We start from the raw sequence: 57038 nt of genomic DNA on the forward strand, positions 1-57038 counted from the left end.
GATCGAGGTGAAGCGAGCTGGTCTCGGCGGTCTCGATGCCCCCTTGCCGCAGGCGCTGGAAATGGGCTTCCGTTCCCTCGCGCTCCGCCTTGCGAAAAATGACCTTCTCCTCTGCCAGCAGGCGGGCGGCACTCTCGTTCTGTGTCATGAACAGGGCGGCCGTCGTCCGCAGGTTCGATTGCAATCGGTCGAAAAGCCTTGCCAGTTCGAGCTGCCCCTCCTTGGAGAAGCTCAAACCCCGGCGAAGGCGCTTGGCCAGGTGCGGCAGCAGGTTCTGGTCGAGCACGTCGCCGGCATGCTCCATGTTCATCGAAAACAGCAGGATTTCGTTCAGACGCCGCCTGTCGGCTTCGCCGAGTTCATCGGGATCGATCGAAGTCAGATAGGTCTTAACCGCCGTGTTGAGGCTGTCGAGGATGTTGTCCAGCGACCGCAACCGCGTCAATGCGCGGCGATCGTTGTCCGACAGCGCCGATTTCGCGCCGGCGAGCATTTCCGACAAGACGTCGACGAGCCTCAGCGCCTCCCGCGCCGCGGCCCCGAGAGCAACGACAGGCGTCTCCTTGGCGGCCGGATCGAGATATCTCGGACGTGTTGGATCGGCCTCGTCGATTCTCTGCGGCAGCAGTTTCGTCAAAAGATCGGCATAGGGCCGCAGCAACGGCATGAAGACCACCGCCAGAACGATATTAAAGGCACTGTGAAAATTGGCGACGGCACGGCCACTGTCGCTGTCGACCATCGCCGACAGGCGCGTGGCGGGCTCCAGCAGGCCGATCACCGCGATCACCCCGACGATACGCGTCAGCATGTTGCCGATCGGCAGCCGTTTGACGGATAGATCGGTGCCCGACTGCCCTTCGATCAGCGGGTTGATCGCGGTGCCTAAATTGGCGCCGAGAACGAGGGCAAAGGCCTGATCGAGATCGACAAGACCCTTGCTTGCCAGGGACATGATGAGCAGCACCACGGCGACGCTGGAATGGGCGGCCCATGTGAGGATCGCCGCAAGAAGCATGCTGAGCACCGGCGTCGCGGCGATCGCGTCCAGCACATAGGCGAGCGCTTTCGACCCTTCATATTGCGTCATCAGATCGAGCAGCTGATGCAGCGCCAGAAGCATGAAGCCAAGACCGATCATGACGCGCCCGAGATCGTGAATGCGCGAGTTCCCAATCCGCCGGAACATCAGGACACCAATGAGGATGAGCGCCGGCGAAGCGGCCGCGACATCGAAGGACAGCACCTGCACGATCAGGGTCGTCCCCACATTGGCGCCCAGCATGACGGCAAGCGCCGGCACGAGATCCACCAGTCCGCCGGCTGCGAAGCCCGATGCCATCAGGCCGGTTGCCGTGCTGCTCTGCAGGATCGCCGTGACGCCGATGCCGGCAAAAAACGCCTTCGTGCGGTTGCTCAAGGCGCGGCCGAGAAAAGAGCGAAGATCCGGGCCAAAGGCCCGCTGTATGCCGGTCTGGACCATGCGCGTGCCCCACAGCAACAGGGCGATGTGGCCGGCCAAAGCAACCAGGCCGAAGATAAGCGCCATAGCGGTCCTCCGTATGTCTGTGATGCCCGGATAAACGCCGAACATCAGCATCTCGATCAACTAACCTTTTATTAGCCGACTATGTTCTTTGCCTTCTCGCCTTTCGCAAGACCAGATTGTCATAAAACTAATGGGAGAACAATTTTCTCTTTTAAAATCATAGTGATGAGATGACATGATTCCTGTCATTATTCATTACAGATACCCATTTCGCCTGCAAAGGCCGGTCTGAAAGCGACGGTTTTCTGTCCGCAACCATTTTGCCTGATGGGCGTTGCTTCGCCTTTTCCGCTTTGATCCGTCCGACGTCTGGCCAATATAGCATAAAAGCATCCATTTGCCGCGCGGCGGGCTTCCCGCCCGCAGGCTGGAAAGACAACGGGCTGGAAGATAAGCAGACGAGGACTTCAAGATGACGCATTTTATCTGCACCACATGCGGCACGCAGTTCAGCGAAAGCGACGAACCGCCGCCGACCTGCCCGATCTGTGAAGATGACCGTCAGTTCGTGCCCCAATCAGGGCAGGAATGGACCGACATGGCAACGCTCGGCCAAACCCATAGCCTGGTCTGGAACGAAGAAGCGGAAGGCGTTCACAGCCTGCAGCTCTCGCCCTCTTTCGGCATTGGCCAGCGCGCATTTCTGATCGAAGGGCCTGATGGCAATATCCTCTGGGATTGCCTCAGCCTCGTGGACGAGGCCAGCAAAGCCCGGATTGCCGCCATGGGCGGCTTAAGCGCGATCGCGATCTCCCATCCCCATTTCTATTCGTCGATGATCGGGTGGAGCGCGGCCTGCGGCAACGCGCCGGTCCATATCCACGCCGATGATGCCCAATGGGTGCAGAGGTCCGGCTCGGCCCTGCGCCCATGGACCGGCGAAACGCTGCGGATCGGTCAGGCGACCATGATCGGCTGCGGCGGTCATTTTGACGGCAGTTCCGTGCTCCATTGCCCCTGGCTCGAGGGCGGCCGAGGCGCCCTTTTCGTCGGCGACACCATGCAGGTCACGATGGACCGCCGTTTCGTCAGCTTTATGCGCAGCTATCCGAACCTCATTCCCCTCGACGCCAAGGCGGTCACGGCAATTTCGCAAGCCGTACAGCCGTACCGGTTTGAGACGATCTACGGCGCGTTTCCCGGTCGAACGGTGGAGAGCGACGGCAACCGCGTGGTGGAGCGCTCGGCGGAGAGATATCTCAAGGCGATCGCAAGCTAGAGCCATAATGCACCCTGGACGTCGTACACGCCGGATCATCCCAAAGGACCGATCCTGTGCTGATGCGCACCGAATCCCAGGCTATCGCCGCAAATGAGACGCTTCTGGGGTCGCCGACGGTGAAGATCATGTCGCGATCTTGGAGCGTTGCGTCAATGCGAGATCGGGGCTGTCCGAAGTTAGGCTGCCGATACCCCGCTCCAGCCAATGGCGGATGTTCGCCTCGTCGTTGATCGTCCAGACGCAGAGCCGTTGCAAAGGCAGCCTGCCGCGGATCAGATCCCATTCGGCTTCCATAAGCTCGTGGTGGATTGCGATGATCTTCACCAAGTTATCCACTCGGTCGATGAAGGCGGCAAGCCCACCATCCTTTTCGGCCCAGACGGCGTTAACGGAAACGAGACGCGAAATTTTTGGAGCATGACGGCGGCAATCCTCCAAAACCGAATGGTCGAAGGAGGTCAGATAGGAGCGCTCCTCGATGCCGAAACGTGCTAGTTCGCCCGCCACCCGTGCCGCAATGTCCGGATAAGGGGCTCCATTCCCGTCGACCTTGATTTCGACATGGAGGTCGATGGCTTCGTTCGGCGCAAGCACTTGCAGCACCTCAGCAAGAGTCGGAATGGCCTCGTCCGTGCCCTTTAGCCGTGTCGCCTTGCGGCCGTCGATCGACAGGTTCTCTACGGAACCTACGCTTTCGGTGGTGCGTTCAAGGGTCGCGTCATGAATGACGACGAGCTCGCCGGCGCGCGTCAGATGGACATCGAATTCGACGGCGTCCAAGCCCAGCGCTGCAGCATTGCGAAAGCCGGCGAGCGAATTTTCGGGCCAGAGGTTGCGGGCGCCGCGATGGCCGGTAATCAGGGTCATGGAGCATGTTTCCTATCGGATCGTGGGATCGAGCTTATCGCGCAGCCAATCGCCGACGAGCGAAATGGAGAGCGTTGTCAGCATAATGACGATCGCGGGCGCCAGCATAATCCAGGGCGCGCGCGTCAGATATTCGCGACCGAAGCCGACCATGTTGCCGAGACTGCTTTCCGGCGGCTGCACGCCGAGGCCGAGAAACGACAGGCCGCTTTCCATCAGGATGATTTCGGGGAAAGTCAGCGTCATGGAAACGATCAGCGTCGAGGCGACGTTGGGAAGGATGTGACGCAGGTAAACGCGCACCGGTGTCGCGCCGAGTTGCACCACCGCGGCGGCATAACCCTGAGCTCCTGCGGTAATGGCAAGCCCTCGCGCGATGCGCGCATAGCGCTCCCAACCATAGAAACCCATAAGACATACGAGCAGCAGCATCGAGGAGCCGAAGAAGGCGAGCACGGCCAGCGACATGATGAGGAAGGGCAGCGCAGCCTGGAAATCCGCGAGCATCAGGACCAGATGCTCGACGAAACCGCGGAATTGCGCCGCCAGAAAGCCAAGCAGCGTGCCGAAGATCGCAGACAGCAGCGTCGCGCCGAAGGCGATGACGAGCGACACCCTGATCGACTGAACGAGGCGCGAAAGCACATCGCGGCCGAGTTCGTCGGTGCCGAGTAGATGCTTGACCCCGCCCGGCGCGGACAGCCGGCTGGTCAGATCCATGGCGGTAATGTTGAAGGGGCGGATATGGTCGGCGAAAATTGCGGTCGCGACCATGGCCGCAAGCCACAGCAGGCAGAGAGTGACCGAAAAAGGCACGTTGCGACGCAGGAAGGAAACGAGGCCGCCCTGCTTTCGGGAGACCGGCGTTTCGATAAGATCGGCGGTAGCCATCATGTTCTCCTCAGTGTCGTGCCGCGTGCGAACGAAGGCGCGGGTCGAGCGAGCCGTAAAGCAGGTCGACGACGAGATTCGACACGACCATGGCGGCGGCGATGATGAGCAGGATGCACTGAACGACGGCAAGATCGCGGTTGCTGACAGAAACCACCAGCAGGCGCCCGATACCCGGCCAGGAAAAGATCGATTCCACCACGACGGCGCCGGCAAGCAGCGAGCCAACCATGAAGCCGACGATGGTGACGATCGGCACCGCCGCGTTGGGCAGGGCATGTTTCCAGACCACATCGCGCCATGTCAGCCCCTTGGCGGAAGCCGTGCGGATATAGGGCTGCCCCATGACCTCGATCATGGCGCTGCGCGAGAAGCGCGCGAGGATGCCAATCCCACCGATGCTCATGGTCAGTGTCGGCAGGATGCCGTGCATCCAGGTGTCCTGCCCGCCCGAGGGCAGCCAGCCGAGAATGACGGAGAAGATCAGCACGAGCACCAGCCCCATGACGAAGGACGGAATGGTAAAGCCGAGCACGGCGGCAAGGATGACGCCGCGGTCTGTGAAGCTCTGGCGATGCAGGGCAGCGTAGACGCCCGCCGGAATGCCGAGAATGAGTTTGAAAACAAGGGCCGGGATCGTCAGTTGCAGGGTCGCGGGCACACGTTCCAGCACCAGATGCAGCGCCGAAGCCTTGTCGCGCATCGATACGCCGAAATCGCCGGTGAAGATCGATTTGATATAGGCGATGTATTGAACCCATAGGGGCTGGTCGAGGCCCCAGGACTTGCGGAAGGCATCGACCGCTTCCTGCGGCACATCAGGCCCGAGCATCACCAGGGCTGGATCGCCCGACATGCGCAGCACGACGAAAGCGAAGGTGATGACGGCCAGGATCGTCAGTGCGGCACGGAAGAGGCGGACGAAAACAAAGCGAATCATGATGGCCCCTATGCCGCGACCGGCGTGGTTTCACCCGCCACGACATGACAGGCGGCGGTGCGTCCACCGCCAATCTCGCGCAGTTCCGGCGCGATGGAGCGGCATATGTCGCGAGCCAGCGGGCAACGGGGATGGAAGGCGCAGCCGGATGGACGGCTTGCCGGGTTCGGCGGCTCGCCTTGCAGGATGACGCGGTCCTTGAGCGGCTTGCCGGGAACGGGAATGCTCGAAACCAGCGCCCTGGTGTATGGGTGCTGCGGCGAACGGAAGATGACGTCGGAAGAGGCCTCCTCCATGATGCGCCCGAGATACATGACGGCGACACGGTCCGCGACGTTGCGCACCACCTTCAGGTCGTGGCTGATGAAGATCATGGCGATGCCGTTCTGTTCCTGCAGGTCCCGCATCATGTTGATGACCTGTGCCTGGATCGACACGTCGAGCGCCGAAACCGGTTCGTCGCAGACCAGAAGCCTTGGTCGCGAGGCAAGCGCCCGGGCAATCACCGCGCGCTGGCGTTGACCGCCGGAAAGCTCGTGCGGATAGCGTTCCGCCTGATCGGCACGCAGCCCGACGGCGGTTATCAGCTCCGCCACGCGCATGGCATGATGTTCTTTCGGAAGCAGTTTATGGATCTCGAGCGGCTCGGCGATCTGGGCGGCGATCGTCAGGCGGCGATCGAGGGCTGCGAGCGGATCCTGGAAGACGAGCTGCATTTTCGCGCGCAGTGCCCGCCACCGCGCACTACCGTGTTCAGGCATCGACCGGCCTTCGAAATGAACCGTACCCTCCTGGGCATCATCGATCCCAAGCAGCATGCGCCCGAGCGTCGACTTACCCGAACCGGATTCGCCGACGATACCCAGCGTCTCGCCCGGCGCGACTGCCAGCGACACGCCGTCGACGGCGCGCACCAGACTTGTACGGCCGAAGAGGCCACTACGCATGCTGTAGATGCGCACAAGGCCGCGAGCTTCGATGAGCGGGGTCATTGCAACAGGCCCTCGTGAATATGGGATCGGATCCCGGAAGCTTCCGCGGCGGGCACGGGCCGCGAGCAGGCGAGCTTGCGTCCATCTTCGAGCGTAACAAGCGGTGGCCGCTCGTTGCGACAGTCCTCGACGGCGCCCGAACAGCGCGGCGAGAAGGAACAGCCCTTCGGTAGATGTTTCGGGTTCGGCACGGTGCCGCGAATGGGGATCAGCCGCTCGCGGCCACCGTCGATGCGGGGAATGGCGTCGAACAGGCCGCGCGTATAGGGATGGCGCGGTTCGGAAAAAAGCTGCTCGACACTGCCCTCCTCGACGATGCGTCCGGCATACATGACGCAGATGCGCTCGCATACCTGGCTGACGGCACCGAGATCATGGCTGATGAAGACGGTCGCCATGCCGGTCTCGGCGCGAAGCTCGATCAGCAGATCGAGGATCTGCGCCTGGATCGTAGCGTCGAGCGCCGTCGTCGGTTCGTCGGCAATCAGAAGGTCGGGCTGGCCGGCAAGCGCCATGGCGATCATCAGGCGCTGGCACTGGCCGCCGGAAAACTCATGCGGATAGGAATCGAAGCGGCGCCGCGCGTCGGGAATGCCGACCATGTCCATCAGCCGTATCGCCTCCGCCCTTGCAGCTTCGCCGCGCAGGCCGCGATGAGCGGTGAGCGCCTCGGCAATCTGCCGGCCGATGCGCAGCACCGGATTGAGGGAGCTCGACGGGTCCTGGAAGATCATGGCGATGCGCTTGCCGCGCACGTTCTCGAGCACGCTACGCTGCCCGCCGATCAGCTCGCGGCCTTCGAGCTTCACGGAGCCGGTAACATCAGCCTTGGCGGGCAACAGGCCAAGGGCTGCCAGCCAGGTAACCGACTTGCCGCAGCCGGATTCGCCGACAAGGCCGAGCGCCTCGCCCCTGCCGACGTCGAGATTGATGCTGTGGAGAACCTGCACGCCGTCGAAGGCAACCGTCAGGTCGCGCAGTTCCGCCAGGCTGGAGCCGATCGTGCTCATGTTTCATCCCCGTATTTCATTCGAAGCAAAAGACGGCCTGCGGCGGGATTGTAACCGCCGCAGGCCGAAGCGATGAGCCGGTCAGATCGACCAGTTGGTGGAGCGGAAGTCCATGGCGAAAGCAGGAGCCGCCTTCCACTTCAGCGATGATTTCATGCCGGTGAAGACGGCGTTCTGATGCAGGACCTGGTAGACCGGGTCCTCGCGTTCGCAGATTTCGAGCATGCGTGCGACGGCTTTCTTGCGCAGCGCACGGTCGGTGGAGGTTTCCATGACGAGGGAGAGCTTGTTCACCTCCTCGTTGCTCCAATCCTTCTTCTGCTGGACTTCGCCGTTCGGGCCGAACTGTACGACCAGGGGGGTGATCGGGTCGTTGATGCTATTGCCGGCCGACCAGTCGCGAACGCCCTTGACACCGGCCGGATCGTGGATCTGCGCCCAGTTTTCCTTCATCTGGATCTCGACGTTGATGCCGACCTGCTTCCACATCTCCACCATGATCTGGCCGTTGGCCGTCTGGTTCGTGTAGTAGTTGTTCAGCAGGCGGAATGGGATCGCATCGCCCTTGTAGTTTGCCTGCTTGAGAAGATCCTGGGCAAGCTTCGGATCGTATTCCGGAACCTTCCAGCCTTCGACGAACATGTCGCTGGAACGGAAGGAATCGAACTGCAGGCCGGCCGGGACGACGGTCTTGCCGCCCCAGAGCGCATCGACGATCGCCTGACGGTCGATGGCATGCGTCATGGCGCGACGCACCAGCGGGTTGGCAAGGACCGGGTTCTGTACGTTGAAGACCGAGATGCGATGGTTCCAGATCATCGAGTTTTGAACTTCATAGCCCGGAGCAGCCTGGACGGTGGCAATCTGATCCGGCGGCAGGTCGCAGGCGAAGTCGTATTCGCCCGAAAGCAGGCCATTGACGCGCGAGGCGACTTCGGGAACTTCGACGAAACGGATTTGCGCGAGCGGCGGATGGCCGCCCCAATATTCGTCAAAGGCGACCAGCGTTAGCGAGACGTCGGGCTTAAATTCGCCGACCATGTAGGGGCCGGTCGTAACGGGCTTGCGAGCCCAATCGGCATAGGTGGCGGCTTCATCCCAGCTGCGGCGGTTGACGATCTGGCTGCCGAAGGAATACAGGCGGCCTTCCAGCGTCACGTCGGGCGTCGCGTTATGGAAACGGACGGTATATTTATCGACGATCTCGACACCGGCGAGCGCCGGCCACAGACGACGGCCGATGCCGGGAATGGAGGCCGGCAACTCCTTGACGGTTGCGGGCTTGTGATCGTCTTCGAAAATCGTTTTGCCGCCTGCGGGCTCGGTGTTGCCGAACACGCGCTCGCGAGAGAAGGAGAAGGCGACGTCTTCGGCCGTGAGTTCATCCCCGTTGTGGAACTTCACGCCCTGGCGCAGCTTGAGCTCGAGCGTCTTGTCGTCGAGACGCTTCCACTCGGTGGCGAGACCCGGAACCGGCCCTTGATTGCCCATCCAGTCGCGCAGGATCAGGCCTTCCCAAAGGTTCGGGAAGAAGACGCGCTCGCCGACGTTGGACTGCTCGTTCCATATGTCGAGCGTGTTGTTGTTGGTGATCTTCTGGACCGCAATGGTGATGGACGGACGCTTGGCCTGGCTGAAGGCGAAGCGCGGCAGCATGAGCGTGCCGGCGGTTGCGCCGAGCAGGCCGAGCGCGCCGCGTCGATTGATCGAAAGCATCGGAAACTCCTTTTGTAATGACCCCACGAGCCCCCGGAGCCGCGCGGCCTTGCCTATTAAGATCGCCTGCATGTCGCCAAGGTGACGGCTCCATGAAGTTTCGGTTAACGCCCCCAGCGCAGATGCCGCGAGAAGCGGTTTCGTCGCGCGAGACATTCGCGCGCCGAGATCAGCTGGCGCCGCATTCCTGGACACAAAGGTGCCGGACGCTCCCGCGAAAAGGCCCATAAACAAAGAGGACTCTAGGCGCTTGAGCCAGCGCGCCGCTGGCTATCGGCTCGCTGTCGATCAATGCCGCATCGCAATCGGAGATCAGAAACTCTATCGTCATGCCGAGGGCATTACGTTACATATGTTACACCTTTGTGATGTTTGTAACTTTTAGCCGTTTGGGCAGGGAAATATGAAATTGCACGAGATGAAGGTCCGGGCGGCATGGCTCTACCACGTGGAAGGCCTGACCCAGGCGCAGATCGCCGAGCGCATGACCCTTACCCGCCGGCGGGTGAACGAATTGCTCGCCGCCGCCATGGAAGAAGGGATTGTCAGAGTGAGCTTCGCCTCACCGCTCACCGCTAGCATCGAGCTTGAATCGCGCTTATGCGAGCGCTTCGGCCTCGAGGGTACGGTCGTGGTTCCGACGCCGGCCGATCCGCGCCTTCTCCATCGGGCGATCGGCCGTGGCGCCGCAGCCTATCTGGATCGGCTGATCCAGGCACGCAGGCCGCGCTCGATCGGCGTTGGCTGGGGCGCGACACTGCGCGAAACGGTGAGCCACATGACACCCGCAAGCGAAGCGCAGATCGAGGTGCGCTCGATGATGGGCGGGCTGGCGCACGGCTCGGAAATCAACACGTTTGAAATCGTGCGCGGCTTCGCCCAGGTGCTGAAGGCGGAATGCCATTATTTCCTCGCTCCGATCTATGCAGAATGCCCACAATCGCGCGCGGCGATCATCTCGCAATCCGTTTTCGAAGGAATTTTCCGCAAGACCTGCGAGGTCGATATTTCCTTCCTGAGCGTCGGCGATATGACCCGGCAATCGCTGCAGGTGCGCTATGGCCTGCCGGCCGACACGGATGTCGAAAGCCTTGCCGTAGTCGGCGCGGTTGGAGACCTGCTCGGCCACTATCTCGGCGCGGACGGCAATCCCGTCGACCATCCGCTGAACGGAAAAGTGCTTGCCCCGGATCTCGTCGATTATCGCCGCATACCCTGTCGCATCCTCGCTTCCGGCGGTGCGCACAAGCAAGCAATCCTGCGCGCGGCCATCCGGGCCGGACTGGCAACGTCACTCGTTACCGATGAGGAAAGCGCCAAGCTGTTGTTATCAGCCTGACGACATCGGGCAGCAAAAGTTCTTGAAAATACTTTAGACTTCTGGTGCCATTTGCCTGTCCTTGACCAGCCGCGCCGGTAAACTGACGGTGACTGACAATCCGCCGAGATTGGAGCGGGCAAGCGTCAGCCTGCCGTCATAGGCCTCGACGAGATCCTTGGCGATCGCAAGACCGAAACCGGTTCCGGCGATGCTTTCGTCCAGTCGCCGGCCACGGCGGATAAAGGCGATCTCCGCATCTTCCGGCAGGCCCGGACCATCATCCTCGATGAGCAACTTCACTCCTTCGAGTTCGGGCAGCAGCGACAGGCAAACCTTAACCCTTCCCGTCGCCCACTTCCTGGCATTGTCGATCAGGTTGCCGGTAATGTCGGCGAAATCCGCTTCGTCCATCGCCAGCCACATCTCCGTGGGTGCCGCGAGCTCGAATTCGATCTCCCGCTCCGCCGACAGGCGCCGCATGACCGAGATAATCTTCTGCAGGTCCGCGCTGGCATCCATGACGCCGACCGTATGGGCGGCCGCCAGGCTCGCGCGGGTCTGCGCCAGCGTCCGCTTGATCTGTGCGTCCATGCGGCTGACCTCCGCCTGGATTGCCGCCGCGCGCTCTGACATGCCCTCTTCCGAAAGCATCCGCGCCGTCGCTTCGAGCGCCGCCAGCGGCGTCTTGAGGCCATGCGCGAGATCGCCGGCACGGGCGCGCGCCTGGGTCAATTGCGTCTCGCGGGAGGCCAGCAGCCCGTTGAGATCGTCCACGAGAGGCTGGACCTCGCGCGGAAACTGTCCGGTGATCTTTCGTGCGGATCGCTCTTGCACCGCCATCAATGCCGTACGGAGATCGTTCAGCGGCTGCAATCCATAGCGCAGAAATACCACGACAGCCCCGATCAGGGCGATCGACAGCACGCCAAGAGAGGGTGCCATGGCATAGAAGAAGCGCCAGCGCGCCGGCGCAAGCTCGCTATTATCGAGCGCCATGACGATATCGACGATCTGGTCGCCCGTGGCCGAGGGGATCGAAATAGACCGTTCGACGGCGAGAAGTCGGCTGCCGTTCGGCCCTTTCATATCCGTCGCCCGGCCGGCATCGCGAGGGCGGGCACGAAGCCAGGGCAGGTTCTGTTCCCAGAGCGATTGGGAGCGCAGCTCGACAGTGCCGTTGCGCCCGACCTGCCAATAGAAGCCGCCATTCGGGATGCCGAAGCGGGGATCCGTCGGCGTATCGTCGAGGAAGAGCTGATTGGAGGAATTTATGTCGACCGCCGCTAGCAGAACGCGCAGTTCCTCGTCTATCTCGGAAAGCGCGAGTGCCCTCACCGCCAGCCCGGAGATGGCGTTGATGCCGACCCCGGCAAGAAAGGTTGCAACGATGATAGCCACTACAGAACCCAGCAGCAACCGTCCCCGCAGCGAGAACGGTGTCATGACGGCGGCGCCTCGCGCGGAATGATATAGCCCTGGCCGCGGCGGGTCTCGATAATAGTCCCATTGAATTTGCGCCGCAGGCGCGCGACGACGACCTCAAGCGCGTTCGACAGAAGCTCCGTTTCCTCGTCATAGATACTCTCGGCGATTTGCGATCGCGACAGGACGGTACCGGCATTGTGCATCAAATAGGCCAGAAGCCGATATTCGAGAGCCGTGACCTGCACCGGCTGCCCGCGAAACGAAACCGTGCGCTGGCGCGTGTCGAGCTCCAGCACGCCATTGGAGAGGATAGGAGAGGATTGCCCGGCCGCGCGGCGCATCAGGGCGCGTACACGGGCCAAAAGTTCCTCCATGCGGAAGGGTTTGGTCAAATAATCGTCGGCGCCGGCATCCATGCCATCGACCTTGTCGCGCCATCCGTCACGGGCCGTCAATATGATGACAGGCATGCCGCGCCGCTCAGCACGCCAGCGTCGCAAGACCGTCAGGCCATCGAGCTTCGGCAACCCAAGATCGAGGATCACGAGATCGAAATGCTCGATATCACCGCGATACCATGCCTCTTCGCCGTTGCTTACGGTCGAGACGATATAGTGCTGGTCTTCCAGGCAGCGGCGCATATCCGCTACGATGCTGGGCTCGTCCTCGGCTATCAGAATGCGCATCGTCGTCAGCGTCTCTCGATCACGGCGAGCGTTGTGCCATCGAGCACGATATCACCACGCTTGCCGTCGGGTTTCAGCACGCGCACGGCATAGGCCTGATGGCCGGCGCGGCGAACCCGCTTGATTCGCAGCACCCGTCCAGGCATTTCGCGCGCCACGACGGCATAGATGTCGCGCAGCGGCCGCAGCGTACCGGCGTCCTCCACCAGCACGCTGTTATGCGAGCGGGCCGATGCCTCCATGCCTATGGAACTTAGCGAAGCTGCCACCAGGAGAACGGACAGTCGGCGGGGCCAGCCGGCTCTTCGCTCGAATATGCGCAACGATATCAATCCTTCTTCACACATGCAGGTCGCATCCCGCTTCGGTCAAATATAGCTTTCTCAACATTACAGTTCCCTGACAATCCCCGTAAGAGAGCTGCAAATTGGAAGGTGTATAAGCGTTGACAGATGGCACGCTGATTGTGCCGAGTTTCGTTCCGCAGAAGTTACCATGACTATCCAGATTTCGTCGATTACTTCAAATGCCAGCCTCTCGGTTTCCTCAGGCGGCATCCGGCCTGAGTTCCTCCGCAACGAGACGCTCGTGGACATCTTCAGGGCAACGGTGGCAACTAGCCCCGACAAGACGGCACTGACCCTGATCGGAACCGATCAGGCGATGACTTATGCCGAGCTTGACCGGCTGTCCGATGAGGCTGCGCGCGCACTGAGCCGCCGCGGCATCGGCCCCGGCGATTTTGTCGGCCTGTGGTTCCAGCGTTCCCTCGAGCTTCATGTCGCGCTTCTCGCAATCCTCAAGGCCGGCGCCGCCTACATCCCCTTCGATGCGGCCGCCCCCGCGGATCGTGTCGCCGTCAGCCTTGCCGATTGTGGCGCGAAATGGCTGCTGACGCACGGCGAGAAGGCCGCGCTTGCACCGGCCTTCGATGGCCAGACGCTTATCCTCAAGGCGCTGCTTTCCGAAGACGATGCGGACATCGTTCCACGCGTTGCCGCCCATGACGATCCCGCTTATGCGATCTATACGTCCGGCTCCACCGGCAAGCCGAAAGGCATCGTCATTACGCATGGGAACATCTGCCATTACCTGCGGGCAGGCAACGATGTCCTGGGGCTCGTCGAATCGGATGTCGTCCTTCAGCAGGCATCGGTTGCCTTCGATCTTTCGCTGGAAGAAATATTTGTTCCCTATCTGGTCGGCGCGACGCTGAAGGTCGCGACATCGGACGTCATGGCCGAGCTCGACAGGCTCGCAGATGTTCTGGAAACGGAAAAGATCACGGTCATCGACACGGTGCCGACCCTGCTCACCATGTTGGAACGCGACGTCGAAAGCCTGCGCGTCATCATCGTTGGCGGCGAAGCGTGCCCGCCGGCGATCGTCAGCCGATTCTCCAAACCCGGACGGCGCCTGGTCAACACCTACGGCCCCACCGAGACGACGGTCGTGGCGACCTATGCCGAGCTCGATCCGTCGCGGCCGATCACGATCGGCTCCCCGATCGCCAATACGACCGCCTATGTCGTTGACGAAAACCTGCGGCTTGTTCCGCGTGGCGATACCGGCGAATTGCTGATCGGTGGGCCGGGTGTAGCCGCCGGATACAGAAACCTGCCGCAGCTCACCGCTGCCAAGTTCATCGCCAATACTTTCGCGACCCATGACGATCCGGTGCTCTATCGCAGCGGCGACGCCGTTTTGATGGATGAAGACGGTCAGCTCCATTTCCTCGGACGCATCGACGACCAGGTCAAGATTCGCGGCTATCGCATCGAGCTGGGGGAGATCGAGACCGTCGTCGGCGAACTTCCGGACGTGAAGGCAGCCTCCGTCGTCGTGCACCGGCCGTCGGATGGCGAGGAAATGCTGGTCGCCCATGTTGTGACGACGGGCTACAGCTTCGATCGCGAAAAGGCGCGCGCCGTATTGGCGGCCAAGCTGCCGCCCTATATGGTGCCTGCCGCCTGGCACAGCCACGTGTCGCTGCCACGGCTGCCCTCCGGCAAGATCGACCGTAAGACGCTTGCCGCGATTCCGTTGGCAAGCGATCAGTCGACCCAGGCGCAGGAGCCGCCGCGTACATGGACCGAAGCCCAGCTGCTGAAGGCAGCGACCGAGGCGCTTCGCCTGCGCTCCATCAATTTCGAGGCGGACTTCTTCACCGAGCTCGGCGGCCATTCCATGCTGGCGGCCCGGTTCGTTTCTGAGGTCCGCAAGATCCCGCTGCTGGCGGGGATCGCCTTGCGCGACGTCTATGCCGGCCGCACCTTGCGGGGCATTGCGGCGCTCCTCGAGCAACGGGCCGAGCGCGCCTCCGGGCAGGAACTCAAGAATTTCGAGCCGGCTCCCTGGCGCCGACGCTTCTTCTGCGGCCTGGCCCAAGCCGTGGTGCTGCCCTTTATCGTCGCGATCGCAACGCTGCAATGGATCGGCCTGCTGCTCGCTTCGATCCTGTTGATCGATGACGGCGCATCGGTCTGGAACGAGATCCTCATCCTCGGCGGCGTCTATCTCGGCCTCAATCTCGGCGAAAAGCTTATCGTCATCGCGCTTAAATGGCTCGTCATCGGCCGCACGCGCCCAGGCGTCTATCCGCTGTGGGGCACCTATTATTTTCGCATCTGGCTGATGCAACGCATCGTTCAGCTCACGGCTCCGAAATTCCTCAAGGGCTCGCCGCTCATTCGCGTCTATATGCGGGCACTTGGCGCCAAGGTTGGCCAGGATGCGATGATCGACGAGTTCGAAGAAGGCGCAATCGATCTCGTGCGCGTCGGCGCGAGATCCAGCCTCGGCGTCAAGATCAAGCTCGCCAATGTCGAAGTCATCGGCAATGAGATCCATGTCGGCACGATCGACATCGGTGAAGGCGTGCAGATCGGCAATGGCTGCGTCATCGGCCACAATGTCGAGATCGGCGACGGCGCTATCATCGGCGATCTGACGGCGATCGCCGCGGGCACGCATGTCGAAGCCCATACCCGCTGGGATGGTTCGCCCGCTCGCAAGACCGGGCATGCCGAACACGAGGAGATGCCGGCGCATCCAGAATTGGGAATCGTCGGCCGTGTATTCCAGTTCGCCGCTTATTTCACCGCCTACAATGTCAGCCTCGTCATCGGCCTTCTGCCGATCTTCCCGGCCTTCTACCTGTTCGCTGCCGTGCAGGAGATGTTCTCTGCCGGTACCGACGAGCCTTTGTCCTGGGCAATGATCGCCGCTCTATCCTGGCCGGCCGCAATGCTGCTTATCGTCGTGTCCATGGTTGTCGTCGTGGCGCTCCGATGGGTGCTGCTGCCCCGCGTCGTACCGGGCCGCTACTCCATCTTCGGCAACCTGTATTTCCGCAAATGGGTCGTCGGCCTGACCACCGAGGCCATGCTGGAAACCCTGAATTCGCTCTATGCCACCGTCTTCATGCGCAATTGGTACCGGCTGATGGGCGCCAAGATCGGCAAGGGCACGGAGATCTCGGCCAACTTCGCCGGTCGCTACGACCTTATCGAAATGGGCCGCGACAACTTCATCGGCGACGAGACCATTTTCGGCGACGAGGAAATCCAGAACGGCTGGATGGTCCTCAAGCGCCTGAAGACCGGCGACCGCTGCTTCTTCGGCAATTCCTCCGTCATCTCGCAGGGCGCCGTGATCGAGAGTGATTCACTCGTCGGCATCAAGACGCGCCTGCCGGACTCCCTGCATGTCAAGGCGGGCGAAACCTGGTGCGGCAGCCCCGCCTTCCAGTTCCCGACGCGCGAGCGGCTGCAGGCCGCGGCCACAAGCACCTACGCACCACCGTTGCGCATGCGCCTTGTCCGTGTCGTGTTCGAAGCCATGCATACCTCGCTGCCGACCGCGATCCTCATCGTCATGGCGCTCGCAATGTCCGACATGCTGGCAAGCGCGATCGACGACGGCGCCTGGGGCAGGCTGTTTTGGACGCTGATGGCCTCCGGCCTGGCAACGTCGGGCATCCTGTATCTGGTCGCAGTCGCCTTCAAATGGACGCTGATCGGCACCTACAAGCCCATGAACCGGCCGATGTGGTCCTGGTGGGCGATGCGCACCGAAGCCGTCGCGGTCTTTTATGGCGGGCTTGCCAGCAAGATGCTGCTCGACTACCTGCGCGGCACGCCCTTCCTGCCCTGGCTGCTACGCCCCTTCGGCGCGAAGATCGGCCGCGGCGCATGGATCAACAGCACGGATATCTGCGAGTTTGATTGCACCGATATCGGCGACCATGCCGTGCTCAACATGGGATCCTGCCCGCAAACGCACCTCTATGAGGATCGCATCATGAAGGTGGGCCGCATCAGGATCGGCAACGGCGCATCCGTCGGCTCGGGCAGTACGGTCCTCTACGAGGCCAATGTCGGAGATTTCGCCGAGATCGGACTGTTGACCCTGGTCATGAAGGGCGAGGCCATCCCGGCAAGCACTTCATGGGTCGGAACGCCTGCCCAGGCCGTGCAAGCCGAGCAGGAACCTGCCCCTGTGGTTCAAAAAGAGGCCCTGCCCTCCGCGGCCGCGTGAGCAGCGCCGTGACGGTTCCTCCATTCGAGGTCGTCCTGAGAGTTGCAGATGCGATCGCTGTCCTTACCCGCTCGGCTGCAGCCGAGCGGGAGGAGCGCGACGGAGCCGCGCAAGCCGCCTTGAGAAGCGCAGCGCAGCGGGATGATCTCGTCATCTACCGCCGGCCGAGCGATCGGCCGGCGCTGAAACCTCCCCATCACGAACTCGGCGTTTCGCTCTCGCATCGTGCCGATTTGCTGCTGGCGGGCTTCTCGCCGGATACTGCTGTGGGCGTCGATATCGAGATTGAGGATATCAATGACTTCGACCCCGACGCTTTTGCCGCCGACCATTTCTCTCAAGGTGAAGCGGTCGCCATTGCCAGGCTCGATCCCGACGCGGCCCGCGAGGTCTGTTACCGCCTTTGGGTCGCCAAGGAAGCGGCATTGAAGATCAGCGGCCGCGGCATTTTCGATGGGCTTGACGAACCGGACCTGGCAAAGCATCTGGATCTTATTCGCATCGATGGTGCCAACGTCCGCCTCGAAGCTGGATCGCGATTACCGCCGATCGCGGTGTCGGTAATCCGGCTTGCGGGGCCGACGGATCAGCCGATTTATTGCGCCCTTGCTCGTGATTTGAACTGAGGGTGCAGGTGGCGGCAGCATGGATTTTGGTGCTCAGCCCGCCTCGGGACCCACCCAGGCCTTGGGCATCCGCCCCCCTTTAAGCTTGCGCACCGGCCGCATGCTGATGAGCGCGCACGATGGCCACCTGAGCGCGCCATCCACAGCAGCGCGTCCAGAAACAACCGGTTGTTCGTGCGTGGGCCAGGGAATCAATCGTCACCACGACCTAGCGCCGGCGCTCTCCACCTCGCGATTGGAGATCGCCGGTATCTCCGTAGTTGTGTTACTGTGAGATCAGATGCGGCAACTTCAACGCGGAGGATACTTTGCATGCGTACTTATGAACCGTCTGAGTTTATTTCACAATTGGCTTCTAAGCAGCTTGTTGAGCCCGTTGATCTGACACTTTACGGGCTCGCGAAAGCCGACGAAAACGACAGCTCGGTTCTGTGTTTTTCATCCTCCCTATCGTGCGAGCAATGGATATCAATCCCTGTCTCCCTGATCTCGTCCGTTGCACATGTTCGCAATGTGAAATGTAAGGACCACCAACACCCGCTGGTAAGGATAGTGCTTGCTGAGCCCAACAAAGAGGACACCTCGGCGGTTCTGTTCATGCAACTATTTGCGCAGGCCAAAGCGACTACGCCTGCAAAGCGAATGTCAAAGGCCAATGCTATGCTTGCTAGGCAGGAATGCGAGGTCCTCGAATTTGACGATGTACCTTATCTTTGCTGCGGCGGGGAATGTTGGATACTGTTGTAATTGCTGGCCAATTGCGGAGAAATTGGCAGCCCACCAGATTGTCGACAGGTGGGCTGATGCCTCAGACTCCGAAGAACGAACCAAAGAAAACTGAAGCCCGCGTTCGCATCATACCTGTTGGATAGCGCTCTAAGCCGGCCTAGCGCCGGCGCCAACCGGCGGCGCACGGGTAGCCGAACTGCGATAAAGCCCACGGCTCGCCCTGATCCGGATGGCGAGCACGCCCATCTCGATCCAGTGGTAACAGCGCCGCTTTACGGCGCGGTAGTCACCCAGCCGTTCTGGCAGGTCTGGTCAGCGGCCACCCGATCGCGCCATCCACAGCAGCGCGTCCAGAAACAACCGGTTGTTCGTGCGTGGGCCACGCTTGCCTTTGGTCCCACCCGACACAAAGCCCCTGATACGCTCCCAATGATCGTCCCGAAGCCCATCGCAATCCATCACTGACCTCCAAAAGTCAGTGTCGAATCTGATTTGCACCATCTTGGGAATCTCAATCCGTTAAATCGTCACCACGACCTAGCTCCGATCAAGCACGCGCGACGCGTCGGCATCCTTACGTGAGGCGAACCAATTCGCCAAAGTCGCGCCGGAAATGTTATGCCAGACGGAAAAAATCGCGCTCGGAACAGCGGCGATCGGTGAGAAATAGGCTGTCGCCAATGCAGCCCCCAGGCCCGAATTCTGCATACCCACTTCAATCGCCAGCGCCTTGCGCTTGTAAAAGCTGAGGCCGAGCACCTTCGACGCATAATAGCCGAAGAGGTAGCCGAGACCGTTATGCAGCATGACGACGGCGAAGATCAGCAGGCCGGATTGGACGATCGCCGCCTTCGAAGCACCAACCACGGCCGCGACGATCAATACGATGCCAATCACGCTGACGAGAGGCAGAACCGGGATTGCGGCGCGAACCAGGCTAGGCACCGCCTTCTGCGCAATAAAACCGAGCAGCAGCGGCATAATGATAACTTGCACGATACTCACGAACATGGACCATGCGTTGACTGGTAGGTACTGGCTGGCGAACATCCAGACAAGGAAGGGTGTGACGATCGGCGCGGCCAGCGTCGTAACGCTTGTGCAGGCGACTGACAGCGCCACGTCGCCACGAGCAAGATAGGTCATGACATTGCTCGACGTACCACCGGGGCAACACCCGACCAGAATGACCCCAGCCGCGACTTCCGGCGGCATGGGGATGATCTTCGTCAGCAGGAGTGCCAGCGCCGGCATGATGGCAAAATGCGCGATGACGCCGATCGCGACCTCATAAGGCCGGCGCGCCAACTCGCGAAAATCGTCTATGGAGATGGTCAGCCCCATGCCGAACATGATGATGCCGAGCAGCACGACGATCCATGGCGCGAATTGCTTGAAGACTTCGGGAAAGAAAAAGCCGAGTACGGCGAACACAATGACCCATATTGAAAAGGACTTGCCGACGAAGGCGGAAAAGGATGCCAAAAATTTCATGGGATCTCTCGGGAGAAGGAAGCGGATGATATTTTGGCCGGTCTAAGCCCGGCATATCGGATGTCAAGGCGTGCGAATGGCCAATCCGTCCGCTTTGACAGTCCTTGAGAGAATGAATCTCACGGATTGTTCTATTTCCAGAGCATGGCGGCGGATAATCGATCGCACCCTTGTCCATCGACGGCTCTTGGCGCACGTAAAAGCAGAACTATGTCTTCAACGACGGAGGATGCAACCGCATGCCCTAGGAGGAACAGCAGTTGCCCACGCTCACCATGTACGGAGAGTAATGGATGACGGTCACCGAACCCCCACCTATGTCCCGAACGGCTGCCATATCCTATGCGATTGGCCTGCCGCTCATCTTGCTCGCGCTCATTTTCCTGCCGGTCGGCCGCCTCGACTGGCTGCCAGGATGGATCTTCATCGCCTTTCTCTTCGTTGTCTACGGCACGGCGATCCTGGTTCTGAAACGCGTAAATCCCGCAATCTTCAGGGCTCGCAACCGCTTCCAGGCCGGAACCAAACGTTGGGATCTGATCTTGGTCTCGTTCGTCTGCCTTTGTATGATCGCCGAAATTCCGGTTGCAACTTTCGACGCCGGCAGGACGGCGTGGTCGGTGATGCCCACATCTGTCGTGATCCTCGGCTATGTCCTGCTTGGGGCCGGCATTGCATTCGGCGCGTGGGCGCAAGCGGTCAATCGCTTCTTCGAGCCGGGCGTCCGTATGCAACGCGAGCGCGGCCAGCACGTCATCAGCACCGGTCCCTATGCGTTCGTGCGCCATCCGGGCTATGTCAGCGCGATCATGGTATTCGCCGGGCTGGCATTGGCGCTCGCCTCGTGGTGGGCGTTGATTCCGGCCGCCTGGGCGACCGCCCTGCTGATCCTGCGCACGAGCTGGGAAGATGCCCTGCTGCATGCCGAACTGGAGGGCTATGCCGACTATGCCCGTCGCGTTCGGTTTCGCCTAGTGCCGGGTCTTTGGTGAGGTTCATTTTCAGCGAGCACTAGATATTATTAAGCCATAGGGACCGAAGCCCGCCGGTCTTTCCCTTCAAGGGGTCGGACGCAGGCACGCCAAGCTTTTCGATCTGTCCCTTCTGCTCCGCCGACGGCAATTCGCGACGGAGGTCGGCCTCCTGATCTGGCGGATAGCCGCCGATAACGAGGAAGTCGCCGCTGGCGTCGAGCCGGCAATGTCCCGTTCCCGCCGGCAATAACAATGCATCACCGGCTTCGACTTCGATGTCCTTGCCGCCCGGACCGCCGATCATCAATCGTGCCCGCCCTCCGGCAATACCCAATATCTCGTGGGCGGTGGAATGGTAATGATGAAAGGCATAGATGCCATTTCGCCAGAGCCCGTGCCATCCGTTGGCCCGGAAGAGCCGCTCGAGCCCTTGCGCCCGGCTCGGAGCGGCAAGCACCCCGCGATAGACGATGACCGGAAAGCGCTGGTTGTTCGGCACCCATTCCTTTGGCTCGAGCCTAATTGCCTGCTCCATGATTCTCTCCTCTCAGCCCGTCTCCATAACCGCACAGGACAGTCCCGGTTCCACGAGAAAATTGGGAACGATCCTCCGCCACTCTGGTTCGGGCAAGGTGTCCAATGACATGAGAAAGGATAAATCATGCCTTCCATCAACTCCGCACATATTCTCATCCTTGCCACCGATGGCTATGAGCGGTCGGAACTTCGCATCCCCCTGGATGAACTTCAAAAGCGCGGCGCCCGCGTGACAGTTGCCTCCATCAAGGAAGGCAGCATAAAAAGCTGGGACAAGACCGACTGGGGTGACAGCGTCGACGTTGATCTGCTGGCAAGAGATGTCGACGTCAATCAGTTCGATGCGCTTGTGCTGCCAGGCGGCCAGATCAACCCCGATAAATTGCGTGTCGATAGCGACGCCATGCGTGTCATCAGCGAATTCCTACGGTCCGGCAAGGTCGTTGCCGCCATCTGCCATGCGCCCTGGCTCCTGATCGAAGCCGATGCGTTGCGCGGCCGTCGGGCAACCTCCTATTGGTCCATCAAGACCGATGTCAAAAATGCCGGAGCCAATTGGCAGGACGAGACAGTGGTGACCGATCAAGGTATCATCACCTCGCGATCGCCTGAGGATCTGAACGCTTTCATCGACAAGATCGTCGAGGAGGTGCAGGAGGGTCGCCACGAGCGGCGTGTCGCTTAGGGCAGAACTCATTGAGGCCCCGCAATCGCGCCCAGGCCTCTCCTCCGCTTCCTCCGCTCTGCCATAACGACCTGTGACATAACGGTTTCGCCATTATTCACATATTGACTGGTGCGGCCTGCTTTGATCTTTTGGCCGAAATGGCAATGCCTGACGTCCGGTCCTTTGAGGTTGGTGGATGTCCGGGAGGAACAGCAGGGCATGATGATGACGGCTGTGCGGGCGGTCAGCCTGAAACAGGTGGCGATTTCGTTTGAAATGGCCAACAGAACACGGTTCGACGCCGTTGCGGCTACTGATCTCAATGTGGAAGCGCATGAGTTCGTGGCCATCGTTGGCCCGACAGGATGCGGCAAATCCACGCTTCTGAACGCGACCGCGGGGCTTTTGACACCTGCGTCCGGCACGGTCGAAGTCTTCGGCCAGCCGCTGAAATCGATCAATCGTCAGGCGGGCTATCTCTTCCAGCAGGATTCGCTGATGCCCTGGAAGACGGTGCTGGAGAATGTCGCGATCGGCCTCGAGATTGCCGGTATAGGCCACTCGGAAGCGAGGAAAAGCGCTCGCGAATGGCTGGGGCGTGTCGGGCTTACCGCCTTTGCCGACCGCTTTCCGCGCATGCTTTCGGGTGGCCAGCGCAAACGCGTTGGGCTTGCGCAGGTCCTGATCCGCGATCCCAAATTGCTCTTGATGGACGAACCCTTCGGCCCGCTCGACGCGCAGACCCGACTGATCATGGGCGACCTGTTGCTGAAGCTCTGGTCCGAAGACCGCAAGGCCGTTATGTTCGTCACACACGACCTCGATGAGGCGATTGCTCTTGCCGACCGCGTCGTCATCATGTCCGCCGGCCCGAAGTCGCGTATCATCGGCGACTTCAAGGTGCCTTTGGAGCGGCCGCGCGAGATTGGCGAGATACGGCACGATCCGGTCTTCAACCGGCTGCATCGCGATATATGGCAGGCTTTGCGCGACGAAGTCATGACAGCCTACCGCCAGAGCAGCGGAGAGACCGTATGAGCCGCTCCCTCCTTCTCCTGCTTCAGATCCTTGTGGCGCTGGTCGTCCTGGTCCTTTGGCATCTGGCGACGAACACCAGCCTTTTCGGCAATCCAAAGACTATATCCTTCTTCTTCGCCGACCCACTCAAGGTGGCGCAGCGCGTCGTTCAATGGTTCGCGAGCGGATCGATCTGGTACCATCTCTGGATCACCCTGTCGGAATCGATCCTGGCCTTTCTGCTCGGCGCCTTCGGCGGTATCGTCTTCGGCTTCTGGTTCGCGCGCCGGCCGCTGATCGCGGCCGTCTTCGATCCTTATGTGAAGGCGGCGAACGCCCTGCCCCGCGTCGTGCTCGCCCCGATCTTCGCGCTCTGGTTCGGCCTCGGCATCTGGTCCAAGGTCGCGCTCGGCATCACGCTTGTCTTCTTCATCGTCTTCTTCAACGTCTATCAGGGCGTGAAGGAAGTCAGCCAGCCAGTCCTGTCCAATGCCCGCATGCTTGGTATGAACGAACGGCAATTGCTGCGCCACGTCTATCTCCCCTCCGCCCTCTCCTGGGTGTTTTCCAGCCTGCATACATCGGTGGGTTTTGCGGTGGTCGGCGCCGTCGTGGGCGAATATCTGGGCTCTGCCGCCGGGCTCGGCTATCTCATTCAGCAGGCCGAGGGTGTTTTTGACGTGACCGGCGTCTTTGCCGGCATGGTGGTTTTGACGGCGTTCGTCCTGATCGTGGATTGGGTGATGACTGTGGTCGAACGGCGCCTGCTGGCCTGGCGCGGCCAGTAGCGCAAGCAAAATAGCAAAGTGGAGGAAAAGAACATGGAGCGCAGGACATTTCTGATTGGGACGGCGAGCTTCGGCATCGGCGCATCGCTCGCGGGCATTCTGCCGGCCGCGGCACAGGACGCGAAACCGGAAAAGCCGGACCTGTTGATCGGCGTGGGCGGCAAGCCCCTGCTCTATTATCTGCCGCTGACGATCGCCGAGCGGAAAGGCTTCTTCAAGGAAGAAGGCCTCAACGTCACCATCAATGATTTCGCCGGCGGCTCGAAGTCGCTGGAGGGCCTGATCGGTGGCTCGCTCGATGTCGTCTCCGGCGCTTACGAACATACGATCCGCATGCAGAACAAGGGGCAGGATATCGTCGCGATCTGCAATCTCGGCCGTTTTCCGGGGATCGTCATCGCCGTGCGCAAGGATCTGGCCGGCGAGATCAAGTCCATGTCCGACATGAAGGGCCGCAAGATCGGCGTGACGGCGCCGGGCTCTTCGACGGCGCTAATGTTCCAATATGCCATGCTGAAGAACGGGCTGAAGACCGACGATGCATCGCTGATTGGCGTCGGAGGCGGGGCCGGCGCGGTTGCCGCGGTCAAGAGCGGTCAGATCGACGGGCTCTCCCATCTCGATCCCGTCATCGCACAACTGCAATATGACGGCGACATCACCGTACTTGTGGACACGCGCACGGAAGCCGGCACGCGCGCCTTGTTCGGCGGCCCTAACCCTGCCGCAACCGTCTATATCAAGCGCGAATTTGCCCAGGCGAATCCGATCACGACGCAGCGAACGGTCAATGCCTTCATGAAGGCGTTGAAATGGATTTCGACCGCAAGCCCGGACGATGTGGCGGGCGTCGTGCCGGAGGAATATCTGCTCGGCAATCGTGATCTCTACATGCAGGCCTTCAAGAATTCCAAGGAGATGTATTCTCCGGACGGCATGGTCACGGTGGAAGGCTACAATTCCATGATGGGCGTCCTGAAGACGCTCGATCCGGAACTCGCCAATGCCGACGTTCCGTTCGACAAGACCTTCGATCCGATCTTCGCCAAGGCTGCGAAGATCTGAGCAGCGCATCTCACACGTCGCGCCTCAGCCTCCCGCCGTGACGGCAAAGGCTCAGTGCGAAAACGACGGCGCCATCATGGGATCTTCCCTGACGACCTCGATCAGAAAGTCGAGCACGGCCCTAATGCGAAATGGCAGGTTCCGCCGAGACGGATAAACGACATTGATCGGCAATCGGCTGGGCGGAAAATCCGGCATGAGTCTGACCAGCCGACCGGCCTCGATATCAGGACCGGCCAATATATGGGAAAGCACGGCAAGGCCGTTGCCGGCGAGTACCGCGCGGTGGGCGGCAACGGAATTATTGGCGATCAGGCGCGGCGCGATCCGTACGGCTTCGTCCTCGGCGCCATTGGAGAAGGACCATGACCTGCCGTCGCCGGCGCGCTTGTAGCAGATGCAATCATGGGCGCGGATATCGTCAGGTCTTTTCGGAGCCTTCCGCGCCTGCAGGTATGAAGGCGCAGCGACGAGAAATGCCGTCGTCCAGCCGATCCGACGGCACATTAGACTGCAGTCCCCAACTACCCCGAGGCGCACCTCGAGATCGATCCCCTCTTCGACCAGGTCGGATGGCTCCTCGCGAAATAGCAGTTCGACGGAAAGTCCCTGGTGCTGCTCAAACAGCATCCCGAGGCGATCGCTGAGGCAAAGTCCCAGCGGCGTCGGCAAGGCAAGCCGCACTTTGCCCGTCGCGGCCGTACCGCCACGACAGGTCGTTTCACTGAGTGCTTCGACCGCCTCGATGACCTTGAGCGCCATCGGGATAATTTGCTCCCCCTCCGCCGTCAGGGCCAATGCATTCGTCGTGCGATGCAGGAGACGCGTCTTGAGATGCGCCTCCAGCGCCGAAATCTGCCGAGAGACCGCCGGCTGGGTCACGCTGAGGTGAACGGCGGCGGCCGAGAAGGAGCCGGTTTCCACCACTCTCATGAATGTTTGCAGCGCACCTACGATGTCCATCCCCTACCCCCATACTTTTCCGCATAAGCCTTATGTGGCCACCTTAATTCCGAAGGGCTTTACTGTCCAGCAATTACGGATATTTTATATCCATAAGGATACCAAATGTCCTTAATAACGGAGATGATCCATGACGCAACGCGTGAACTACGCCCAGCAATCCCCCGCGCTTTTCAAGAAGCTGTCGGATCTCAGCATGGCTCTGAAAGACGGCGCCATCGATCAGAAGATCCACGATCTCGTGCAGATCCGCGCCTCGCAAATCAATGGCTGCGCCTTCTGCCTGGACATGCATGTGAAGGAAGCCAAGATCCATGGTGAGAGCGAGCTCCGGCTCTATCACATCGCCATCTGGCGCGAGTCCAACCTTTTCGTCCCGCGGGAGCGCGCCGCCCTCGCCTGGACCGAAGCCGTGACGAAGCTGGCGGAAGGCGGCATTCCCGACGAGCTTTATGAGCGCGTGCGCGGCCAGCTTTCTGAGAGGGAAATTTCCGATCTGACCTTCGCGATCATGGTCATCAATGCCTGGAACCGCGCCAGCATCGCCTTCAAGTCCGTGCCGGGTTCGGCCGACAAACTCTACGGCCTCGACAAGGCCGGCCTCAACTAAGCCCTTCTCCCTGAGTGCCCACCAAACGATACGCGTCCGCAGGGGCAGCGCGAAGACCACAATCAACAGGAGACAGACATGAACATGAATAACCCCACACAGCCGGTTCAATCAGGCACTGATGAACTGGTTCCATCGCGTTACGCGGTGAAGATCGGCGACATCGACGTTTTGGTGATCAGCGATGGCGTGCTGCCGCTTCCGACCAAGATGTTGGGATACAATGCCGACCCGACTGAGCACGCGGCCTGGCTGAACGACATGTTCCTGCCACCGGACGCTTTCGACTGGGCGCTGAACGTGGTCGTGGTGCGCAGCGGCAAGCAGACCATCCTCATCGACGCCGGCCTGGGGCTGGACCCGGAATTGAACCTGCCGCGGGCCGGGCAATTGATCAAGCGACTGGAAGCCGCCGGCATCGACCTTGGTTCCGTAACCGACGTGGTCCTGACCCACATGCATATGGACCATGTCGGCGGGCTGCTCGTCGACGGCGTGAAGGAGCGGCTGCGTCCAGATCTCAAGATCCATGTGGCGGCGGCCGAGGTCAAATTCTGGGAGGCGCCCGATTTCACTCATGTGTCCATGCCGCCCGGCTTCCCCGATGCGCTTCGGGCGGCCGCCAAGCAGTTCAAGAAAGAATACGACAATCACCTGCAATTGTTCGACGATGAACACGAGGTGGCGCCGGGCGTGGTCGTCTCCCGAACCGGCGGCCATACACCGGGGCATAGCGTGGTTCGCGTGGCATCCGGCAAAGACCGGCTGATGTTCGCCGGCGATGCAGTGTTTGCGGTCGGCTTCGATCACCCCGACTGGTTCAACGGCTTCGAACACGACCCGGAAGAAGCTGCCCGCGTCCGCGTTCGTCTTTTGCGGGAGCTGGTGGAGACCGGCGAGCTTCTGGTGGCCACTCATATGCCGTTCCCCTCGGTCGGCCATGTGGCAGCCGATGGCGACCACTTCCGTTGGGTGCCGGTCTTCTGGGACTACTGACCGCCTGGTGCACAACTAGAGCCGAGCCGGCGCACCGCCTTCAAGGCCATGGTCCGGCTCAGCCGAGGGGCTCGGGCGTCGGCAGGACCAGCCCGATCCTCGACCAACCATTCAGCAAGGAATGAACAATGCGGCGCGCGAAGCGGCCGCAAATGGAGAAGCTCATGAAAATCGTCATCATCGGCGGAACCGGCCTGATTGGTTCAAAGACGGCCGAGCGCCTTCGCAAGCAAGGCCACGAAGTCATTGCCGCCGCCCCAAGCACCGGCGTCAACACGATCACCGGCGAGGGTCTCACCGAGGCGCTGGCTGGCGCCTCGGTCGTCATCGACCTTGCAAACTCGCCCTCCTTCGAGGATAAGGCCGTGCTCGAATTCTTCGAGACATCAGGGCGCAATCTGGCGGCGGCGGAAAAGGCGGCCGGAGTAAAGCATCACATCGCCCTTTCCATCATCGGCGTCGATCGCCTGCCTGGCAGCGGCTACATGCGCGCCAAGGTCGCCCAGGAAAAGATCGTCAAGGAATCCGGCATTCCCTATACGATCGTCCATTCGACACAGTTCATGGAATTCCTCGGCGGCATCGCCCAATCCGCCACCATCGGGAACGTCGTGCGGCTGCCCACAGGCTACGTCCAGCCGATCGCCTCCGACGACGTCGCCGACGCCATGGCCGCTGTAGCGACGGCGGCGCCCATGAATGGCGTGTTCGAGATCTCCGGCCCGGAACGCGTCCGAATGAACGAGCTCGTCGCCCGCTATCTGAAGGCCATGGGCGATGCGCGCCAGGTCGAAGGCGATCCGGAAGCCCGCTATTTCGGCACCAAGCTGGAGGACGGTTCGCTTGTCTCCGACAACAAGCCCCGCCTCGGCCACATCGCCTTCGAGCAGTGGTTCGCGACCTCCGCACGCAAATAAGGGATGACGATGTGCCGCCGCGGGCGGCCCATCGCCCAACTTTCGAGAAAGGAAATTTCGAGATGATCAAGTCAATCCTTGCCCTTGCCATGACAGCTCTCTTGTCCGCCACGGCCGCGGCCGCCAATGATGCCGGCGAAAAAGACGCCAAGGTGACCCTCGTCTATGAGCATGAATTGCCGAATGTTCCCGGCAAGACCATGAAAGGCGTTCTGGTCGAATACGGCCCCGGCGGCTTCTCTTCCGCCCACACCCATCCGAACTCGGCCTTCATCTATGCGACCGTTCTAGAGGGTGCGATCCGCAGCCAGGTCAATGACGGTCCTGTCAAGGTCTACAAGGCTGGCGAGAACTTCTCCGAGATGCCCGGCGATCGCCATGGCGTCAGCGAGAATGCCAGCAAGACCAAGCCGGCCAAGCTGCTGGCGGTGTTCGTCGTCGACAGCAGCCAGAAGCAATTGACCTTCCCGATCAAGAAGTAGCTGCGTTGAGGCGGGTGCCGTCGGCACTCGCCCCCACTCTGCCTGCCCCACTCCGCTCTAGGAAATCATCGTCGGTGAGCCCGTCATGTTTGGAGAATATCATTCCCTTCCGCTCGTCCTCATCAACCTTCTGGGCCTTGCCGGAATTCTCATTTGGCATATCCAGGGACGCAGCCGTCCGACCGCACGCCTGATCGTGCAGATCCTGTTCTTCGCCGGCATGAGCCTGGTGCTCTGGCTTGCCGGAATTTCGCCCTACCGTCTCGACGATGCCGAGCTTCAGGAGGCCGGCATTCTGCTCGCCAAGTCTGCGCGCATCCTCTGGTGGCTCCACCTCGCATGGACGCTGATCGGCTTCGTCCATATCTACCTCACCCTCAACCGCCGGCCGCAGGAGGCGCATCTTCTCCAGGATCTGATCGTCGGCGTCGTCTATCTCGGCGTGGCGCTGTCGGTCATCGGCTTCGTCTTCGGCGCACCCATCGGTCCGCTCATTGCGACGTCCGGCGTGGTGGTCGTCATTATCGGTCTGGCGTTGCAGAACACGCTGGCCGACGTCTTTTCCGGGATCGCGCTCGCGCTCGGCCGTGCCTACGCCATCGGCGACTGGATCCAATTGAGCGACGGCACGGAAGGGCGTGTTACAGAAACCAACTGGCGCTCCACCAATCTTTTGACCGGCGGCCACAACATCGTCGTCGTGCCCAACAGCGTCCTGGCAAAACAGGGTGTGACCAATCGCAGCCGCCCGGACGAGTCGCATCTGGTTGCGCTGACGATCCGGATTGCCGCCACCCACAAACCACGCCTGGTCGAGGAGATGATGTTGAGCGTTCTGCGAGGTTGTGAACGGATCGTCGCTGACCCGCCGCCCGCCATCGCGCTGAAGACAATCGACGCAATTGCCATCGAGGTCGAGCTGCAGTTCCGTGTGGCGAGTGCGGCCACCCGCACGCCGGCGCAAAACGAGATCATCGATCTCGTCTACGACCATTGCCAGACGACCGGCCTCTCATTGGCAATGCCGGAACAAAGCTTCTTCTGCCCGCCGCCCGCCGAGGGTGCCGAGCCCGCTGCAGCGGTGGTCAGGTCGCTTTCATCCAGCTCGCTCTAGCACCCATTCAAAGGAGCTCTTCCAAAGCTCGGGCGCAACTTCCTGGGACAGGATGCCGACGAGATCCGACAGCTTGACCCCGCGCAATTTTGCCCGCCAGGCTTCGTCGGCCTCCCACATGATGCGCGCGACCGCGCATGGGCTGCTGTCGCAATGGTCCTTCGGCCGGCAAGGATTGTTGGCGCGGATGTTGGTGCAGACAAAGGTGCGCTGCCGACCCTCGACGGCTTCGACGATCTCAAGGAAGGTCAGTTCGGCCGGCGGTTTCGCCAGCCGGTAGCCGCCCGAAGGGCCGAGGGACGTATCGACAAGCCCCGCCTGCGATAAGCCTTGCAGAGCCTTGGAAAGATATTCCTTGGGAAGCCCATGGAATTCGGCCAGGGCTTTGGTGGAGAGATAACGACCGTCGGGCAGACCGGCGAGAATGGCGCAGCAATGAAGCGCCCATTCGACTTGGCTTTTCAAGATCATACATTTATTCCGCGGGGCCGATCTTCGCTGGCCTTAATCAAGGATAAAGAATATCCTTATTTCGCCGAAGTGTAAACCGACTGCCACGTATCACTTGTGCAAGGCCGCCGCATCGGCGTCACTTGCCGCCAACAAGCAATAATCCAGCCATCAACATACAGAGCGCACGTCAAGACATGGCCGCTCAGGTCATCCATTTGCGGTGTTCAATGAAACGCTCCGCCAGAAGATCGATGAACAATCGCACCTTGGTGGGCAGATGGCTGCGGTTCGGATAGATCGCGCTGATCGTGAATTCCACGGCACGATAATCGGGCATGGCCCGCACGAGGCGCCCGGCAGCGACATCTTCGAAGACGATGAAGCTCGGGGCAAGGAAGATGCCCTTCCCGCTGGCCAGAAGAAAGCGCAAAGTCTCGGCGCTGTTAGAGACGACATTGCCCGAGATTTTGACGCCTTGCTGCTTGCCCTCGACATCCTCGAAACGCCATTCGTCGCCATAAGGATAGTGAGTATATTGCAGACAATTATGCGCCATGAGATCGGCCGGCACCTTCGGCAAGGGATGCGTGTCGCGATATTCGGGCGAGCAGACGAGCATGTGGCGCCAGGGTGTAAGCTTGCGCGCGACAAGCGTCGATTCCGATGACGGCAAAGTGCGGATCATCAGATCGTAGCCCTCTTCAATCATATCGATCGAGCGCTCACCGACGTTGAAGTCGATCGAGATCGCCGGATATTGCGTCATGAATTCGTTGACGACGGGAAGCAGGAAGCGGACGATGGCGCCACTGGTGTAGATCTTTAGAGTACCGCGCGGCATGGTGCTGAGAGCGCCGGCCTCCCGATCGGCTTCTTCGAGATCGGCGAGAATCTGCGAGGAGCGCTCATAATAATATTTGCCTGTCTCCGTCAGACTGACCCTGCGCGTCGTGCGGTTGAGGAGCCGCACGCCCAGACGATCCTCCAGGGATTGCACATGATTGCCCACCATAGTGACGGACATGTTGAGCCGGCGGGCGGCCGCGGAAAAACCGCCGCAATCCACCACCCGGCCAAAGACTATCAGGCTGGTCAGCCGATCCATATCGTCCTCGGATTATCCGCTGTGAGTTGATGATCCTTCCAGATTTGAGGAGATTATCAGAAGGACCGTTCGGACGCATCTTCATCGCATCAAAAAGAGGCCCATGCAAATGGGCGCGATGCTGAAGGAAATGGACAATGGTCGAACTACCCCGCAACGAGGCGTTCAGGAACGCAAGCCAGGCCGATGCCGCACCAGCCGGCGAGGTGGCAAAATCTCCAGCCGCCGAGGCTCAGCAGGATCCGGCTGCCGGCGCGCCCACCACTGCCGTTGCTCCCAAAACGGGCCGCAAGCTCGTCAAGCGCGGCGTGCTTGCGGCCGCGCTGTTGGCCGGCGTCGCCGTCGGCGCCGATTTCGGTTATCGCTACTGGACGGTCGGGCGCTTCATCGAATCCACAGACGATGCCTATGTGAAGGCCGACTATACGACGATCGCCCCGAAGGTCGCCGGCTACATCAAGGACGTGCTTGTCAACGACAATGACGCGGCCAAGGCCGGCCAAGTGCTTGCCCGCATCGACGACCGTGACTTCCAGGCCGCTCTTTCCCAGGCGAAAGCGGATCTCAAGGCGGCCGATGCGGCAATTGCCAATATCGACGCGCAGATCCTGCTGCAGCAATCGCTGATCGCGCAGGCCAAGGCGACGGTTGATTCCTCCAAGGCTTCCCTCGACTATGCGGTCTCGGACGCCGCGCGTTCGGCGCGGCTGATCACCAATGGCGTCGGCACCCAATCGCGGGCTGAAGAGACGCAATCGGCGAGCAAACAGGCTGCCGCTGCGGTCGAACGCGATCAGGCCGCGGTCGTCGCGGCTCAGAATAAGGTGCCGGTGCTGCAGACCCAGCGCGATCAGGCGGCCGCCCAGCGCGACCGTGCCGCTGCCGCGGTTCAACAGGCGGAACTCAACCTATCCTATACGAATATCGTCGCGGCCGTCGATGGTACGATCGGTGCCCGCTCGATCCGCGTCGGGCAATACGTCACCTCGGGCACACAGTTGATGGCGGTGGTGCCGCTGCACTCGGTCTATGTCGTCGCAAATTTCAAGGAAACGCAGCTCACCTATGTACGCCCCGGCCAATCGGTCGAGATCAAGGTCGACAGCTTCCCGGATGTCGCCGTCAAGGGTCATGTCGACAGCCTCTCGCCGGCAAGCGGCCTGGAATTCTCGCTGCTGCCACCGGACAATGCGACGGGCAACTTCACCAAGATCGTCCAGCGCATACCGGTAAAGATCGTCATCGATGATGAGCACCTGGCGGGATTGCTGCGTTCCGGCATGTCCGTCGAGCCCGAAATCGACACCAAGGCCGCCCAGACATCGACCGCCAACGCCGAGGGATCATCCAGCGACGCTGGATGATCCCTGCCCTTCTTCGCCGATTATCACCTCGACACTGTCATGAGATTGTTCCGGCATCAGCCGGACGGAGAAGCATCGTGACCATCCTTCAGATTGCCGCAAACAACAATTCCACCGCACCCGCGAGAGTCGCCCCCACTCCGGTTGCCCAGGCCGCCATGAGTCCGTTGCGCATGTGGATCGCCGTAATCGGCTCCACGCTTGGCGCCTTCATGGCCGTGCTGAACATCCAGATCGTCAATGCATCGCTTGCGGATATTCAGGGTGCGATCGGCGCCGGAACCGACGACGGCGGCTGGATCTCGACCTCCTACCTGATCGCCGAGATCGTGGTGATCCCGCTCAGTGCCTGGCTGGCGCGCGTCTTTTCGGTCCGCATTTATCTGCTGACCAACGCCATCCTCTTTCTCGTCTTTTCGGTCGGCTGCGCCTTCGCCGCAAACCTGCAGCAGATGATCATCCTGCGCGCCATACAGGGCTTTTCCGGCGGCGTGCTGATCCCCATGGCCTTCACCATCATCATCACGCTGCTGCCGAAACCGAAGCAACCGATGGGCCTTGCCCTCTTTGCCCTTTCGGCGACCTTCGCACCGGCTATCGGCCCGACCATTGGCGGCTATCTCACCGAGAACTGGGGCTGGGAATACATCTTCTATGTCAATCTCGTACCCGGTATGCTGATGGTCGGCATGCTCTGGGTTTCGCTCGACCGCGCGCCGATGAACCTTTCGCTGCTCGCCAAGGGTGACTGGCCAGGGATCATCACCATGGCGGTCGGCCTTGCCGCGCTGCAGACCGTGCTCGAAGAAGGCAACAAGGACGACTGGTTCGGTTCCCCGTTCATCGTCCGTCTCTCCGTCATCGCCGCAGTCTCATTGACGCTCTTTCTCATCATCGAGCTGCGCGCCGCCCATCCGCTCCTCAACCTGCGCCTGCTGGTACGCCGCAATTTCGGCTTCGGCATCGTCGCCAACTTCCTGATGGGCGTCGCCCTCTATGGCTCGGTCTTCATCCTGCCGATCTATCTGACGCGCATCCAGGGCTACAATTCCGAGCAGATTGGCATGGTGCTTGCCTGGACCGGCATTCCACAGCTGATCCTGATCCCGCTGGTGCCACGGCTGATGAAGCGCGTCGATGCCCGCCTGCTGATCATCGTCGGATTCGCGCTCTTTGCCGCTTCGAACTTCATGAACATCTACATGACGAGCAACTATGCCAGCGATCAGCTCTTCTGGCCGAACATCGTGCGTGCCGTCGGCCAGGCACTCGCCTTCACGCCGCTGACGGCAATCGCGACGGCCGGCATCGAGCAGGAAAATGCCGGCTCCGCCTCGGCACTCTTCAATATGATGCGCAATCTCGGCGGTGCGGTCGGCATCGCGGCGCTCCAGACCTTCCTCACCAAGCGCGAGCAGTTCCACTCCAACATCCTCACGAATTCGGTCTCGGTATTCGAAGAGGCTACCCGCGCTCGCGTTGCCAATCTCACCAATTACTTCATGAACCATGGGGTCAGCGACCAGGCGCTTGCCACGCACAAGGCGATCGTCGCCATCGCCGCCAGCCTTCGCAAGCAGGCCAACATTCTGGCTTTCAGCGATACATTCTATCTACTTGGCGTCACACTGGTCGTTGCCCTCATCGCTAGCCTGCTTCTTAAGAAACCTGGTCAACTTTCCGGCGGCGGCGCGCACTGAGCGCCGCACCTCGAAGAGGAGGAAATAACCATGACCTTACTGCACGACGTGTCAAAAGCCGCAACAGTTAACCCCAGGGCGCTGAACGGCGGCATCAGTATAGGGGCAACTTTGAGCCTCATCGAATGGCTGACCGGTGACGAATGCCATGCTCTGGACGAGGCCGGCCTCGTTGTCGGGCTCGGCCGCCGCCTGCAAGCCCTTGGCCTTCCCGTCGATCGATTGACGCTGCACCTGACGACGCTGCATCCCGAATTCATCGGCCGCACCTTTGCCTGGGCACCGGGCGAGCCGGTCGAGATCCATGATCGCGAGTATGGTTCGCGCCTGGCGCTCGCCAATACGCCGCTTATGAAAGCGCAGGAGATGCGCGAGCCGCTCATCGTCGGCCCCGGCGAAAGCCCCCATGGGCGCTGGCAGCATATCGACATATTTTCCGGCCGTGGGCTGGTGCAGCTAATGATAGCGCCGCTTTGCAACGCCGACGGGCCGATCAGCAGCGCCGTTTTTGCCACGCGGCGGCCAGGTGGCTTCACATCCAGCGAGAAGGACCTGATCGAGCGCATTCTGCCGGCATTGCGCAATACCTGCGAACTACGCGTCCTCAGACAATGCGAACTCAGCCTTCTCGACACCTATATCGGCCCGATGACGGCAAGCCGGATCCTTGCCGGCCATATCCGCCGCGGGGAGATCGAGTCCATCGAGGCGGCACTTCTGCTTTGCGACCTGCGCGGCTTCACCGAGCTTTCCAACCGGTTGCCCGGCAGCACCGTCCTCAGCCTCCTGAACGCCTATTTCGACAAGGTAGTGCCCGCAATCACCCGCGAGGGCGGTGAAGCGCTGAAATTCATGGGCGATGCCGTTCTGGCCTTCTTCCCGGGCGTCGACGCAGCCGGCGCCAGCGGCTCCGCACTGGCTTCGGCGCAAACAATCCTCGATGAAATAGGCGGTTTCGAATATGACGGCATCCGCGTCAAGGTCGGCATCGCGCTGCATTACGGCGAAGTCAGTTATGGCAATGTCGGCTCCGGCAACCGCCTGGATTTCACCTTGATCGGCCCCGACGTCAATATCGTTAGCCGCATACAGGGCATCTGCAGCGAAAGGGGCGAAGCGCTCCTGACCTCGGCCCGCTTCCGGCAAAAGGCGGAAATCCCAGACGCAATTTCGATCGGACAGCAGCAACTAAAGGGCTTCGCCGAGGCGATGGAGCTTTTCACGATCGCGCAGGCGGAGTGATCTCGTCTGGGGCGAGGAAAATGCTGGAACGGAGGTTATCTTGATATAGCTGCCGGACTTGGCAGCGAATCGGCAACAGCAATGCTCGTGGAGCCGTTATGCGTCAGCGAGCGCGAGAAGGGCGTGCCTCTTGCCTGCAGCCCCGTATGATGCTTTCGTTCACTCCGCCTCCTGTCCACGCGCCTGGCGTGAACGCTGATGTCTCAAGGCGCCTCGCGCGATTCAGGACTATCTGCGCAAAGCCCAGCTCCGGAACGACCAAGATGTGCCCGGCCTTCGCTCGTCATCGCCAAAGGCTGCGCTGGGCTGATATTCGCGGTGGCGATGGCCCCTCGGCCGATGCAGTTGAAATCATTCGGCAAAAATCCCGTCGTACAGCTGGCGTAGTATTTCCGCGCGGCCAGCGAATCTTTGTCGGCGAGAGTCTAAATAGTTGAAATTATGCAATAAAAACGCTGTTGATCACGATAGACCTATGAAGGCGAGCCGTCCTGAACATGGTTGACACATGCGCCTGGTACGCGATAGCCGATAGCATGGAGAGTTGAATGAGCATTTTGCCTAACGTCTTTTCTTCGCGCTTCGCCGCCCGGAGAGCATCCGCCGCGACCAATCAATCATCCGATGAATTTCGGTGGGTGACCTGGGTCCTTGCGATATATTTCGCGGTGCAGGCGATCGTACGGATTTCTCTTTCGAACTCGGTGCGAATAGACGAAGCGCAGCAATTCGTCGTCAACCAGTGGCTGGCCTGGGGGTATGACGCACAGCCGCCGCTCTACAATTGGCTTCAATACGGGGTGTTTGACGTCTTCGGCACCAGCGTCGCATCGCTCGCCGTGCTGAAGAATATCCTGCTTTTCCTGGTCTATTTCGCCTATCATCAACTGGCGCGACTTCTTTTGGAGGACAAGCGTCTGGCGGCGGTCGCCACGCTATCCCTTCTGACCATCCCGCAAATGTTCTGGCAGGCGCAGCGGGATCTGACGCACACTGTCGGCACGCTTCTCGCGGTGACCGCTTTCATTTATTTCGTCGTGAAGACCATTCGCAAGCCAACGCTCACCTCCTATGCCATGATGGGCCTGTGGGCGGGGCTTGGAATGCTCACGAAGTACAATTTTGCTCTGATCATCGCGAGCGTCTTGGTCGCTGTGGTTTTTCATCCGCAAGGGCGCTCAAGGCTGCTGGACAAGCGCTTTCTGGTGACGCTGGCCCTGGCCGTTCTTGTGTTTCTGCCCCACGCGGTATGGATGGTGTCGAACATGGATCAGGTTCTCACATCCACCGTCGCAACCATGTCGGAACGTGGTCAAGGCGGAAAGCTTTCGGATATCGGCTATGGCATTGTCGAACTGATCAAGACCAGTGTCGTCATTATTGCGCCAACGACCGTGATCTTCCTGATCGTTTTTCGCCGGTCGTTTCTGCAGTCGCTTCGGTTCAAAAGCGAATGGGTGAATTTCTTTGAAAAAATATTCGTGAGCACGGCAGCCATATTGTTCGCCTTGATGCTGGTCACGACGCTCACGGAATTTCGCGACCGCTGGCTTCTTCCCTTTCTGTTTCTTGTGCCGCTCTACTTCTGCCTGAAGCTTGAGGCCGCCGGAACGCAAAACCCGTCCGACATAAAGAGATCCTTCTATCTGCCGTTCGGGCTGATGATCGCCCTACCCCTCATCCTGACGGCAGGCACTGTCTTTCCGAAGCTGTTCGACTCATACCAGCATCTGAATACGCCCTACGGCGCCTTTCTGAACCAGGCGATCGCCGCGGAAGGCAGACGACCGACGGCAGTCGTGACAACAGCATGGCTCAAGGCCGGCAACATCCGCGCCAACATGCCGGATACGGCGGTAATATCGACCGCATATCCCGCATCCGATCTTGACCGCCAGGCTTTGGGGAGTGGGCCGGTCCTGCTCGTCTGGAATGAGCGCGACGGACACGCATCGTCCATGCCTGGCGAACTCAAAAGCTGGCTGACGACGAAATTCGGCAGCTCGATTACATTGCCGGCGCAAAACGACGCCGCCGTTCCCTATTATTATGGGAAGGACCCGGATCGGTTCCATTTCGGCTATGCGTGGTTCTATCCGACCGCGGGGTAGGGAAACGCGCCCGGCCCTTTCCGGGACCGGCGCCTGGAATACATAATCTTTCATGATTGCCGATGGCCTCTTCGTCGACCGCACCGCGAGGGCGACGACGCGTTCGCGCGGGGTTGGGCCTCCTTACAATGACGTCCAATGCTCGCCCTCTCCCGCGGAGGGCCACGGATGACCTCACGGGACGTCCATGGCAGCGTCTCCCAGCCAATCGAAGCTTTCTCCAGCCCATCGATGCGACGTCATACCGTCAATTAAAATGCAGCCGCTGAATGCGCCGTTCCGCAATCGTTGCTGACGGGGCGTTTGCCCGATATCGACGGGTTCCGATTTTTTGCAGCCGAAGGACCGAATCGATGCAAAAATCAGTATAGTTTGTACTACAGACTTACTATATCGTTGATTTTTGAGAGAAATAACATACATCTCGCATGTTTATTTAGTATATCCCGTTAGCATGCTTATGATTGACTCGTCTATATTGATAGATTCTGATGTATTTTTGCATCTATGACGCTTTTATGTCCGGAATTACAGAAAAATACGAAACTATTGTATTTCGAGGCAGGCATGGCCTCGCTAGTTTGCGTGCGCGGACGTCCTGTGACGTCCCGCAAGAGGGAACAGCCGGATAGATGGAACGCAACGGGTAGTCACCGACCTCGTTCTGATCCGGCAAAGCGATTGGAGAAAAAATGAATATCAAGAGCCTTCTTCTCGGCTCCGCTGCTGCACTCGTAGCAGTTTCCGGTGCTCACGCAGCAGACGCTATCGTAGCTGCCGAGCCGGAGCCCCTGGAATACGTTCGCATTTGCGACGCCTACGGTGCTGGTTACTTCTTCATTCCGGGCACGGAAACCTGCCTCAAGATCGGCGGCAAGGTTCGTACCGAAGGCAAATGGTACGATGCTTACTCTCCGGATACCCATTACGGCACGCTGTGGCATACCCGCGCCGAGCTGCAGCTGCAGACCGCAACCGACACCGAGTACGGCCCGCTGAAGACCAACACCGAGATTCGTTGGGATTGGCAGGAAAATAATGCGACCAAGACGAACCTGCTGCACGCCAGCATCAGCCTCGGTGGTTTCACGGTTGGTAAGGAAGACTCGCAGTTCAACGTCTTCACCGGCTATGCCGGCGACGTCATCAACGACGACGTGATCGGTGATGGCCCTTACGAACTCAACCAGATCACCTACAACTACGATGCCGGCAACGGCTTCACGGCTGTGATCTCGGTTGAAGACAGCAACTCTGGCGTTGGCGCAACCGGCTCCAACGGCGAAGACAGCCACAACCACTATGCTCCTGACGCTGTTGCAGGTGTTGGCTATAAGGCCGGCGCATGGGCCTTCAAGCTCGTTGGCGGTTACGACTCGATCGTTGAAGAAGGCGCCATCAAGGCTCGTGTTGACGCTGACTTCGGCGTATTCTCGGCCTTCTTGATGGGCGGCTGGAACACCGACGGCGACAAGCTCAACAAGTATGCGAATGGCGACTCGATCGGCCAGAGCTGGGGCGATTGGGCTGTTTGGGGCGGCGTTGGCGTTCCGATCAACGAAAAGCTGAAGTGGAACCTGCAGCTCGCTTACACCGACAACAAGACCTTCGCCGCTACGACGAACGTCAAGTGGAACCCGGTTAAGAATCTGCTCGTCATGCCGGAAGTCTCCTACACCAACTGGGACTCCATCAACCAGGACCAATGGGCTGGTATCCTCCGCTTCCAGCGCAGCTTCTAAGCCTATTCAGATCTAATCTGATCTGAAATAGACCTCCGATCAGAATGGGAGGAAGGTCCGGTTTCCCTCCGGACCTTCCTTTTTTTCATTCTAAAAATCATGATATCCCCGGCTGTCTTTTCAAAAGCCGGCGGATTTCCTTCCGAAATTGCTAGAAGATAAGGAGATGGAGCCGTTCAGGGATTCTGACAAAAACTGACGCGCTCCAAGCGCGCGGGCGCGCTCAAAAAGGCAGCGGCATGGCCGCAAATTGATGCTTTCCACCGCCACCATCCTTGCCGTATCCGTTGAATGACGAGACACGGACGAGAGGATATGGCCATGGCGAGGCCCTTTTATTGGAATGAACTCAACACATATGATTTCGCCGATCTCTCGGCCGACACCACGATCGCGATCCTGCCCATCGCCTCGACGGAGCAGCATGGCCCGCATCTGCCGATCGCAACCGATGTCGCGATCGCTACGGGCATGCTGGCGGAACTGCAGGTCCAGCGCCCGAACGATCTCGATTTTCTTGTGCTGCCAATGCAGGAAATCGGCAAGGCCAACGAGCATATCTACGGTCCTGGCACGCTTTCGCTTAGCGCGGAGCTGCTGATCCCGGTGTGGACAGCCATCGGTGCGAAAGTCGCCGAAGCCGGTATCCGCAAGATGGTCATCGTCAACTCCCATGGCGGCAATCTCGATATCATGGGCATCGTCGCCCGCGAGTTGCGCGTGCGTCATCAGATGGCCGTCGTCGCCACGCAGTGGAGCCGCTTCGGCACGCCTGACGGCATGATCGATGACCACGAGCAGCGCTTCGGCATCCATGGCGGCGATGTCGAAACCTCGCTCATGCTGCATTTCCGGCCCGAGCTCGTGCGGATGGACAAGGCTGAGAATTTCGCCTCAAGGGCGGAATGGATGAGGGAGCATTCCAAATATCTGCAGCCGCTGCCGCCGCATTCGCTCGCCTGGATTGCCCATGACCTCAATCCGAACGGCGTCGTCGGCAATGCCGCGGCCGGCACAGCGGAAAAGGGCGCGCTCATCTGCCGGCACCAGATCACCGGCTTTATCGAGATGCTGCGCGACCTGCGCGACTATCCGCTCTCCAGCCTCTATTCGAAATAGGCGTCCGAACGGCGGCGCTCGGAGGGTGCGATAATATGCCCCTTCGCCTGCAGCTCCTCCACCATTCCGGCAAGCTCTGCCAGCAGGTATTCGACGAAAAGGCTGGTGGCGGCGTCGAGTGGCGCCCGCGTGCGGGCAAAAAGCTTCATGGGTTGGGGCCGCGAATGGGGTTCGGCGATCGGCCGAAAGACCAACTCCCCGCGGCGACACTCGGTGATGACGTCGAGCGGGTTGAGCAGCGTCAGCCCTGCCCCGCATTTCACCAGTTGCTTGAGCATTTCCGACGCATTGCTCTCCAGCACCGGCTCGACCTGCACGGAAAGGCGAGCCAGCGTCAGATTGATGATATCGCGCAGGCTGCTTCCAGGCTGCGCCAGCAGCAGCCGCTCCTCGACGACGTCGGCAAGGTTGATCGGCCCCGGTCCGATCAACGGGTGACCGGGAGGCAGCACGACGCCGATCGGGATGTCGAAATTGCCGAGCGAGCGGAGGCCCGGTGTCGCCGGTATGTTGAAGCCCAGTCCGATATCAACCTCTCCGGCGACCACCGAGGCGATGGTGGTCGAGCCGGCATCGTTGCGCAGCTGAATGAAGACCCTCGGATGTTCTAAGAGGAAGCGGGCGATAATCTCGGGCAGAGGTCCGGCGGCAAGGCCGACCGTCGCGACGATCCTCACTTTGCCGGCCTGCTGCATCTTGAGACTGCGAATGCGCCCCTCCAGCCGCTCGTAATTCTTCAATACCTCGCGGATGTGCTCGATGCAGAGCTCCCCCGCCGCTGTCAGCCGCAGGCCACGCGGCAGGCGCTCGAAGAGTGGCGCGCCCATTTCCTCCTCCAGCGCCAGAATCTGCCGATTGATCGCGGATGACGCGACGTTGAGCCGTGCCGCCGCCTTACGGATCGAGCCGCAGCGGGCAATTTCGTTGATATAGAGTAGCCGTCTTGAATGCAGCATGCGCGTTCCCATTGCTTAATTTTTGCCCAGACCGCACAATTTAGGCACAGACCTGGAAAGAGATGCCGAAAAGGCATCAATGCGCACGAATTTTGATGCTTTTCAAAGCGCAAGGCAATCGCTCAAATGCGGGAAATGGGCTTCAACAATGACGTCCCATGGCAGATAAGGGGAACAGTCAGCCATGTATAATGCATTGAAGACAAAAACATTTTTCGCCGCCATGGGTCTGGCCGCCGCAATCGCTGCGGCGGAACCCGCAAATGCTCTCGACAAAGTCACCTACGGCACCAATTGGCTTGCCCAGGCCGAGCATGGGGGCTTCTACCAGGCCGTCGCCGACGGCACGTACAAAAAATATGGCCTTGACGTCACTATTGTCCAGGGTGGCCCCAATGCCGCCAATTCGGCTTTGCTGATTTCCGGCAAGCTTGATTTCTACATGGGCGGCCCGCAACAGGAGATCGATGCGGTCAAGCAGGGCATTCCGATCGTCGATGTCGCGGCGATCTTCCAGAAAGACCCGCAGGTACTGATCGCCCATCCGGATGCCGGCGTGGAAAAGTTCGATGATCTCGCCAAGCTGCCGACACTGTTCCTGAGCAAAGACGGCTATATCACCTATTTCGAGTGGATGAAGGCGAACTTCCCAGGCTTCAAGGACGAGCAGTTCAAGCCCTACAATTTCAGCCCGGCGCCCTTCCTCGCCGACAAACAGTCCGCACAACAAGGTTATGTGACTTCCGAACCCTACGAGATCGAGAAGCAGGCCGGCTGGAAACCGAAAGTCTTCCTGATCGCCGATGCTGGTTATTCGCCCTATTCCGCGATGATCACGGCGCAGAAGGCGATGGTCGATAAGAACCCCGATCTCGTGCAACGCTTCGTCAATGCGTCGATCGAGGGCTGGTACAACTATCTCTACGGCGACAACAAGGCGGCCAACGAGTTGATCAAGAAGGACAATCCCGACATGACGGATGGGCAGATCGCTTATTCCATCGCCAAGATGAAGGAATATGGGATCGTCGAATCCGGCGACGCCCTCGACAAGGGCATCGGCTGCATCACCGAGGCCCATTACAAGAAGTTCTTTGACGAAATGGTGCAGATCAAGGTCTTCGATGCCGATATCGACTATAAGAAAGCCTTCGACACGCAGTTTGTCTGCAAAGGTTTTGGGATGGCGCTGAAGAAGTAATGTCTCGGCACCTCCCCTCACGGGGAGGTCGCAGCAAAGCGCCGGGCAGGGTGATACTCTCGGATTTCTAAGGATCACCCCGCCCCGGAGCTTCGCTCCGACACTCCCCTCAAAAGAGGCTGGATCAACAGAGAGCCGTGCCATGCCAGTGTCTGAAGCCACCAAGGTCACCCAAACCGAGACGCGCAAGCGGCCGCTCGTCGTCATGGAGCAGGTCTCCAAGATCTTCTCGAATGGCACGCTGGCGCTGTCGGGCATGTCGCTCCATGTGGAAAGCGGCGAGTTCATCAGCTTGCTCGGCCCTTCCGGCTGCGGCAAGTCGACGGCGCTACGCATCATCGCCGGCCTCGGCGGCGCATCCAGCGGCAGGATCGACTGGCCAAGTTCGCGCATCAACGCCAAAGGCCTGCCGGAAGGCGATATCGGCTTCGTCTTCCAGGAACCGACGCTACTCCCTTGGAAAACGGTTTTCGGCAATGTTCATCTACCCCTGAAGCTCAGAGGTATTTCGAAAGCGGGCGCGTACGAACAGATCATGGAAACATTGGCCACGGTCGGCCTGCAGGACTTCGCCGACGCCTATCCGCGGGAGCTGTCCGGCGGCATGAAGATGCGGGTTTCGATCGCCCGCGCGCTGGTGACGAAACCGAAGCTGCTGCTGATGGACGAGCCCTTTGCCGCGCTCGATGAAATCACCCGCCAGAAGCTCAATGATGACGTGCTCCGCCTCTGGCAGTCCACAGGCATTACCGTCATCTTCGTCACGCATTCGGTCTATGAGTCCGCCTATCTCTCCAACCGCATCGTCGTCATGAAGGCACGGCCCGGCCGCGTCCACACCGACTTTCCATTGAAAACCAGCGGTGAGCGTGATCCACTTTATCGCTCATCGGAGGAGTATCGGCAGGTGTGCGAAAAGGTCTCCCGTTCCCTGATCGAGGCCATCGGCTGGCCGGAGGCCCATTGATGAGCGACAGCACAAGCCTATCAGCCACTCTTTCCGTCGAATCGCCCGATGCGCCCTCTGTCGCTGCTGTCAGAAAGCGCAATCTCGAACGCACGCTCGGCGTTTTCGTGCCGCTCCTGACCGTTCTCGTGCTTCTTATCCTCTGGCAGCTTCTGGTCGTCGGCACCGGCATTCCGCAATATATCCTGCCGAGCCCGATCGCGGTTGCCAAAGCGCTCGTTTCCGACTGGGGCATCTTGTCGCCTGCCCTATGGGTGACCACCAAGATCACCTTCATATCCCTCATCCTCGCGCTGGTCGGCGGCGTCGGCTTTGCCATCTTCCTTGTGCAATCGCGGTGGATCGAGCTCGCCTTCTATCCGCTGGCCGTCATCCTGCAGGTGACGCCGATCGTGGCGATCGCGCCGCTGATCCTCATCTATGCGCCGACACGCGAGGCGGCGCTGCTGATCTGCGGCTTCCTCGTCGCCTTCTTTCCGATCCTGTCCAACATGGTGCAGGGACTGAAGAGCGTCGACCACAATCTGCTTAATCTCTTTGATCTCTACGGCGCCTCGCGCTGGCAGGCATTGCTGCATCTGAAGCTACCGGCGGCCCAGCCCTATTTCATGACCGGGCTCAGGATCGGCGGCGGCCTGTCGCTGATCGCATCGGTCGTCGCCGAATTCGCCGCCGGCTCCGGCGGTCCGAATTCCGGCCTGGCCTTCCGCCTGCTGGAAGCGCAATACCGCCAGAATATGCCGCGTCTCTTTGCGGCACTGCTGCTTCTCTCGGCGCTCGGCGTCGCCATCTTCGCCTTCACCTCCTTCATCTCATGGCTGAGCCTGCATCGCTGGCATGAGAGCAGCCTCAAGCGGGAGAACTGATGTCCCACGCCTTCATGTCGCCGCCGAATGCCGCCCGCTTCGTGCTGAGCAATGCCACGGTGCCTGCCGTGACGCTATCCGGCTCTCCGGCCCCATCCAGCGAGGGTCTCGTAAAGGCCGATATCGTCGTTGCCGACGGCCTTATCAGCGATATCCGCGCGCCCGGTACCGCGCCGGCGGAATATGCCAAGGTCGACATGCGGGAGAGCATGGTCTGGCCGACCTTCACCGACATGCACACCCACCTCGACAAGGGCCATATATGGGAGCGCCGCCCCAATCCCGACGGCAGCTTCATGGGCGCACTCGATGCCGTGCGAACCGACCGCGAGGCCAACTGGTCGGCCGACGACGTGCGCAAGCGTATGGAATTCTCGCTGCGCTCGGCTTACGCCCACGGCACCGGCCTGATCCGTACGCATCTGGATTCACTGGCACCGCAGCATCGCATTTCCTTCGAGGTCTTCACCTCGGTCCGCGAGGCCTGGAAAGACAAGATCGCGCTGCAGGCCGTCGCCCTTTTTCCGCTCGATACCATGGTGGACGACACCTTTTTTGTCGACCTACTCCGCGTCGTCCGCGAGGCAGGCGGCTTGATGGGCGGCGTCACCCAGATGAATCCCGACCTTGATGCGCAGCTCGACAAGCTTTTGCGCGCCGCCGCCGACAATGGCCTCGACATCGATCTGCATGTCGACGAGACGGAAGACAGGGAGGTGCTGACACTGAAGGCGATTGCCGAAGCCGTGCTTCGCAACGGCTTCACGGGTAAGGTGACCGCCGGCCATTGCTGCTCGCTCGCCCGGCAAGACGAGGACGTGGCGCGCGCCACCATCGATCTCGTCGCCAAGGCCGGCATCTCCATCGTCTCGCTGCCGATGTGCAACATGTACCTGCAGGACCGCCATACCGGCCGCACGCCGCGCTGGCGCGGGGTCACCCTTCTGCACGAGCTTGCTGAAGCCGGTGTTCTCACAGCGGTCGCCTCCGACAATACCCGCGACCCGTTCTATGCCTATGGCGATCTCGATCCGGTCGAGGTGTTCCGCGAAGCCGTGCGTATCCTGCATCTCGACCATCCGCTGGATACGGCGGCAAGGGTCATCACCACCTCGCCCGCCAGCATCCTCGGGCGCCCCGATATTGGGCGCATCGCCATTGGCGGCCCGGCCGATCTCGTGCTTTTCAGCGCCCGGCGCTGGAGCGAATTCCTCTCGCGTCCACAGTCTGACCGCGTCGTCCTTCGCAAGGGTAAGGTGATCGACCGCAGCCTGCCGGACTATCGTGAACTCGACAGCGTCATTGGAGCGTAACATGCCGGATTATCAGCGCATCAAGAAAGAACTCGAAGGCATCGCCATCGAAGACAATCCGGCGCTCGTGCGCCAGAAAAGCCGGGACTTCTACTGGTATTCGCCGATCCTGAAAGCCCAGCTCGACAATGTCACCGCCGATCTCGTGGTCACGCCGAAGACAGAGGAAGAGGTGATCCGCACTCTCAAGGTCGCCTATGCGCATGGCGTGCCCGTCACGCCGCGCGGCGCCGGCACCGGCAATTACGGCCAGGCCATGCCGCTCTCCGGCGGCATCGTGCTCAACCTCGCCGCCATGAACAGGATCAAGGAGATCCATCCAGGCCGTGTCATTTGCGAGCCCGGCATCGTCATTGCCGAACTCGACCGCCAGACCAAGGCCCATTCGGGCCAGGAACTGCGCTTCCATCCCTCGACCGCGCAGATGGCGACGATCGGCGGCTTCATCGCCGGCGGCTCGGGCGGTGTCGGTTCCATCACCTGGGGCGGCCTGCGCGATCTCGGCAACATCCTGCGGCTGCGTGTGGTCACCATGGAAGCGGAGCCACGCGTTCTCGACCTCACAGGATGGGATCTGACCAAGGTCAGCCATGCCTACGGCACCAACGGCATCATCACCGAGATCGAAATGCCGCTGGCGCCGGCCTATGATTGGATCGACGTACTGGTCGGTTATGACGACTTCATGGATGCCGTGCGCTTCTCCGATGCGCTCGCCAAGTGCAACGGCATTCTGGTCAAGGAAATCGCCCCGATCGCCGCACCCATTCCGTACGAATACTTTACCCGCCACAAGCCTTATATTCGTCAGGGGCAGTCGATCGTGGCGCTGATGATCGCGCCGCATTCGATGGGTCCTTTAGTTGCCTTTACCACGCAGCAGAAAGGCGAGATCACCTTCCGCTCCGACAAAGTGGAGAGCATGAAGGGCATCCCGCATGCCTATGAGCTCGCCTGGAACCACACGACGCTGCGCGCCATCAAGGTCGATCCGTCGATCACCTACCTGCAGGTGCAGTATCCGGGGCCAGATCATGTCGCCAAGGTCCGGAAGATGGTGGAGATCTTCGGCGACGAGGTGCCTGGCCATCTCGAATTCATCAGGTTCGATGGGCAGATCCAATGCTCGGGCCTGCCGCTGGTGCGCTATACGTCCGAGGCGCGCCTCGAGGAAATCATCAAGATCCATCAGGACCATGGCTGCCCGATCTTCAATCCGCACCGCTATACGCTGGAGGAAGGCGGCATGAAGCAGACGGACGCCGTCCAGCTTGCCTTCAAGAAGGAAACAGACCCGAAGGGCCTGCTCAATCCCGGCAAGATGATTGCGTGGGACGATCCGAATTTCGACTTCAAATCCGGCAAAAACTATCTCTTCCCCGGTCTTGCGGCTCTGATGGAGGCCTCATGAAGGTTCTCGTCCTTCATTCCCATCCGGTGGACGAAAGCTTTGGCGGCGCGCTGCACCGGCAGACCGTCGCAAGCCTCGAAGCCGCGGGCCACGAGGTTGACGACTGCAACCTCTATGCCGAGGGCTTCGATCCCGTACTGTCGCGCCGCGATCGCCTGATCTATCATGACTATCCCGAGAACACCGAGATACTAAAACCCTATGTCGAACGGCTGCAGCGCACCGAAGCTCTGGTGATCGTCACGCCGGTTTGGAACTTCGGCTTTCCGGCCATCCTCAAGGGCTATTTCGACCGGGTCTGGCTTCCCGGCGTCTCCTTCGAACTCGTCGACGGCAAGGTGCGCTCAAAGCTGCAGCATATCCGCAAGCTCGGCGCGGTGCTGACCTATGGCGCCGACCCATTCCGCGCCTTCATTGCCGGCAACCCGCCAAAGAAGATCGTCAAGCGCGTGCTGCGCGCACAGATCAAGCCTTTCGCCCCTGTCGTTTTCCTCGCGCACTACGACATGAACCGCTCGACCGACGGGACGAGAGGGCTTTTCCTTGACAAGGTAAAGCGGGAAATGGCGCGCTTCTGAGATTAAGTGTGCGTATTATAGGCGCTTTCCAAGCATATCGAGGTCGGTTCCGGATGGGGACGAAATGACAGCAGATTGTTGCAGCTCGCTGGTCGGGAGCGGCCGGTTTCGACCCTATTGCGGACATTTGGCCACTTGCCAGCGCCGCCGATAACCTGCCGTCTTCGGTGGTCGAACCTCCGAAGACACAGCTTTTTTCGTGCCTCGCGCGGCAAAAGCGGACTATAATGTGATCCTCTTGATACAGGATGTCCAGCTTGCGCGGGGCATGACTCGACGGCGGACAGCAGAGTTCCATGAAAGCCAACGAAAGATCGCTCGCGCGCCGCGAGCCCAAGCAAGAACGCTCCAGGCATTCAGTGGAGGCGATCCTTGAGGCGGTCCAGCGGGTGGTGAACCGGCATGGCGCCAAGGCCATCACCACCAACCGCATCGCCGAAGCCGCGGGCGTCAGTATTGGCTCGCTCTACCAATATTTCCCTGACAAGCAGGCTATCTTCGCAGCCTTGCATGACCGCCATGTTGACGACGTAAGGCGCGTGATGACGCGCGCGATTGCCGACTGCGCAACTGCGTCGTTCAAGGACTTTACACGCGAGTTGATGGAGGGGCTTGCGGACGTTCATGCGAAAGATGCCGACCTGCATGATATTATCGCGACTGCGGTGCCGGAAGGGGCGCCTGGCTTTAAAAGTGCACTCCAGGCCACGTTAGGGAAGGTGATTTCGCCCTCCAGACAGGAGCGCTATACCCCCGAGGCGACGCAACGGATACTCTTCATCCTTCCGCATTTGATGGAAGCGCTCGCGCACGGAGCCGCTGACCGGAGGCTGTCGGTCATCTCTCGACATGACGCGAAGGGTGAGGCCATCCGAACGGTCCTCGCTTATGTGAACTCGTGTGAGAATGGTCGCCTCAGCTTCTAGCTAAAGGCGCCGACATTCTCTTCGGCCCACCGACCAAACGAGATGGGCTTTCGCCCGATGACCTGCATCACGCCGTCCGAGACAGTCGCCAATCGCCCCTCGCGTACTGCGCGCCAGATGTCGACAAGAGCGTCGGCGTAGGGTCCTCTGCCGGCCCAGGCGACCACACCCGCATGCGCCTGTCTGTCGGAAATCTCCTCGAATCGGATGGACTTGCCAATGGCTCGGCCGAGAGTCGCAGCCATTTCCCCATAACTCAGCGCCTCGGGACCGGTGATGACCAGCGACTGGCCATCGTAGTCGGGTGTGGTGAGAACCGCGGTAGTGACATCGGCGATGTCGTCCGGGTGAATGAACGCGATCTTGCCATTTCCGGTGGAGGTCCGCAGCACGCTCTCCTCGCGGATGGAGTCCGACCAACCAAGCGCATTCAGCATGAATCCAGCAGCCTGGATGAACGTGAACGCCACACCGCTTTCGCGCACGGCAGCCTCGCCGCGCGCGTGCCACGGCCCGGTCCCCACGCCGGTGTGCACATCCAGCGTCGAAAGCTTAACCAGGTGCCGGATCCCGGCAGATTTCGCCGCGAACGCAACCGTGTGGTCGCGGGTATCGAGATCTGGCCCGTCGCTCACGAGGAAGACGCCGTTTGCGCCATTAAGCGCGGTTGCCAGCGACGAAGGTGCCTTGTCGAGGTCACCCACATGGATATCTACTTGAGCTCCAAAGAGCGCCTTTGCCTTCTTCGCATTGCGTACGAAAATCGATGGGCGCTCCCCACGAGCGATGAGCCGCTGGGTGACCCGGGACCCGATGTTTCCGGTGGCGCCGACGATCAAATACTTCATTTGGCGGTGCTCCAGCCCTTGATCACCTCAAGCGCCAACTGCTTCTGTCCTGCCAGCGTGAGGTGCAGGCCATCCCCCATCAGGAGATCGCTCCGGGGTGGCGTTCCCAAATTGGAGAAAGCGTCAATCACTGTGTCGTCGAAATCGCGGATGATCCCGGCGGCGCGCGCAAGGTTCTCGTTGCGGAAACGAACCCCGAATCGGGCCAACCCCCAGTGCCCTGCGACCTGTTCCTCATTGACAGCAGGCGGCGTGATCCAGACGCAACGCGCCTCGGTTTCCCGTGACACGCGTTGACGCAGCTCCGCCACGTTGCGCGCTGTCTCTTCATGATGGACAAGGGTCTTCGTAGGGTGAGGACCCTGGGTTCGGGCGTCGTTGGTGCCAATGAGGAAGAGGATCATGTCGGGCTGCTGGCCGATGACCTCGCCGATGCGGACCAGCCCATGCGTCGTCGTCTCGGCGGCGACCGCGCTGATCGAGAATGAAACCCCGTCAGCGGCACGCCTCGCCGCCAGGAGCTCACCGAGGATGACAGCCCAGGATTGCGGGTCCGATGTCAGGCTGTCGCCGAACGCGACGACCTTGGCGCCCCTTGGCAAGTAGAGCCGGTCCACCAACGAGGCGCAGGACGGATCGGCCAGCAGTTCGCCCGCAGCTTCTCTCGCCTCTTTCTTCATCAAGTTGAGTTCAGCGGAATAGACCTTCGGCGGCAACCCAATCAGCGCGGCATGAATTTCCGGAGAGATGCCGGCGCGCCCGGGCAGCGAGGCCAGGGTTCGCTCGGGTTGCATGACCTTCAAGAGCCAGCGTATCTGTTCGGTCGACATCGGTTTGCTGTTCCATCTGTTTTGAATGAATAGGAGGAATACCAAGCCGGGTCGTGAGTGTCAGCTCGCGTTGTCAGATCCGTAAGCTACTGAAAAAACAATGAATTTACGAAGACTCCGGCGCGCTGCTCAGATATTTCGATCAGCTCATATCCGCGGTGACGTTCCGCCCGCGCCGGATGCCAGAAGCGCCGCCTATTTCTTTGTTCAAGCCCGCCATAGGATCGACCCGGCGGTAATATCGTCGAGGCGATTTTTCCACGCCGACATCCGCCGCATCGAACCGATTGCTCATTATCTACATGGCCAGCGCAAATGATGCCTGCTCCGCCCGCAGATACTCGAGCATCCGCGCGATCCCCTCCTCCAGACCGATCGAAGGGCTCAATCCGTAGGAACGCTGCAGGGCCGTATCGCCGCAGCGGTAGAAGACGCCTTCCGGATGGCTTGATCGTCCGGTGACGTCAGGCTGCCAGCCGATCTGCCGGCTGATGGCCTCGGCCAATTCGATGAAGGAGGTGGCGGTGCCGGTCGATAGATTGAGGCTTGCGCCGTCGGGCAACAGTTCTCGCGTCTGCCAGATGAATTCGACGCAGTCGGAAATATGGATAAAGTCACGGCATTGACGGCCTGAGCCCCAAACGAAGACTTCCGCCGCACCTTTTTCCGCCAGCAACCGGCGACAGATCGCCGGGAAAGGATAGGCGAGATCTTGATCTTCGCCATAGCCGCTGAACGGCCTGTAGGCGATGGCCCGCCGGCCGTAGCGCTCGACATAGAGTTTCATCAGATATTCGCCGGTGAGTTTCGCCCATCCGTAGCTAAGGTCGGGCACACCGATCGTGGCGTCGAAATTGATCATGTCCTCCGCCAGCAGCCGATGATTGTCGACGGTCTGCAGCGATACTGGATAGGCCGCACTGGAGCTGAAGAATATTACCGAACCCGGCTTGGCACGCGATGCCCACTGCCATAGTTCCGCATCGACCGACAGATCCTCGGCGACATCGAGTGCCCGGGTTTCCAGCGTCACACGGCCGCCGACCAGCGCGGCCAGATGGAAGACATAGTCAAAATGCTCCGGCGTACGCGTAAAGAAAGTGCGGCAGTCCTCCTCGCAAAAGCTGAAACGGGAGCGCGCAAAGCGCTGCCACAGATCGGGATGAAGCGCCCCCGTTCCCGCAACCAGTGAATCGACGCAGACGACATCCAATCCCTCAGCAAGAAGCCGCTGGATCAGATGTCGGCCGACGAAGCCGCAACCGCCTGTCACCAAAGCGCGCATTATTGTTCCCCCCAGCCTAATGTTCCGAAAAGCTGCCCCGCCCCATATAGATGTCCACCATGCGACGTCCCCATTCCGCTCTGCTCGGCGCGATATGCTGGCCGAGGGCCAATGCCCCTTCGCCCAGCCGCCGCATCAGCTGGTCGTCATCGGTCTGCGCCAATTTCTCCGCCAGCGACGCCGCATCGCCGCTGGTAAAAACTAGACCCGCGCCATGTTTTTCGACCTCTTCCGCAATCAGCGCGTTACTGCTGACGATGACCGGAATGCCTGACATCAAGGCTTCTGCGGCGACCAGGCCGTAAGGCTCGGGCATGCGCGACGGCATGACGAAGACGCGCGCTTCCCCGGCGATCCTCGCAACCTCTTCATCGCTCAGCCAGCCGGGCACGAAGCAATGTGGCAGCACGCGCTGCATCTCCTCAAGCAAAGGCCCCCGCCCGATGAGTGTCGCGGTTCTGCCCGTTTGGTTGAGGGCATCCGCCAACGTCCGCACCCCCTTTTCCCAGCACATGCGGCCGAGAAAAACGGTGCGGTGGTTGCGCCACGCCTCGACCGGTGTCCGCGTCAATGGCTCGGTCGGCGTGCGCAATGTCGTGAAGTGCTGCAAGGGGCCGGTGCGCAGATGCGGCTCCATGTTTTCATGGGCGAGCACAATGCCGACGCGGCCCCAGAACTCCTCGCCCACACCCTGCTGCGTCAGGGTACGGCGGAAACGCCAAAGCTTATGGAAATAATTGCGCTTGTCGCAATTGGTCGTCAGGCACTTAGCAGACAACGGCTTGATATCGCAAACGTCGCCGCTGTGGAAATTGATAAGCCCCCCGTTCGGACAGTTCAGGAAGAAGTCATGCGCCGTGACGATGACTTTGGCCTCATGCTTGGCAAGCGCATAAAAGATCGACGGCGACAGGATCTGGGACCAACCGTGCACGTGGACGACGGTCTCCTCATCCGACTCCCGAAGCAACCCCTCCATCGCCTCATGAGCGCGCCGATTATAGTTTTTCGCGAGGATATCCCCGAACGCCGGGCCTTCCCGAAGGGGCCGTTCGCCAAGCGCAACCGTGCGGATGCCGTCGAACCGCGGCTTGAGACCTTCGCCGTCGTCACCGACCAGTATGGCGCAGGTCAGACCCGCATCCCTGCTTGCATCGAGACATTGCAACGCTACCTTGGTGGCGCCGCCGCGAACCGTCGAGACATCATTGACAAGGATGAGACGCATGAGATCGGCAACTCGTCCGCTTGTGTTATCCGGGTTGAACGAAAGAAACCGCCCTCTCTTGCGTTCACGCCCGATACATAAAGCGCCCTAACATAATGACTTTTCAATTCATCCATTCGCACGAGGACATCCCGCTTTCAGATTGAATCCACAGGATTTCATCCCTTGCAAGGACAGAGATCCCGCTGGTGTGCGCTTACCATTGCGCTCGGCTCTGCTGAGTTGTTCGCAACTGCGAAAGGATATCGGGATCGGTTGATAGCCGCCACCGTGCGCGAAAACATGTGCCATACGCTTAAGCCAAACTCATTGTGGTCTTGAAGATGGCATTGGCGTCGGAAAGAAAGCTTAAAGATCAACCTCGCGAGAGGACGCAGGATCTCTGGAGAAAATGTCGGCGGCAGGATCGATATCCGTCGGAAAGGTCTTCAGATATTGAAGGAGGCTCAGGCTGTCTTCCCGGGCCGCCTTTCTTGCCTCCTCCGCCGCTTTAACACTGACGACGACAGCCACCGCGCGTCCGCGGCGCGTAATCGTCACAAATTCTCCGGCCGCGGCCTGATCAACGACACGAGAAAACGATGCCCTCGCGTCCTTTAAACAAATTGTTGGCATGGGCTGCTCCAAACTCGTCACATCACCCTTTTAAAGGCGTATCTCTACGAGGTGAAGACGCGGAAATGTGCCGATCCAGTTATGCCCTCGCTCCATATAAGCCAATGAAGCCGACGAAACGCGGGCATCGGCTGATTTTCTTGCGATACCAAGGCCTGCACCCTGTTCGCTGTCATCCCCTCGCCTTCTTGACGGCGATCTCCATTTCCGTGAACGGCCGGCGGAAAGTAGGCATGCGCTCCGTGACGTCGGGAAACGCGCCGAACGGCTTGTGTGGCCCAGCCTGATACCAGAAGGCGACCGAGGACATCGTCGGAGCGGCGATTGGCATGGCCGTGCTCTATCGTGACGCGAATGCGCTTCTGGAAGATCGCCGGATCTTCGATATGCCAGCGATAGAGCGTGACCGGCGCCGGCTGTGGGTTCGGCCCGCGGCTCGATCAGCGCAGCCATCGGCCCAATGCGCGGATCGGGCTTGCGCACCGTGTCCGGCACCGAAAGCCCCTGCTCGCCGTCGATGAAGATCATGTCGTCGCCTTCGCCGTACCAGTCCCACACATCGTAGCGGCGAAATCGATTTATCTGTTTTCGAAAGCAAACCGTCTGCCACTCTCGAACGGAAAACCGCCGCGCCCCTTTTCCCGGAATTACTTCAGTGAACGCTAGGCATCTTCACGACTGCGGCGAAATCCTCCGCCACCAGTTCGCTGATCGCGATCAAAACCTCCTCGGCCGTGAAACCGGCGGCGATCGTGTCGCGAATTAAATCCTGCAGATCCGGCTCGATGACGTCACGGCAATCTTTGAGCCGCTCCTCAGAGACCGTGATATTGTTCAATTCTTCCATCTACCGCCCTTTTCAAAAGATGTTCGGCGGCCGGCTCAATATACCGGCCACCACTCAGTGACTATCGAGCCGAAGCCCGTCGCTTTGCAGCCGGCAAAAGCCCCTCGCGTTGCAGCTTCTTACGCGCTGCCTTGCGCTGCCGAGCGACCGCCTGCGCTTTCTCTCGAACCCGGCGCTCGGAAGGCTTTTCGTAGGCACGACGCTCCCTCAGCTCCCGAAAGAGCCCTTCCCGCTGCATCTTCCTCTTCAAGGCGCGCATTGCGTGTTCGACATTGTTGTCTCTGACGATGACCTGCATCTTCTTCTCCTTGTTGTCGTTGTTGAATTCAGCCGAGTTGATCGGCAATGATGGCCTGAAGCTCCTGCCGCGTGAGAAGGCAGGGATATGGCTTCCAGTTTTTATCCGGCCGGTTGACGGCTTCGCCGCGCTCGCACGGCTTTACCGCCGCCAACGCGGCGGCAGTGTTCTGCTTGTTCAATCGAAATCCTTGGCCGCCCGAGGCGGCGGAATGGCTAGGCAGCGCTTGCGCGCAGAATGATCGACGCTTTGAAACGTCTGCCGCAGCCGCGTGTGAAATTTGGGTGATGGCCAAAAGATAGGAAGCAAGCGGTCGTATTACAAGGCAAGGCGCAATGCAGCTGGAAAGCGGAGATGAGAGACCGCCATGCATCGCAGCTCGCCGATTCATTTCAGCGCGCTTGTATTGCCAGCAGTGGTTGCTTTGCGATAGACCCGTTCTATCTCACCTGTGTTCAGATTCTCCGGAGCATTAAAATGCGTCTTGAACCGCAGCAGCGAATTTATGTCTGCTTTTTCCTCTTTGCGGTATCGATAGGCGCGTTGCTGTCGCGCCTTCCCGACCTTCAGGTCGCATTGCAGATCAACAAATCCGAGCTCGGCCTGACGCTGATCGGTGCGGCCATCGGCGCATTGATATCGCTGACGTTTGCATCACCGCTCGTTGCGCGCCTTGGCACGCGCAGGACCGCGTTCGTTACCGTGCTTGGAACATCGGCGCTGCTGGCGCTCGTGCCGTGGATGGGTGCCGCGCCCCTGGTCTTTGCCGTGCTGTTTTGCGAAGGCCTGCTGGCGGGGGCTCTCGAAATCAATCTCAACGTCGAAATCGATCGCATCGAGGCACAGCTCGGCCGAGGCGTGATGAACCGGGCGCATGGCTTCTGGAGCCTCGGCTTCTTCGTCACCGCTCTCATATCCTCGGCGGTCCGGCAGGCAGGTGTCCCAATGCAGCTGCATCTCGCCCTGACATTCGCCTTTGTCCTTATCGTCGGCTCCATCACGATCGCCGGCATGCTGAATGCACCGGCGCGCGCAACGCATGGCCATTCGGACGCAGGCCATATCGCGCTGCCGACGCTTGGCCTGCTGCCTCTGTGCGTGATCGGAATCGCGGCATTCCTCGTCGAAGGCGCCGGCATCGACTGGTCGGCGATCTACATGCGCGACGTCTTTCATGCCGAGCCGTTCATCGGGGGTCTCGGCCTGACGTTGTTCACCTTCTTCATGGCGCTGGCGAGATTGTTCGCGGACCCCGTTTGTCGATCGCTACGGCCCCAGAGCCGTTGCGCTCTTCCTGCTGCTTTTGTCGACCGCTGGGCTTTGCGCCGTCTGGCTCGCACCCCATCCCAATGTGGCCCTCCTGGGATTTGCCTTCATGGGCGCCGGCTGCAGCGCGGTCTATCCGCTGGCGGTTTCAGCCGCCGCACAACGCATCGATCGTCCAGCACATGTCAACGTTGCCGCTCTCGGGCAAATGTCTTTCGTCGTCTTCTTCCTGGCCCCGCCGCTGCTTGGATTCGTGGCCGAACATGCCGGCATTCGCACGGCCTATCTCGTGTGCATCCCCGTCATCCTTGCGGCCTTGATGGGCATCGGGTCGCTCTCGTCCCGCCGCAGCGCCTTCGCGACCTCTTAAAACTCGCGGATCAAAACAGGCATCGACTTCACAAGTTCGACTTGCAAAGCCGGCTGTCTGTCGAGGGGATACGCTATACAGTTCCCCTCGCCTGCAGGCGAGCTTGGGGTATCGCTCACCTGCGAGGCTTTCGCCAGCCAATAGGCCGGGACTCGCTTAACGCAGCGAGCGGAATGCCGCCCTGACTTCGTTGGTGAAAATCGCCGGCTGCTCCCAGGCGGCAAAATGCCCGCCGTTGTCGGCCTCGTTGAAATAGATCA

At 60.4% G+C, this 57038-nt stretch carries 54 protein-coding genes and 3 pseudogenes (1 of these 57 running past the window's edge); 29 read left to right on the top strand and 28 right to left on the bottom strand.

What is annotated here, in order from left to right:
- Positions 1–1549, bottom strand: a 1549-nt coding sequence (locus HGP16_RS13045; protein ID WP_168840449.1) for a Na/Pi cotransporter family protein, incomplete at its 3' end; no start/stop codon positions are given.
- 412 nt (positions 1550–1961) lie between these two features.
- Here HGP16_RS13045 and HGP16_RS13050 point away from each other — a divergent pair.
- The gene (locus HGP16_RS13050) at positions 1962–2768 is read left to right on the top strand and encodes an MBL fold metallo-hydrolase (protein ID WP_168840450.1); all 807 of its coding nucleotides are present in this window, start codon (positions 1962–1964) and stop codon (positions 2766–2768) included.
- Positions 2769–2894: 126 nt separating this feature from the next.
- On the opposite strand, the gene HGP16_RS13055 is transcribed toward HGP16_RS13050, so the two are convergent.
- The 6 genes from HGP16_RS13055 to HGP16_RS13080 all read right to left on the bottom strand — a co-directional run bounded on the left by HGP16_RS13055 (position 2895) and on the right by HGP16_RS13080 (position 9187).
- Positions 2895–3638, bottom strand: a complete 744-nt coding sequence (locus tag HGP16_RS13055) for a glycerophosphodiester phosphodiesterase family protein (protein ID WP_168840451.1) — start codon at positions 3636–3638, stop codon at positions 2895–2897.
- A 12-nt stretch (positions 3639–3650) separates the two neighbouring features.
- Positions 3651–4529 (bottom strand): ABC transporter permease, encoded by an 879-nt coding sequence (locus HGP16_RS13060; protein ID WP_168840452.1) that lies wholly within the window; start codon positions 4527–4529, stop codon positions 3651–3653.
- Between the two features lie 10 nt (positions 4530–4539).
- On the bottom strand, positions 4540–5469 hold the full coding sequence (locus HGP16_RS13065; RefSeq protein WP_168840453.1) for an ABC transporter permease: 930 nt from the start codon (positions 5467–5469) through the stop codon (positions 4540–4542).
- Positions 5470–5477: 8 nt separating this feature from the next.
- Positions 5478–6461, bottom strand: a complete 984-nt coding sequence (locus HGP16_RS13070; protein ID WP_168840454.1) for an ABC transporter ATP-binding protein — start codon at positions 6459–6461, stop codon at positions 5478–5480.
- On the bottom strand, positions 6458–7471 hold the full coding sequence (locus tag HGP16_RS13075) for an ABC transporter ATP-binding protein (RefSeq protein WP_168840455.1): 1014 nt from the start codon (positions 7469–7471) through the stop codon (positions 6458–6460). The genes HGP16_RS13070 and HGP16_RS13075 overlap by 4 nt, the downstream gene beginning before the upstream one ends.
- 81 nt (positions 7472–7552) lie before the next feature.
- A complete protein-coding gene (locus tag HGP16_RS13080) occupies positions 7553–9187 on the bottom strand; it encodes an ABC transporter substrate-binding protein (RefSeq protein WP_168840456.1) in 1635 nt (544 codons plus the stop codon).
- A gap of 403 nt (positions 9188–9590) precedes the next feature.
- On the opposite strand from HGP16_RS13080, the gene HGP16_RS13085 reads away from it, so the two are divergent.
- Positions 9591–10526 carry a sugar-binding transcriptional regulator gene (locus tag HGP16_RS13085; RefSeq protein WP_168840457.1) on the top strand — a complete coding sequence of 312 codons (936 nt, stop codon included), beginning with the start codon at positions 9591–9593 and terminating at the stop codon, positions 10524–10526.
- 33 nt (positions 10527–10559) lie between these two features.
- Here the strand turns inward: HGP16_RS13085 and HGP16_RS13090 are convergent, their stop codons facing one another.
- Genes HGP16_RS13090 through HGP16_RS13100 form a run of 3 tightly spaced genes read right to left on the bottom strand, consistent with a single transcriptional unit; the run spans position 10560 to position 12942 of the window.
- Entirely contained in the window at positions 10560–11951 is a 1392-nt protein-coding gene (locus tag HGP16_RS13090) for a sensor histidine kinase (protein WP_168840458.1), read from the bottom strand.
- Positions 11948–12619: a response regulator transcription factor gene (locus tag HGP16_RS13095; RefSeq protein WP_168840459.1), complete on the bottom strand. Its 672-nt coding sequence runs from the start codon at positions 12617–12619 to the stop codon at positions 11948–11950. Before HGP16_RS13095 ends, HGP16_RS13090 begins: the two co-directional genes overlap by 4 nt.
- A gap of 5 nt (positions 12620–12624) precedes the next feature.
- A complete protein-coding gene (locus HGP16_RS13100) occupies positions 12625–12942 on the bottom strand; it encodes a PepSY domain-containing protein (protein WP_246705524.1) in 318 nt (105 codons plus the stop codon).
- Between the two features lie 172 nt (positions 12943–13114).
- On the opposite strand from HGP16_RS13100, the gene HGP16_RS13105 reads away from it, so the two are divergent.
- Both HGP16_RS13105 and HGP16_RS13110 read left to right on the top strand, forming a co-directional pair.
- A complete protein-coding gene (locus HGP16_RS13105) occupies positions 13115–17158 on the top strand; it encodes a Pls/PosA family non-ribosomal peptide synthetase (RefSeq protein WP_168840460.1) in 4044 nt (1347 codons plus the stop codon).
- Positions 17159–17166: 8 nt separating this feature from the next.
- Positions 17167–17784, top strand: a complete 618-nt coding sequence (locus tag HGP16_RS13110; RefSeq protein WP_168840461.1) for a 4'-phosphopantetheinyl transferase superfamily protein — start codon at positions 17167–17169, stop codon at positions 17782–17784.
- A 13-nt stretch (positions 17785–17797) separates the two neighbouring features.
- Here HGP16_RS13110 and HGP16_RS13115 read toward each other — a convergent pair.
- Positions 17798–17969, bottom strand: a pseudogene (locus tag HGP16_RS13115) (IS5/IS1182 family transposase); the annotation flags it as partial.
- 127 nt (positions 17970–18096) lie between these two features.
- On the opposite strand from HGP16_RS13115, the gene HGP16_RS13120 reads away from it, so the two are divergent.
- Positions 18097–18531, top strand: coding sequence for a hypothetical protein (locus tag HGP16_RS13120; RefSeq protein ID WP_168840462.1), 435 nt, complete (start codon positions 18097–18099; stop codon positions 18529–18531).
- A gap of 216 nt (positions 18532–18747) precedes the next feature.
- On the opposite strand, the pseudogene HGP16_RS13125 reads toward HGP16_RS13120, so the two are convergent.
- Positions 18748–18972, bottom strand: a pseudogene (locus HGP16_RS13125) (transposase); the annotation flags it as partial.
- 78 nt (positions 18973–19050) lie between these two features.
- Complete coding sequence (locus HGP16_RS13130) at positions 19051–20007, bottom strand: bile acid:sodium symporter family protein (protein ID WP_168840463.1); 957 nt, start codon at positions 20005–20007, stop codon at positions 19051–19053.
- 293 nt (positions 20008–20300) lie between these two features.
- On the opposite strand from HGP16_RS13130, the gene HGP16_RS13135 reads away from it, so the two are divergent.
- Positions 20301–20999, top strand: coding sequence for an isoprenylcysteine carboxylmethyltransferase family protein (locus HGP16_RS13135; protein ID WP_205927513.1), 699 nt, complete (start codon positions 20301–20303; stop codon positions 20997–20999).
- A 19-nt stretch (positions 21000–21018) separates the two neighbouring features.
- Here HGP16_RS13135 and HGP16_RS13140 read toward each other — a convergent pair whose 3' ends face one another.
- On the bottom strand, positions 21019–21516 hold the full coding sequence (locus tag HGP16_RS13140) for a cupin (RefSeq protein WP_168840464.1): 498 nt from the start codon (positions 21514–21516) through the stop codon (positions 21019–21021).
- Between the two features lie 126 nt (positions 21517–21642).
- On the opposite strand from HGP16_RS13140, the gene HGP16_RS13145 reads away from it, so the two are divergent.
- The 4 genes from HGP16_RS13145 (at position 21643) to HGP16_RS13160 (ending at position 25055) form a co-directional block, all read left to right on the top strand.
- Positions 21643–22203, top strand: a complete 561-nt coding sequence (locus HGP16_RS13145) for a DJ-1/PfpI/YhbO family deglycase/protease (protein WP_168840465.1) — start codon at positions 21643–21645, stop codon at positions 22201–22203.
- Between the two features lie 201 nt (positions 22204–22404).
- Positions 22405–23223: an ABC transporter ATP-binding protein gene (locus tag HGP16_RS13150; RefSeq protein ID WP_168840466.1), complete on the top strand. Its 819-nt coding sequence runs from the start codon at positions 22405–22407 to the stop codon at positions 23221–23223.
- Positions 23220–23990, top strand: coding sequence for an ABC transporter permease (locus HGP16_RS13155; protein WP_168840467.1), 771 nt, complete (start codon positions 23220–23222; stop codon positions 23988–23990). Before HGP16_RS13150 ends, HGP16_RS13155 begins: the two co-directional genes overlap by 4 nt.
- Positions 23991–24023: 33 nt before the next feature.
- Positions 24024–25055, top strand: a complete 1032-nt coding sequence (locus HGP16_RS13160) for an ABC transporter substrate-binding protein (RefSeq protein ID WP_168840468.1) — start codon at positions 24024–24026, stop codon at positions 25053–25055.
- Positions 25056–25106: 51 nt separating this feature from the next.
- Here HGP16_RS13160 and HGP16_RS13165 read toward each other — a convergent pair whose 3' ends face one another.
- Complete coding sequence (locus tag HGP16_RS13165; RefSeq protein WP_168840469.1) at positions 25107–26018, bottom strand: LysR family transcriptional regulator; 912 nt, start codon at positions 26016–26018, stop codon at positions 25107–25109.
- A gap of 130 nt (positions 26019–26148) precedes the next feature.
- Between HGP16_RS13165 and HGP16_RS13170 the strand changes: the two genes are divergently transcribed.
- From HGP16_RS13170 to HGP16_RS13190, 5 genes are all read left to right on the top strand, one after another.
- Positions 26149–26628 (top strand): carboxymuconolactone decarboxylase family protein, encoded by a 480-nt coding sequence (locus tag HGP16_RS13170; protein WP_168840470.1) that lies wholly within the window; start codon positions 26149–26151, stop codon positions 26626–26628.
- Between the two features lie 78 nt (positions 26629–26706).
- Positions 26707–27624, top strand: a complete 918-nt coding sequence (locus HGP16_RS13175; protein WP_168840471.1) for an MBL fold metallo-hydrolase — start codon at positions 26707–26709, stop codon at positions 27622–27624.
- Positions 27625–27788: 164 nt separating this feature from the next.
- Entirely contained in the window at positions 27789–28541 is a 753-nt protein-coding gene (locus HGP16_RS13180) for an SDR family oxidoreductase (RefSeq protein WP_168840472.1), read from the top strand.
- 62 nt (positions 28542–28603) lie between these two features.
- Positions 28604–29023 carry a cupin domain-containing protein gene (locus tag HGP16_RS13185; RefSeq protein WP_168840473.1) on the top strand — a complete coding sequence of 140 codons (420 nt, stop codon included), beginning with the start codon at positions 28604–28606 and terminating at the stop codon, positions 29021–29023.
- Positions 29024–29108: 85 nt separating this feature from the next.
- Entirely contained in the window at positions 29109–30137 is a 1029-nt protein-coding gene (locus HGP16_RS13190) for a mechanosensitive ion channel family protein (RefSeq protein WP_168840474.1), read from the top strand.
- Here HGP16_RS13190 and HGP16_RS13195 read toward each other — a convergent pair.
- Together HGP16_RS13195 and HGP16_RS13200 are read right to left on the bottom strand one after the other, a co-directional pair.
- Complete coding sequence (locus HGP16_RS13195; RefSeq protein WP_168840475.1) at positions 30120–30608, bottom strand: Rrf2 family transcriptional regulator; 489 nt, start codon at positions 30606–30608, stop codon at positions 30120–30122. The genes HGP16_RS13190 and HGP16_RS13195 overlap by 18 nt on opposite strands.
- A 184-nt stretch (positions 30609–30792) precedes the next feature.
- On the bottom strand, positions 30793–31695 hold the full coding sequence (locus tag HGP16_RS13200; protein WP_168840476.1) for a LysR family transcriptional regulator: 903 nt from the start codon (positions 31693–31695) through the stop codon (positions 30793–30795).
- Between the two features lie 137 nt (positions 31696–31832).
- Between HGP16_RS13200 and HGP16_RS13205 the strand changes: the two genes are divergently transcribed.
- The 6 genes from HGP16_RS13205 to HGP16_RS13230 all read left to right on the top strand — a co-directional run bounded on the left by HGP16_RS13205 (position 31833) and on the right by HGP16_RS13230 (position 40973).
- Positions 31833–33059 (top strand): HlyD family secretion protein, encoded by a 1227-nt coding sequence (locus HGP16_RS13205; protein ID WP_168840477.1) that lies wholly within the window; start codon positions 31833–31835, stop codon positions 33057–33059.
- 77 nt (positions 33060–33136) lie between these two features.
- Positions 33137–34759 (top strand): MDR family MFS transporter, encoded by a 1623-nt coding sequence (locus tag HGP16_RS13210; RefSeq protein WP_168840478.1) that lies wholly within the window; start codon positions 33137–33139, stop codon positions 34757–34759.
- A gap of 30 nt (positions 34760–34789) precedes the next feature.
- Positions 34790–36001: an adenylate/guanylate cyclase domain-containing protein gene (locus tag HGP16_RS13215; protein ID WP_168840479.1), complete on the top strand. Its 1212-nt coding sequence runs from the start codon at positions 34790–34792 to the stop codon at positions 35999–36001.
- Between the two features lie 548 nt (positions 36002–36549).
- Positions 36550–38112 carry a glycosyltransferase family 39 protein gene (locus tag HGP16_RS13220; protein WP_168840480.1) on the top strand — a complete coding sequence of 521 codons (1563 nt, stop codon included), beginning with the start codon at positions 36550–36552 and terminating at the stop codon, positions 38110–38112.
- A gap of 692 nt (positions 38113–38804) precedes the next feature.
- Positions 38805–39854 carry a porin gene (locus tag HGP16_RS13225; protein WP_168840481.1) on the top strand — a complete coding sequence of 350 codons (1050 nt, stop codon included), beginning with the start codon at positions 38805–38807 and terminating at the stop codon, positions 39852–39854.
- A 321-nt stretch (positions 39855–40175) separates the two neighbouring features.
- Positions 40176–40973, top strand: coding sequence for a creatininase family protein (locus HGP16_RS13230; protein WP_168840482.1), 798 nt, complete (start codon positions 40176–40178; stop codon positions 40971–40973).
- Here HGP16_RS13230 and HGP16_RS13235 read toward each other — a convergent pair.
- Positions 40961–41929 carry a LysR substrate-binding domain-containing protein gene (locus HGP16_RS13235; protein WP_168840483.1) on the bottom strand — a complete coding sequence of 323 codons (969 nt, stop codon included), beginning with the start codon at positions 41927–41929 and terminating at the stop codon, positions 40961–40963. The genes HGP16_RS13230 and HGP16_RS13235 overlap by 13 nt on opposite strands.
- A 184-nt stretch (positions 41930–42113) precedes the next feature.
- On the opposite strand from HGP16_RS13235, the gene HGP16_RS13240 reads away from it, so the two are divergent.
- The 7 genes from HGP16_RS13240 (at position 42114) to HGP16_RS13270 (ending at position 49191) form a co-directional block, all read left to right on the top strand.
- A complete protein-coding gene (locus tag HGP16_RS13240; protein WP_168840484.1) occupies positions 42114–43130 on the top strand; it encodes an ABC transporter substrate-binding protein in 1017 nt (338 codons plus the stop codon).
- Positions 43131–43272: 142 nt separating this feature from the next.
- Entirely contained in the window at positions 43273–44097 is an 825-nt protein-coding gene (locus HGP16_RS13245; RefSeq protein ID WP_168840485.1) for an ABC transporter ATP-binding protein, read from the top strand.
- On the top strand, positions 44097–44963 hold the full coding sequence (locus HGP16_RS13250) for an ABC transporter permease (RefSeq protein WP_168840486.1): 867 nt from the start codon (positions 44097–44099) through the stop codon (positions 44961–44963). The genes HGP16_RS13245 and HGP16_RS13250 overlap by 1 nt, the downstream gene beginning before the upstream one ends.
- Positions 44963–46276, top strand: a complete 1314-nt coding sequence (locus tag HGP16_RS13255; protein WP_168840487.1) for a cytosine deaminase — start codon at positions 44963–44965, stop codon at positions 46274–46276. Before HGP16_RS13250 ends, HGP16_RS13255 begins: the two co-directional genes overlap by 1 nt.
- Before the next feature lies 1 nt (position 46277).
- Complete coding sequence (locus tag HGP16_RS13260) at positions 46278–47687, top strand: FAD-binding oxidoreductase (RefSeq protein ID WP_168840488.1); 1410 nt, start codon at positions 46278–46280, stop codon at positions 47685–47687.
- Entirely contained in the window at positions 47684–48265 is a 582-nt protein-coding gene (locus tag HGP16_RS13265; RefSeq protein ID WP_168840489.1) for an NAD(P)H-dependent oxidoreductase, read from the top strand. Before HGP16_RS13260 ends, HGP16_RS13265 begins: the two co-directional genes overlap by 4 nt.
- 296 nt (positions 48266–48561) lie before the next feature.
- Positions 48562–49191 (top strand): TetR/AcrR family transcriptional regulator, encoded by a 630-nt coding sequence (locus tag HGP16_RS13270; protein WP_168840490.1) that lies wholly within the window; start codon positions 48562–48564, stop codon positions 49189–49191.
- Here HGP16_RS13270 and HGP16_RS13275 read toward each other — a convergent pair.
- From HGP16_RS13275 to HGP16_RS13315, 9 genes are all read right to left on the bottom strand, one after another.
- Positions 49188–50039 (bottom strand): NAD(P)H-binding protein, encoded by an 852-nt coding sequence (locus HGP16_RS13275; RefSeq protein WP_168840491.1) that lies wholly within the window; start codon positions 50037–50039, stop codon positions 49188–49190. The genes HGP16_RS13270 and HGP16_RS13275 overlap by 4 nt on opposite strands.
- Entirely contained in the window at positions 50036–50869 is an 834-nt protein-coding gene (locus HGP16_RS13280; protein ID WP_168840492.1) for an SGNH/GDSL hydrolase family protein, read from the bottom strand. Before HGP16_RS13280 ends, HGP16_RS13275 begins: the two co-directional genes overlap by 4 nt.
- A gap of 298 nt (positions 50870–51167) precedes the next feature.
- On the bottom strand, positions 51168–52154 hold the full coding sequence (locus tag HGP16_RS13285; protein ID WP_205927515.1) for an NAD-dependent epimerase/dehydratase family protein: 987 nt from the start codon (positions 52152–52154) through the stop codon (positions 51168–51170).
- A 16-nt stretch (positions 52155–52170) separates the two neighbouring features.
- On the bottom strand, positions 52171–53382 hold the full coding sequence (locus HGP16_RS13290; RefSeq protein ID WP_168840493.1) for a glycosyltransferase family 4 protein: 1212 nt from the start codon (positions 53380–53382) through the stop codon (positions 52171–52173).
- A gap of 348 nt (positions 53383–53730) precedes the next feature.
- Positions 53731–53997, bottom strand: coding sequence for a type II toxin-antitoxin system Phd/YefM family antitoxin (locus HGP16_RS13295; RefSeq protein ID WP_168840494.1), 267 nt, complete (start codon positions 53995–53997; stop codon positions 53731–53733).
- A 172-nt stretch (positions 53998–54169) separates the two neighbouring features.
- The gene (locus tag HGP16_RS33960) at positions 54170–54328 is read right to left on the bottom strand and encodes a hypothetical protein (RefSeq protein WP_246705525.1); all 159 of its coding nucleotides are present in this window, start codon (positions 54326–54328) and stop codon (positions 54170–54172) included.
- Between the two features lie 321 nt (positions 54329–54649).
- The gene (locus HGP16_RS13305) at positions 54650–54844 is read right to left on the bottom strand and encodes a hypothetical protein (protein WP_168840495.1); all 195 of its coding nucleotides are present in this window, start codon (positions 54842–54844) and stop codon (positions 54650–54652) included.
- Between the two features lie 61 nt (positions 54845–54905).
- Entirely contained in the window at positions 54906–55142 is a 237-nt protein-coding gene (gene rpsU / locus HGP16_RS13310; protein ID WP_168840756.1) for a 30S ribosomal protein S21, read from the bottom strand.
- 28 nt (positions 55143–55170) lie between these two features.
- A complete protein-coding gene (locus HGP16_RS13315) occupies positions 55171–55323 on the bottom strand; it encodes a hypothetical protein (protein ID WP_168840496.1) in 153 nt (50 codons plus the stop codon).
- Positions 55324–55619: 296 nt separating this feature from the next.
- Between HGP16_RS13315 and HGP16_RS13320 the strand changes: the two are divergent.
- Positions 55620–56778 (top strand): annotated as a pseudogene (locus HGP16_RS13320) (MFS transporter).
- A gap of 156 nt (positions 56779–56934) precedes the next feature.
- Here HGP16_RS13320 and HGP16_RS13325 read toward each other — a convergent pair.
- Positions 56935–57038, bottom strand: the 3' portion of a protein-coding gene (locus HGP16_RS13325) for an epoxide hydrolase family protein (RefSeq protein WP_168840497.1). It continues 1180 nt past the right edge of the window; 104 of the gene's 1284 nt are visible here — the last part of the coding sequence; its start codon lies off the right edge, out of view; it ends in the stop codon at positions 56935–56937.

Source organism: Rhizobium sp. P40RR-XXII (assembly GCF_012641405.1).
GTDB lineage: Bacteria > Pseudomonadota > Alphaproteobacteria > Rhizobiales > Rhizobiaceae > Rhizobium.

What these genes read in the sequence shown, in the direction of transcription:
- HGP16_RS13050 (WP_168840450.1), top strand. Translation starts at nt 1,962, where the DNA reads ATGACGCATTTTATCTGCACCACATGCGGCACGCAGTTCAGCGAAAGC.
- HGP16_RS13055 (WP_168840451.1), bottom strand. Translation starts at nt 3,638, where the DNA reads ATGACCCTGATTACCGGCCATCGCGGCGCCCGCAACCTCTGGCCCGAA.
- HGP16_RS13060 (WP_168840452.1), bottom strand. Translation starts at nt 4,529, where the DNA reads ATGGCTACCGCCGATCTTATCGAAACGCCGGTCTCCCGAAAGCAGGGC.
- HGP16_RS13065 (WP_168840453.1), bottom strand. Translation starts at nt 5,469, where the DNA reads ATGATTCGCTTTGTTTTCGTCCGCCTCTTCCGTGCCGCACTGACGATC.
- HGP16_RS13070 (WP_168840454.1), bottom strand. Translation starts at nt 6,461, where the DNA reads ATGACCCCGCTCATCGAAGCTCGCGGCCTTGTGCGCATCTACAGCATG.
- HGP16_RS13075 (WP_168840455.1), bottom strand. Translation starts at nt 7,471, where the DNA reads ATGAGCACGATCGGCTCCAGCCTGGCGGAACTGCGCGACCTGACGGTT.
- HGP16_RS13080 (WP_168840456.1), bottom strand. Translation starts at nt 9,187, where the DNA reads ATGCTTTCGATCAATCGACGCGGCGCGCTCGGCCTGCTCGGCGCAACC.
- HGP16_RS13085 (WP_168840457.1), top strand. Translation starts at nt 9,591, where the DNA reads ATGAAATTGCACGAGATGAAGGTCCGGGCGGCATGGCTCTACCACGTG.
- HGP16_RS13090 (WP_168840458.1), bottom strand. Translation starts at nt 11,951, where the DNA reads ATGACACCGTTCTCGCTGCGGGGACGGTTGCTGCTGGGTTCTGTAGTG.
- HGP16_RS13095 (WP_168840459.1), bottom strand. Translation starts at nt 12,619, where the DNA reads ATGCGCATTCTGATAGCCGAGGACGAGCCCAGCATCGTAGCGGATATG.
- HGP16_RS13105 (WP_168840460.1), top strand. Translation starts at nt 13,115, where the DNA reads ATGACTATCCAGATTTCGTCGATTACTTCAAATGCCAGCCTCTCGGTT.
- HGP16_RS13120 (WP_168840462.1), top strand. Translation starts at nt 18,097, where the DNA reads ATGCGTACTTATGAACCGTCTGAGTTTATTTCACAATTGGCTTCTAAG.
- HGP16_RS13130 (WP_168840463.1), bottom strand. Translation starts at nt 20,007, where the DNA reads ATGAAATTTTTGGCATCCTTTTCCGCCTTCGTCGGCAAGTCCTTTTCA.
- HGP16_RS13135 (WP_205927513.1), top strand. Translation starts at nt 20,301, where the DNA reads ATGACGGTCACCGAACCCCCACCTATGTCCCGAACGGCTGCCATATCC.
- HGP16_RS13140 (WP_168840464.1), bottom strand. Translation starts at nt 21,516, where the DNA reads ATGGAGCAGGCAATTAGGCTCGAGCCAAAGGAATGGGTGCCGAACAAC.
- HGP16_RS13145 (WP_168840465.1), top strand. Translation starts at nt 21,643, where the DNA reads ATGCCTTCCATCAACTCCGCACATATTCTCATCCTTGCCACCGATGGC.
- HGP16_RS13150 (WP_168840466.1), top strand. Translation starts at nt 22,405, where the DNA reads ATGATGATGACGGCTGTGCGGGCGGTCAGCCTGAAACAGGTGGCGATT.
- HGP16_RS13155 (WP_168840467.1), top strand. Translation starts at nt 23,220, where the DNA reads ATGAGCCGCTCCCTCCTTCTCCTGCTTCAGATCCTTGTGGCGCTGGTC.
- HGP16_RS13160 (WP_168840468.1), top strand. Translation starts at nt 24,024, where the DNA reads ATGGAGCGCAGGACATTTCTGATTGGGACGGCGAGCTTCGGCATCGGC.
- HGP16_RS13165 (WP_168840469.1), bottom strand. Translation starts at nt 26,018, where the DNA reads ATGGACATCGTAGGTGCGCTGCAAACATTCATGAGAGTGGTGGAAACC.
- HGP16_RS13170 (WP_168840470.1), top strand. Translation starts at nt 26,149, where the DNA reads ATGACGCAACGCGTGAACTACGCCCAGCAATCCCCCGCGCTTTTCAAG.
- HGP16_RS13175 (WP_168840471.1), top strand. Translation starts at nt 26,707, where the DNA reads ATGAACATGAATAACCCCACACAGCCGGTTCAATCAGGCACTGATGAA.
- HGP16_RS13180 (WP_168840472.1), top strand. Translation starts at nt 27,789, where the DNA reads ATGAAAATCGTCATCATCGGCGGAACCGGCCTGATTGGTTCAAAGACG.
- HGP16_RS13185 (WP_168840473.1), top strand. Translation starts at nt 28,604, where the DNA reads ATGATCAAGTCAATCCTTGCCCTTGCCATGACAGCTCTCTTGTCCGCC.
- HGP16_RS13190 (WP_168840474.1), top strand. Translation starts at nt 29,109, where the DNA reads ATGTTTGGAGAATATCATTCCCTTCCGCTCGTCCTCATCAACCTTCTG.
- HGP16_RS13195 (WP_168840475.1), bottom strand. Translation starts at nt 30,608, where the DNA reads ATGATCTTGAAAAGCCAAGTCGAATGGGCGCTTCATTGCTGCGCCATT.
- HGP16_RS13200 (WP_168840476.1), bottom strand. Translation starts at nt 31,695, where the DNA reads ATGGATCGGCTGACCAGCCTGATAGTCTTTGGCCGGGTGGTGGATTGC.
- HGP16_RS13205 (WP_168840477.1), top strand. Translation starts at nt 31,833, where the DNA reads ATGGTCGAACTACCCCGCAACGAGGCGTTCAGGAACGCAAGCCAGGCC.
- HGP16_RS13215 (WP_168840479.1), top strand. Translation starts at nt 34,790, where the DNA reads ATGACCTTACTGCACGACGTGTCAAAAGCCGCAACAGTTAACCCCAGG.
- HGP16_RS13220 (WP_168840480.1), top strand. Translation starts at nt 36,550, where the DNA reads ATGAGCATTTTGCCTAACGTCTTTTCTTCGCGCTTCGCCGCCCGGAGA.
- HGP16_RS13225 (WP_168840481.1), top strand. Translation starts at nt 38,805, where the DNA reads ATGAATATCAAGAGCCTTCTTCTCGGCTCCGCTGCTGCACTCGTAGCA.
- HGP16_RS13230 (WP_168840482.1), top strand. Translation starts at nt 40,176, where the DNA reads ATGGCGAGGCCCTTTTATTGGAATGAACTCAACACATATGATTTCGCC.
- HGP16_RS13235 (WP_168840483.1), bottom strand. Translation starts at nt 41,929, where the DNA reads ATGCTGCATTCAAGACGGCTACTCTATATCAACGAAATTGCCCGCTGC.
- HGP16_RS13240 (WP_168840484.1), top strand. Translation starts at nt 42,114, where the DNA reads ATGTATAATGCATTGAAGACAAAAACATTTTTCGCCGCCATGGGTCTG.
- HGP16_RS13245 (WP_168840485.1), top strand. Translation starts at nt 43,273, where the DNA reads ATGCCAGTGTCTGAAGCCACCAAGGTCACCCAAACCGAGACGCGCAAG.
- HGP16_RS13250 (WP_168840486.1), top strand. Translation starts at nt 44,097, where the DNA reads ATGAGCGACAGCACAAGCCTATCAGCCACTCTTTCCGTCGAATCGCCC.
- HGP16_RS13255 (WP_168840487.1), top strand. Translation starts at nt 44,963, where the DNA reads ATGTCCCACGCCTTCATGTCGCCGCCGAATGCCGCCCGCTTCGTGCTG.
- HGP16_RS13260 (WP_168840488.1), top strand. Translation starts at nt 46,278, where the DNA reads ATGCCGGATTATCAGCGCATCAAGAAAGAACTCGAAGGCATCGCCATC.
- HGP16_RS13265 (WP_168840489.1), top strand. Translation starts at nt 47,684, where the DNA reads ATGAAGGTTCTCGTCCTTCATTCCCATCCGGTGGACGAAAGCTTTGGC.
- HGP16_RS13270 (WP_168840490.1), top strand. Translation starts at nt 48,562, where the DNA reads ATGAAAGCCAACGAAAGATCGCTCGCGCGCCGCGAGCCCAAGCAAGAA.
- HGP16_RS13275 (WP_168840491.1), bottom strand. Translation starts at nt 50,039, where the DNA reads ATGAAGTATTTGATCGTCGGCGCCACCGGAAACATCGGGTCCCGGGTC.
- HGP16_RS13280 (WP_168840492.1), bottom strand. Translation starts at nt 50,869, where the DNA reads ATGTCGACCGAACAGATACGCTGGCTCTTGAAGGTCATGCAACCCGAG.
- HGP16_RS13285 (WP_205927515.1), bottom strand. Translation starts at nt 52,154, where the DNA reads ATGCGCGCTTTGGTGACAGGCGGTTGCGGCTTCGTCGGCCGACATCTG.
- HGP16_RS13290 (WP_168840493.1), bottom strand. Translation starts at nt 53,382, where the DNA reads ATGCGTCTCATCCTTGTCAATGATGTCTCGACGGTTCGCGGCGGCGCC.
- HGP16_RS13295 (WP_168840494.1), bottom strand. Translation starts at nt 53,997, where the DNA reads ATGCCAACAATTTGTTTAAAGGACGCGAGGGCATCGTTTTCTCGTGTC.
- HGP16_RS33960 (WP_246705525.1), bottom strand. Translation starts at nt 54,328, where the DNA reads ATGCCAATCGCCGCTCCGACGATGTCCTCGGTCGCCTTCTGGTATCAG.
- HGP16_RS13305 (WP_168840495.1), bottom strand. Translation starts at nt 54,844, where the DNA reads ATGGAAGAATTGAACAATATCACGGTCTCTGAGGAGCGGCTCAAAGAT.
- rpsU (WP_168840756.1), bottom strand. Translation starts at nt 55,142, where the DNA reads ATGCAGGTCATCGTCAGAGACAACAATGTCGAACACGCAATGCGCGCC.